The organism is Belliella alkalica (assembly GCF_022549785.1).
Classification (GTDB): domain Bacteria; phylum Bacteroidota; class Bacteroidia; order Cytophagales; family Cyclobacteriaceae; genus Belliella; species Belliella alkalica.
In genome coordinates, this window is record NZ_JAKZGO010000021.1 from 1 (window position 1) to 57671 (window position 57671).

At 36.3% G+C, this 57671-nt stretch carries 48 protein-coding genes (1 of these 48 running past the window's edge); 24 read left to right on the forward strand and 24 right to left on the reverse strand.

The features are described from left to right. Together MM213_RS17820 and MM213_RS17825 are read left to right on the forward strand one after the other, a co-directional pair. A partial coding sequence (locus tag MM213_RS17820; RefSeq protein ID WP_241321785.1) for an ATP-binding protein occupies positions 1-157 on the forward strand: 157 nt, incomplete at its 5' end. A 105-nt stretch (positions 158-262) separates the two neighbouring features. Beyond that, positions 263-700 carry an ATP-binding cassette domain-containing protein gene (locus MM213_RS17825; protein WP_241414252.1) on the forward strand — a complete coding sequence of 146 codons (438 nt, stop codon included), beginning with the start codon at positions 263-265 and terminating at the stop codon, positions 698-700. A 90-nt stretch (positions 701-790) separates the two neighbouring features. Here the strand turns inward: MM213_RS17825 and MM213_RS17830 are convergent, their stop codons facing one another. From MM213_RS17830 to MM213_RS17865, 8 genes are all read right to left on the reverse strand, one after another. Next, a complete protein-coding gene (locus tag MM213_RS17830) occupies positions 791-1015 on the reverse strand; it encodes a hypothetical protein (protein WP_241273491.1) in 225 nt (74 codons plus the stop codon). 124 nt (positions 1016-1139) lie between these two features. Then, positions 1140-1574 carry a hypothetical protein gene (locus MM213_RS17835; RefSeq protein ID WP_014773536.1) on the reverse strand — a complete coding sequence of 145 codons (435 nt, stop codon included), beginning with the start codon at positions 1572-1574 and terminating at the stop codon, positions 1140-1142. A 220-nt stretch (positions 1575-1794) separates the two neighbouring features. Next, positions 1795-2982: a class I SAM-dependent rRNA methyltransferase gene (locus MM213_RS17840; RefSeq protein ID WP_241414253.1), complete on the reverse strand. Its 1188-nt coding sequence runs from the start codon at positions 2980-2982 to the stop codon at positions 1795-1797. Next, on the reverse strand, positions 2975-4363 hold the full coding sequence (locus tag MM213_RS17845; RefSeq protein ID WP_241414254.1) for a high affinity choline transporter 1: 1389 nt from the start codon (positions 4361-4363) through the stop codon (positions 2975-2977). Before MM213_RS17845 ends, MM213_RS17840 begins: the two co-directional genes overlap by 8 nt. Positions 4364-4509: 146 nt before the next feature. Further along, positions 4510-6123 carry an ABC-F family ATP-binding cassette domain-containing protein gene (locus tag MM213_RS17850; protein WP_241414255.1) on the reverse strand — a complete coding sequence of 538 codons (1614 nt, stop codon included), beginning with the start codon at positions 6121-6123 and terminating at the stop codon, positions 4510-4512. 76 nt (positions 6124-6199) lie between these two features. Then, positions 6200-7318 (reverse strand): DegT/DnrJ/EryC1/StrS family aminotransferase, encoded by a 1119-nt coding sequence (locus MM213_RS17855; protein WP_241414256.1) that lies wholly within the window; start codon positions 7316-7318, stop codon positions 6200-6202. Continuing rightward, on the reverse strand, positions 7308-8597 hold the full coding sequence (locus tag MM213_RS17860; protein ID WP_241414257.1) for a glycosyltransferase family 4 protein: 1290 nt from the start codon (positions 8595-8597) through the stop codon (positions 7308-7310). The genes MM213_RS17855 and MM213_RS17860 overlap by 11 nt, the downstream gene beginning before the upstream one ends. A 330-nt stretch (positions 8598-8927) precedes the next feature. Beyond that, positions 8928-9914: an aldo/keto reductase gene (locus MM213_RS17865; RefSeq protein WP_241414258.1), complete on the reverse strand. Its 987-nt coding sequence runs from the start codon at positions 9912-9914 to the stop codon at positions 8928-8930. Between the two features lie 78 nt (positions 9915-9992). Here MM213_RS17865 and MM213_RS17870 point away from each other — a divergent pair, with 78 nt between their 5' ends. Next, a complete protein-coding gene (locus tag MM213_RS17870; protein ID WP_241414259.1) occupies positions 9993-10382 on the forward strand; it encodes a Dabb family protein in 390 nt (129 codons plus the stop codon). Between the two features lie 56 nt (positions 10383-10438). Beyond that, positions 10439-11776, forward strand: coding sequence for a S41 family peptidase (locus MM213_RS17875; RefSeq protein ID WP_241414260.1), 1338 nt, complete (start codon positions 10439-10441; stop codon positions 11774-11776). 255 nt (positions 11777-12031) lie between these two features. Here the strand turns inward: MM213_RS17875 and MM213_RS17880 are convergent, their stop codons facing one another. Beyond that, positions 12032-12571, reverse strand: coding sequence for an SRPBCC family protein (locus tag MM213_RS17880; protein ID WP_241414261.1), 540 nt, complete (start codon positions 12569-12571; stop codon positions 12032-12034). Between the two features lie 142 nt (positions 12572-12713). Next, the gene (locus tag MM213_RS17885) at positions 12714-13517 is read right to left on the reverse strand and encodes an alpha/beta fold hydrolase (protein ID WP_241414262.1); all 804 of its coding nucleotides are present in this window, start codon (positions 13515-13517) and stop codon (positions 12714-12716) included. 223 nt (positions 13518-13740) lie between these two features. On the opposite strand from MM213_RS17885, the gene MM213_RS17890 reads away from it, so the two are divergent. The 5 genes from MM213_RS17890 (at position 13741) to MM213_RS17910 (ending at position 20900) form a co-directional block, all read left to right on the forward strand. Continuing rightward, entirely contained in the window at positions 13741-14349 is a 609-nt protein-coding gene (locus MM213_RS17890) for a TetR/AcrR family transcriptional regulator (protein ID WP_241414263.1), read from the forward strand. Next, the gene (locus MM213_RS17895) at positions 14346-15731 is read left to right on the forward strand and encodes a TolC family protein (protein WP_241414264.1); all 1386 of its coding nucleotides are present in this window, start codon (positions 14346-14348) and stop codon (positions 15729-15731) included. The genes MM213_RS17890 and MM213_RS17895 overlap by 4 nt, the downstream gene beginning before the upstream one ends. Before the next feature lie 31 nt (positions 15732-15762). Beyond that, positions 15763-16890 (forward strand): efflux RND transporter periplasmic adaptor subunit, encoded by a 1128-nt coding sequence (locus MM213_RS17900; protein WP_241414265.1) that lies wholly within the window; start codon positions 15763-15765, stop codon positions 16888-16890. A 6-nt stretch (positions 16891-16896) separates the two neighbouring features. Continuing rightward, positions 16897-20304, forward strand: coding sequence for an efflux RND transporter permease subunit (locus MM213_RS17905; RefSeq protein WP_241414266.1), 3408 nt, complete (start codon positions 16897-16899; stop codon positions 20302-20304). 95 nt (positions 20305-20399) lie between these two features. Continuing rightward, positions 20400-20900, forward strand: coding sequence for a UpxY family transcription antiterminator (locus MM213_RS17910; protein ID WP_241414267.1), 501 nt, complete (start codon positions 20400-20402; stop codon positions 20898-20900). Between the two features lie 157 nt (positions 20901-21057). On the opposite strand, the gene MM213_RS17915 is transcribed toward MM213_RS17910, so the two are convergent. The 6 genes from MM213_RS17915 to ligA all read right to left on the reverse strand — a co-directional run bounded on the left by MM213_RS17915 (position 21058) and on the right by ligA (position 27738). Beyond that, positions 21058-21765, reverse strand: a complete 708-nt coding sequence (locus tag MM213_RS17915) for a DUF6089 family protein (protein ID WP_241414268.1) — start codon at positions 21763-21765, stop codon at positions 21058-21060. A gap of 158 nt (positions 21766-21923) precedes the next feature. Then, complete coding sequence (gene xseB, locus MM213_RS17920) at positions 21924-22115, reverse strand: exodeoxyribonuclease VII small subunit (protein ID WP_241414269.1); 192 nt, start codon at positions 22113-22115, stop codon at positions 21924-21926. Beyond that, positions 22102-23421, reverse strand: coding sequence for an exodeoxyribonuclease VII large subunit (gene xseA, locus MM213_RS17925; RefSeq protein WP_241414270.1), 1320 nt, complete (start codon positions 23419-23421; stop codon positions 22102-22104). Before xseA ends, xseB begins: the two co-directional genes overlap by 14 nt. Positions 23422-23933: 512 nt before the next feature. Then, on the reverse strand, positions 23934-24791 hold the full coding sequence (dapA, locus tag MM213_RS17930) for a 4-hydroxy-tetrahydrodipicolinate synthase (protein ID WP_241414271.1): 858 nt from the start codon (positions 24789-24791) through the stop codon (positions 23934-23936). Next, positions 24785-25279: a DUF6913 domain-containing protein gene (locus MM213_RS17935; protein ID WP_241414272.1), complete on the reverse strand. Its 495-nt coding sequence runs from the start codon at positions 25277-25279 to the stop codon at positions 24785-24787. The genes dapA and MM213_RS17935 overlap by 7 nt, the downstream gene beginning before the upstream one ends. A 2-nt stretch (positions 25280-25281) precedes the next feature. Continuing rightward, complete coding sequence (gene ligA, locus MM213_RS17940) at positions 25282-27738, reverse strand: NAD-dependent DNA ligase LigA (protein ID WP_241414273.1); 2457 nt, start codon at positions 27736-27738, stop codon at positions 25282-25284. 147 nt (positions 27739-27885) lie between these two features. On the opposite strand from ligA, the gene MM213_RS17945 reads away from it, so the two are divergent. The 10 genes from MM213_RS17945 to MM213_RS17990 all read left to right on the forward strand — a co-directional run bounded on the left by MM213_RS17945 (position 27886) and on the right by MM213_RS17990 (position 38337). Then, positions 27886-28518: a TetR/AcrR family transcriptional regulator gene (locus MM213_RS17945; protein ID WP_241414274.1), complete on the forward strand. Its 633-nt coding sequence runs from the start codon at positions 27886-27888 to the stop codon at positions 28516-28518. A gap of 54 nt (positions 28519-28572) precedes the next feature. Continuing rightward, positions 28573-30633 carry a methionine--tRNA ligase gene (gene metG, locus MM213_RS17950; protein ID WP_241414275.1) on the forward strand — a complete coding sequence of 687 codons (2061 nt, stop codon included), beginning with the start codon at positions 28573-28575 and terminating at the stop codon, positions 30631-30633. Between the two features lie 585 nt (positions 30634-31218). Beyond that, positions 31219-32646, forward strand: coding sequence for a circularly permuted type 2 ATP-grasp protein (locus MM213_RS17955; RefSeq protein WP_241414276.1), 1428 nt, complete (start codon positions 31219-31221; stop codon positions 32644-32646). A 9-nt stretch (positions 32647-32655) separates the two neighbouring features. Further along, positions 32656-33633, forward strand: coding sequence for an alpha-E domain-containing protein (locus MM213_RS17960; protein WP_241414277.1), 978 nt, complete (start codon positions 32656-32658; stop codon positions 33631-33633). Beyond that, positions 33633-34379, forward strand: coding sequence for a proteasome-type protease (locus MM213_RS17965; protein ID WP_241414278.1), 747 nt, complete (start codon positions 33633-33635; stop codon positions 34377-34379). The genes MM213_RS17960 and MM213_RS17965 overlap by 1 nt, the downstream gene beginning before the upstream one ends. After that, a complete protein-coding gene (locus MM213_RS17970; protein WP_241414279.1) occupies positions 34376-35221 on the forward strand; it encodes a transglutaminase family protein in 846 nt (281 codons plus the stop codon). Before MM213_RS17965 ends, MM213_RS17970 begins: the two co-directional genes overlap by 4 nt. A 443-nt stretch (positions 35222-35664) precedes the next feature. Further along, entirely contained in the window at positions 35665-36915 is a 1251-nt protein-coding gene (locus tag MM213_RS17975) for a metallophosphoesterase (protein WP_241414280.1), read from the forward strand. Between the two features lie 22 nt (positions 36916-36937). After that, the gene (locus MM213_RS17980; protein ID WP_241414281.1) at positions 36938-37348 is read left to right on the forward strand and encodes a DUF4174 domain-containing protein; all 411 of its coding nucleotides are present in this window, start codon (positions 36938-36940) and stop codon (positions 37346-37348) included. A 135-nt stretch (positions 37349-37483) separates the two neighbouring features. After that, on the forward strand, positions 37484-37711 hold the full coding sequence (locus tag MM213_RS17985) for a hypothetical protein (RefSeq protein ID WP_241414282.1): 228 nt from the start codon (positions 37484-37486) through the stop codon (positions 37709-37711). 80 nt (positions 37712-37791) lie between these two features. Next, positions 37792-38337, forward strand: coding sequence for a methyltransferase domain-containing protein (locus MM213_RS17990; RefSeq protein WP_241414283.1), 546 nt, complete (start codon positions 37792-37794; stop codon positions 38335-38337). 12 nt (positions 38338-38349) lie between these two features. On the opposite strand, the gene MM213_RS17995 is transcribed toward MM213_RS17990, so the two are convergent. The 3 genes from MM213_RS17995 to MM213_RS18005 all read right to left on the reverse strand — a co-directional run bounded on the left by MM213_RS17995 (position 38350) and on the right by MM213_RS18005 (position 43334). Beyond that, positions 38350-39222 carry a TraB/GumN family protein gene (locus MM213_RS17995; RefSeq protein WP_241414284.1) on the reverse strand — a complete coding sequence of 291 codons (873 nt, stop codon included), beginning with the start codon at positions 39220-39222 and terminating at the stop codon, positions 38350-38352. A gap of 13 nt (positions 39223-39235) precedes the next feature. After that, the gene (locus MM213_RS18000; protein WP_241414285.1) at positions 39236-40642 is read right to left on the reverse strand and encodes a hypothetical protein; all 1407 of its coding nucleotides are present in this window, start codon (positions 40640-40642) and stop codon (positions 39236-39238) included. Between the two features lie 397 nt (positions 40643-41039). Next, a complete protein-coding gene (locus tag MM213_RS18005; RefSeq protein WP_241414286.1) occupies positions 41040-43334 on the reverse strand; it encodes an acyl-CoA dehydrogenase family protein in 2295 nt (764 codons plus the stop codon). Between the two features lie 114 nt (positions 43335-43448). Here MM213_RS18005 and MM213_RS18010 point away from each other — a divergent pair, with 114 nt between their 5' ends. The 3 genes from MM213_RS18010 to MM213_RS18020 all read left to right on the forward strand — a co-directional run bounded on the left by MM213_RS18010 (position 43449) and on the right by MM213_RS18020 (position 49652). Continuing rightward, a complete protein-coding gene (locus tag MM213_RS18010; protein WP_241414287.1) occupies positions 43449-44441 on the forward strand; it encodes a Gfo/Idh/MocA family protein in 993 nt (330 codons plus the stop codon). 39 nt (positions 44442-44480) lie between these two features. Continuing rightward, positions 44481-46148, forward strand: coding sequence for an RluA family pseudouridine synthase (locus tag MM213_RS18015; RefSeq protein WP_241414288.1), 1668 nt, complete (start codon positions 44481-44483; stop codon positions 46146-46148). A 267-nt stretch (positions 46149-46415) separates the two neighbouring features. Beyond that, a complete protein-coding gene (locus MM213_RS18020; RefSeq protein WP_241414289.1) occupies positions 46416-49652 on the forward strand; it encodes a S41 family peptidase in 3237 nt (1078 codons plus the stop codon). 240 nt (positions 49653-49892) lie between these two features. Here the strand turns inward: MM213_RS18020 and MM213_RS18025 are convergent, their stop codons facing one another. Beyond that, a complete protein-coding gene (locus MM213_RS18025; RefSeq protein WP_241414290.1) occupies positions 49893-50351 on the reverse strand; it encodes a copper resistance protein NlpE in 459 nt (152 codons plus the stop codon). A 291-nt stretch (positions 50352-50642) separates the two neighbouring features. Between MM213_RS18025 and MM213_RS18030 the strand changes: the two genes are divergently transcribed. Further along, entirely contained in the window at positions 50643-53420 is a 2778-nt protein-coding gene (locus MM213_RS18030) for an outer membrane beta-barrel protein (protein WP_241414291.1), read from the forward strand. A 32-nt stretch (positions 53421-53452) separates the two neighbouring features. On the opposite strand, the gene MM213_RS18035 is transcribed toward MM213_RS18030, so the two are convergent. The 3 genes from MM213_RS18035 to MM213_RS18045 are packed head-to-tail and all read right to left on the reverse strand — an operon-like array spanning position 53453 to position 55571. Then, positions 53453-53869 (reverse strand): hypothetical protein, encoded by a 417-nt coding sequence (locus tag MM213_RS18035; protein WP_241414292.1) that lies wholly within the window; start codon positions 53867-53869, stop codon positions 53453-53455. 8 nt (positions 53870-53877) lie between these two features. Continuing rightward, positions 53878-54441, reverse strand: coding sequence for a GNAT family N-acetyltransferase (locus tag MM213_RS18040; protein ID WP_241414293.1), 564 nt, complete (start codon positions 54439-54441; stop codon positions 53878-53880). A gap of 5 nt (positions 54442-54446) precedes the next feature. Then, complete coding sequence (locus tag MM213_RS18045; RefSeq protein ID WP_241414294.1) at positions 54447-55571, reverse strand: pyridoxal phosphate-dependent aminotransferase; 1125 nt, start codon at positions 55569-55571, stop codon at positions 54447-54449. Positions 55572-55794: 223 nt separating this feature from the next. Here MM213_RS18045 and MM213_RS18050 point away from each other — a divergent pair, with 223 nt between their 5' ends. Then, the gene (locus tag MM213_RS18050) at positions 55795-56586 is read left to right on the forward strand and encodes a hypothetical protein (RefSeq protein WP_241414295.1); all 792 of its coding nucleotides are present in this window, start codon (positions 55795-55797) and stop codon (positions 56584-56586) included. 345 nt (positions 56587-56931) lie between these two features. Here MM213_RS18050 and mgrA read toward each other — a convergent pair whose 3' ends face one another. Continuing rightward, positions 56932-57671, reverse strand: partial view of an L-glyceraldehyde 3-phosphate reductase gene (mgrA, locus tag MM213_RS18055; protein WP_241414296.1) — the 3' portion only. 277 nt of this gene lie beyond the right edge of the window; only the last 740 of its 1017 coding nucleotides appear in the window; the start codon falls outside the window, past its right edge; the stop codon is at positions 56932-56934.

Below are 57671 nucleotides of genomic sequence, written 5' to 3' on the forward strand. Positions count from 1 at the left end.
TGGAAAGAAATCAACAATCATTGTCAGTCAGTTGCCCGTATCAAGCTGGTATGATATCATCGGGGAAGAAACTATAGCAGATGCTATTCTTGACAGATTAGTCCATTCTTCCTACAGAATAGAGTTAAAAGGAGAAAGTCTCAGAAAAAAAATGTAAAATTGTCAGCCTAACAGATTATAGAACCAAACCCATTTTTAGAGGGGTCAATATGTCCAGAACAGGGGTCAGTATTGTCCGGAATATCCAACTGGTCGTGAATACTTGAAATTTATTTCGAATTCAAGAAAATCAATAAGACAAAATTTTGATGAAGTAAACCTTTTTGAATTACCACTAGATATCTACATAGATAGCTTTTCAACAGGAATGAAGAAAAAACTAGCATTCACTTCTTTATTAATGGATGAATTTCAAATTTATGTTTTAGATGAGCCATTCAATGGAGTAGATATGGAAGGAAGATTATTAATTCAAGAAATTTTGAAAAAACTTAATGAATTAGGTAAAACAGTTTTTATTTCCTCCCATATTGTGACCTATTTATCAGAAGTTTGTCAGGAAATTCATTATTTGAATAATGGCATATTTGAAGAAACTATTCAAAAAGAGAACTTCAAAGAGTTTCAAGAAAATTGGAATAGTCAAACAATTAATGTTCAACTTAATAAGTTGAATTTCGGACCATTTAAAGAAAAATAGATTTATTTAAGGGACAATTTTTTTGACTCAATTTTAAGTTTTGAAACAATTGAAGAATTATTAATGAAATATTCTATTTTGAACTTAAATTCATAACTCATTTCCATCTTCTATTGTATAAATATCTTCCTCTTCTTCTTTTAAAAAATCAAATGCAGGATTATTAGAGACAACTTTTAACCAATCATTTTCATCATTCAACTCTTCTTCCATTAGAATCAAAACTTTCACATTTTTATCAGCCTCTTTCAAACCCAAATCTAATTTGAGGTGACCTTTCTTATTTGTTTTTGACTTTATTTCTATAGCTTTCATTATAGTTTTAATTTATTCTAGTCAAATTAACGATTTTTTCGGATAATGTTTTGACAATGACAGAAATAAAAAAACACCCAAACATATCTGCTTGGGTGTTCTAAATTAATTTTTGTTCAGAGAATTAACCTAACCAACTTGACCAAGGGATTCTGCTTAGGATCAATACCAAACCAATACCATAAGCCATATAGATAGCCCTGAATCTAGCCTTGCTGTCTGTCATTTTCTTCGCTTTCGAATAACCTATTGTGATGACTACAATAGCGATGATGTTGATCACTGGGTGTTCCAATGCCGTCAACCTTGCAACTCTATCTCCCATTGCTCCACCACCTGTCAATAAGGAGAAACCAATTGGACTGACGAAATAAAGAATCAAGCCCACCAAAAGTTGAACGTGTGAAAGGATAAAACCAATCAAAGCAATTTTTCTGTGTTTTTCTGTGAATACTTTTCCACTCAATGCTCCAATAAGAGCAATGATCATGATAATAGCCAAAGCTGCCAATACCAAGTAAGCAAGTCCCGAATGCGCGTGTTGTAGTCCTGTGTACATTATAATTTTAGATTTATGATTGTAGATTTTAAAATTGGAAAATTACAAGATTGGTAAATTGTTGTAAATGCTTGTCTGCCGTGGCGGATTATAAGGTTTTAAAGTTGGAATGTTTTAAGGTTGGTTAATGCATGATATTGGAATAATTCGATTTTTAAACCTTCGGGGTTTTGAAAACCCCAAAGGTCTGTCTCATATCTCACGTCTTATGTCTCATATCTCATTCAACATACACCACCAATCCTTTCAAGTACTCCGTTTCTTGATGGAAGATATTGATCGGGTGGTCGGATGGTTGGGAAAGATAGTGAAGGATTCTGATATTTCTACCACTTTCTAGGGCGGCAGCGGTGATTGTGTTTGCAAAAAGTTGTTTATCAACTACCTGCGAACAAGAAAATGTAAACAAAATTCCACCACTTTTGATATGTTTAAATGCTTCTGCATTCAATCTCTTGTAGCCCTGCACTGCATTGTGCCTCGATTTTATATTTTTGGCAAATGCAGGTGGGTCCAAGACGATCACGTCATAATCCTGCTCAATCTCTTTGATGTATTTCACTACATCTGCTACGATAGATTGATGTTTTCCCTGAAATTCAGCAGCATTGAGTGCTACATTTTTATCTGTCAACTCAATCGCTTTGGCAGAAATATCAATTGAATGCACTTCTTTTGCGCCAGCTTTCAATGCAGAAACCGAAAACCCACCACTGTAGCAAAATGTATTCAATACTTTCTTTCCGGCACTGTATTTCCCGAAAAGATGCCTGTTTTCTCTTTGATCTACGAAAAAACCAGTTTTTTGACCTTTTTCCCAGTCAATTTCATAGACGCACCCATATTCTTTTACCAAATTTGTCTTCGGCTCTCCATAGATCAATTTATTTTCAACATCCGAAATGTTTTTTGGTAAAGTCTCAGCTGATTTGTCATAAACTGCATAAAGGCTTTCACCATATACTTCTTGTAGCGCTTGGGAAATCTCTTCCACATGCTGATGCATACCAATAGAATGTGCCTGAATAACTGCCGTGCCATTGTAGAAATCTATGATCAATCCCGGTAGTCCATCTCCTTCGCCATGGATCAATCTGTATACATTGGTTTCTTCGCTGTCGGTAAGCCCGATACTACGGCGGACTTCAAAAGCAGATTGGATTTTCTTTTTCCAAAAAACACCATCAATAGGTTGTTCTTCAAAAGAAATCGTGCGCACCATAATGGAGCCATTTTGGAAGTGACCTATTCCCAAAAATATTTCTTTGGCACTGAAAATTTGTACCAATTGACCGTTTTTCAAGTCAGTATCTCTTGTGGCAATAGCTCCAGAAAAGATCCAATGATGCTTTCTGAGGATGGAGATTTCTTTATTTTTCGCTAATATTATTTTCGGATAATCAAGCATTGATTTTTTGTTTTTTAGGGAAAATAAATGTTCCCAGTATCATTGATAAAGCACTTACTAATAGTGCAGGAATGTGAGGATAGATTGGTATTTCGATATTTATAAAAATCAAATATGCAATCATCCCAAAGATAATAGACATCAAAGCACCCATTTCTGAGGCTTTTTTCCAATACAATCCAGCGGTCAAAGGTACAAATAAACTCACCAACATGAGTATGGAAGCTTCAGCTACAAGTTCATAAATATTTGTTTTCCATTGTGCCATTATGGTCGCTACTACAGCTACAAAAATGATATTGAATCTCAAAATCCATAGAAAATTTTTATCACGAATTTTGTGTCCAAAATAGGGACGGATTAGATTTTCTGAAATGATAGCTGATGGTGCCAATAATCCGGAACTTGTCGTACTCATAATTGCAGAAATCAAAGCACCAAAGAACAGAATCTGAACATGCATTCCTCCATGGCGAAGCACCATTTCGGGAAGAAGTAACTGTTTGTTTTCCAGATAGATTTCTGGATAGAGGAATTTTGCTCCCAACGCGATAAATAGTGGAAGTAGGCCAATAGTAACATAAAATCCTCCCGCCAAGTAAGTAGATCGGATGGCGACTTTTTCTGATTTGGCAGACATCACTCGTTGGTAAATATCCTGACTAGGGATACTTCCCAATCCCAAAATCATCCAAGCACCAAGGTAATTGATCCAAGAAATAGGGTTGGTATCGGGAAAAAACTGAAAGCTACCTTCCGGAGCAGACTCTAATATTGGCATTACGCCACCGGCTTGTTTGGAAACCATCACTGCCACCCACACCAAACCTACCACAATCAAAGTCGTCTGAATAAAATCTGTAATAGATATGGCCCACATTCCTCCCAAAAATGTATAAAAAACAACAATTCCAGCACTAAGGATGATGGCATTGGAGATGGAGATATCTGCGATACTATTGAAAATCAATGCTAAAGCAACCAATTGAGCAGCGACATAGCCAAAATAGGCTGGAATCATAAATACCGATGAGAAGAATTCTACCTTCTTACCGAAGATGCGTTTGTAAACATCTCCGATGGTGAGCACATTCATTCTGTACATTGGCCTGAGATAAAATACTCCAAACAGCACCAGACAAAGTGCTCCTCCAAAAGGATCTTCGATGACCCCTTGAAGGCCTGAATCCAAGTACTCTGAAGAAGCTCCAAAGATCGTCTCTGAACCAAACCATGTTGCAAATAGGGCAGAGGCAGACAAAAAAAGCGGCAGCTGCCTGCCCGCCAAAACAAAGTCATTAGAATTTTTGACCAGTTTCGAGGACCAAGCACCCACCGCTACAGTGATGATTAGATATATGATGATCGCTGAGAGTAGCAAGAATGATTTTAGATATTAGAAGGTAGATTTTAGATTGGGAAATAGTGTACTATGTACAAAGTATAATTAAAATGGAATCTAAGTTATGTGTCAGCCAATTTTTTAATTTTCAAATCTTAAATCTTTCAATTTTCAATCTTCAATTCTCAGGAGTACATCTCTGCTCTCAACGCCTTAATTTCTTCGCTTTCTAGATAATCATCAAAAGGCATTCGTCTGTCGATTGTTCCTTTTGGGGTGAATTCGATGATTCTGTTGGCCGAAGATTGTACGAAGGCATGATCATAAGAAGTCATCAAGACAGTACCATTGAAATCAATAATGGCATTGTTGAATGCTGTGATGGATTCCAAATCCAAGTGGTTGGTAGGTTCGTCCATTACCAAAAGGTTTGGGTTTTGGAGCATCATTTTGGAAACCATACAACGCACTTTTTCCCCTCCGGAAAGTACTGAACATTTTTTCAAGGACTCTTCGCCGGTGAATAGCATTCTCCCTAAGAATGTCCTTACATGCGCTTCTTCCTGATTTGCTGAGTATTGTCTCAACCAATCGATCAAGCTTAATTCAGACTGGAAATATTTTGAGTTGTCATTTGGCAAATAGGCTTTGTTGATTGTAACGCCCCACTTGAAAGTACCTTTTTGGGTTGGGATTTCTTCCATGATGGTTTGGAAAAATTTGGTTACAGCCTGCTTTGTTTTGGAGATGAAAGCTATTTTGTCCCCTTTATCAACCATAAGGTTTACATCGGTGAAATACACTGCATTTTCATCCTTCAATTCCAAGCTTTCAGTCATGAAAACCTGATCACCAGCTTCTCTTTCTGGTTTGAAAATGATTCCTGGATATTTTCTAGTAGAAGGTTGAATATCATCCACATTGAGTTTCTCCAACATTTTCTTTCTTGCCGTAGCCTGCTTGGATTTTGCAACGTTGGCAGAGAATCGCATGATGAATTCCTGCAATTCTTTTCTTTTCTCTTCAGTTTTCTTGTTCTGATCGGACTTCTGCTTGGCAGCAAGTTGTGAAGATTCGTACCAGAATGTATAGTTACCTGAGTATATTTTGATCTTACTGAAGTCAATATCAACAATATGAGTTGATACTGCATCTAAGAAATGTCTATCATGGGAAACCACGATGACCAAGTTTTTGAAATTTACCAAGAAGTCCTCAAGCCAGTTTATGGTTTCGGCATCCAAATCATTGGTAGGTTCATCGAGAATAAGGATATCAGGATTACCGAATAGGGCCTGCGCTAGTAAAACCCTTACCTTTTGGTTACCTGCCAATTCCTTCATCTGCATATAATGCATATCTTCAGAAATCCCAAGACCTGACAGCATAGAAGCTGCATCCGATTCGGCATTCCATCCGTCCATTTCTGCAAACTCAGCTTCAAGTTCAGATGCTCTGATTCCATCAGCTTCGGAGAAATCTTCTTTCAAATAGATAGCGTCCTTTTCGGATAGGATTTCATAAAGTTTTTTATGCCCCATGATTACGGCTTTCAAAACTTCTACTTCATCAAATTCAAAGTGGTTCTGTTTTAACACAGCCATTCTTTGTCCCGGAGTGACATTGACTATTCCTGAGGTACTATCTATTTCACCAGAAAGAATTTTAAGGAAGGTGGATTTTCCCGCGCCGTTTGCCCCGATCACACCATAGCTGTTGCCTGGTGTAAACTTTAGGTTAACGTCTTCAAAGAGAGTTCTTTTACCAAACTTGAGGGATAAGTTATCTACTGAAATCATGGATTGCTATTTTTTGAAGGTGCAAAGATAAGGATTTCTTATAAAAGAGATAGTGATTGATGATCTAAACCTAAATCTAATTTTTCTCAGCAAAAGGAATGTCTGGTTTATAACTTTTTATTACTTCACAAATTTTCTTTACTGTCTCTTCTGATAAAAATGGGTTCATAGGTAGAGAAATAACTTCCTTAGCTAAAGTTTCACTTTCCGGAAATTCTTTTTTTGAATGATATGGGCTTAATTGCGGAATAGCAGTAGGGTAATGTATGCTAGTCTCTACGCCATTTTGGAACATATGCTCCCGTAGTTCATTTCTGAATTTAGTTCTTATTACAAATAGATGTAGATTGTGATCAGATAAATCAGTTCCATCGGGTAGTTTTATCCAGTCAATATTCTTTAAATTATCAACATAGATTTTAGACAAACTTTTTCTCGTGCTTTGCCATTCTTTAAAATAGTTGAGTATAACATTCAAAAAACCAGCTTGAATGGTGTCTATTCTTGCATTTCTGCCTATGGTGACATGATGATCACGAACTTCCTGACCGTGGTTCCGCAAAATTTTGAGCTTTTCTGCCAATTTTGCATCTTTGGTAATCAATGCTCCTGCTTCACCAAGAGCCCCCAAATTCTTGCTGGGGTAGAAACTAAAACATCCAATATCTCCATGCAGACCAGCACTGATCCCTATTTGAAATGTTCCAAAAGCCTGTGCGGCATCTTCAATGACAAATATTCCTTTTGATTCCGCCCATTTAACCAACTTTTTCATATTTACCATTTTTCCATACAAATGAACTGGAATGATTGCTTTAGTTTTGGAGGTGAAAGAAAGATCCAAAATCTCTAAATCTATCAAACCTGATGTATCTGTATCGATAAATATGGGCTTTGCTCCAACCAAAATTACGGCTTCAGCAGTAGATACCCACGACATAGCCGGTATGATCACTTCATCATTTTGACCAATTCCCAATGCTCTCAATGCCAATTCCAAAGCATCAGTACCATTGGAGCACGAAATCACAAAGGGGGCACCAAGTAACTGACTTAACTTTTGTTCAAACCGAATGACTTCTTCTGAACCCGAGAATACTCCTTTGTCTAGTAGCTCAGAAAATTTCTCTTTGAGCTCATCTTTAAGATGGTCAGGAAACTGCTTTAGGTCAAGAAAGGGGATTTTAGATTTCATTTAGGGTTTTTACCAATGTTTTTGTCAAATTTTTTCTAGAATATTGATCTACTGAATTACCTTTCTCTTGACTTGAATTACGGTCAAAATTATTTAGAAACTCTTGTATTCCAATCTGATCAGTATGTGCAAACACTTTTCCAGCCTCAGCATCATTTAATATTTTGGCAGAATCACCATTGACATCTCCAAGTGCCAATACAGGTCTGCCAGTTGCCATATATTCGAAGAGTTTGCCAGGAATGTTACCTTTAGCATTCTTTGTGTCAGTCAAGATCAATAAGAGTAAGTTCGAATTTCTGTAGTAATCAAAGACTTTTTCATGACTTACGTAACCTTCAAAAGTAACATGCTCGCTTAACCAAGTGTCATTTTTGACAAATTCCTGGACGGTGGAAGAAACCTTGCCAACAAATCTTAAAACAACTTCTTTTTCAGTTTTTTGAAAAACGGTCTTTAAAGCTTCCAAAAATGGAATCGGGTTTCTGATAGCATCAATCACACCTGTATAGACAATTTCGATTTTAACCGTTTTTGGACTTTCCAGAGACCAATTGCTCGGAAGATCATCTGAATCAAAACCATTTGTCAGCAGGGTAATCTTTTTTCCTGCTAATTTTTCCAAATCTTCCTGAAAAGTTGGGCTGATGGTTGTGACAGCATTAGCTTCTTCCAAAACGGATTTCTCCATGGCTTCGTGTTTTTTTCTGACAGGTGCTGTCATGGGCAGTGTATCAAGAAACTCCCACTCTGACCAAGGATCTCTAAAATCAGCGATCCAAGGAAGTTTGGTTTTTCTTTTGAGATTACGTCCAATCAAATGTAAGCTATGTGGTGGGCCAGTAGTGATAATGGCATCAATCTGATTGTTTTTGATAATATCTTCCAGAAATGCAACTGCTGGTTTTACCCAGAAAATTCTCGGATCAGGAATCAGAAAATTAGCCCTTGCCCAGATTCCAATTTTATCAAGCAAGGATTTTTCTTTCTTTTCCAATACTTTGGAAGTATCTGCTAGTTTTTCTTTTTTCAGCTTCCTGAATATTCCATATGGTTCCCAGATGGGGAATTTAATTACTTCCAGTTGCGGATTGATTTCTTTGAGCAAACCTTCATCCTTCAAGTCAAAATCAGGGTTTTCAGGTGTGAAAATCACAGGTTCCCATCCAAATTCAGGCAAGTATTTGGCAAATTTCAACCATCGCTGAACTCCTGATCCAGCTGACGGAGGCCAATAATAGGTGATTATCAATACCTTTTTTGATGATTTATTATGCATTAGTACTAGTTGATTGAGTTACTAGGTTATTTGTTTATTGACTTTAGTATTGGAGGGATTGCCTTGTTATGAATTTAAATGACACTTTTTTTATACTTAACCTCTCGTTTTATAGGCTAGTCATTTCGACCAAAGGGAGAAATCTCATACTGAATTTCACACCCCAACTTCAATTTTAACTTTCCAGTTTCAAATAGGGAAGAGACCTCTCCTGTCGTCGAGGTGACTTAGCCCTGTCTTGAATCTAGCTTTTTGTTTCTCGCTTCTCGCTTCTCGTTTCATGACACTTGTCTCACATCTCACATCTAAAATCTAAAACCTCCAAAACAACTACCACAAATGATGTACTTCTTTTTTGATCAAGTCGTCATATACTTTTTGGACTGCTTTGAGATTTTCGGAGGAAATTGAAGGAAGGCTTGCTGCGTTTACATTAGAGACTATCTGTTCTTCACGCGATGCTCCAGGAATGACTGTGCTCACTTCAGGAAACATCAAGATCCATTTCAATGCCCAAGAAGCCAATGAAACATCTCCTTCGAAGATATCTTTGAGTTCATCTACTGCTTGAAGACCTATTTCGAATGGCACTCCTGAGAAAGTTTCTCCTTTGTCAAATGCCGCTCCATCACGGTTGAAAGTCCTATGATCTTCAGGATCAAATGTGGAATTTGTATTCAGTTTTCCTGTAAGAAGTCCACTTGCAAGCGGTACGCGAACGATGATTCCTACATCATTCAATTTTGCTTCCTCAAATAGGATCTCTGCGGGCTTCATTCTGAACATGTTAAATATCACTTGAATACTGCAAACATTTTTGTACTTCAATGCCTCCAAACCCTCTGAAACTTTTTCTATACTTACTCCCAGGTTCTGAATTTTCCCCTCTTCCTTCAATCTTTCAAAAAGTCCGAAAATTTCATCTCTTTGATAAACTGGAGTAGGAGGGCAATGTAACTGAATCAAGTCCAAAGTTTCTAATCCCATATTTTTCAATGAAGCTTCTACATATTTTCTCAAAGCTTCGGGAGTATATCCTTCATTGACATGGGGGTTGATTTGTCTTCCGCACTTGGTTGCTACATATATTCTTTCCGAACGCTCCTTGATAGCTTTGCCCACAGCTGCTTCGCTCAATCCAGCATCGTAAACATCTGCTGTATCTATGAAATTTATACCTTGGTCAATTGCCGTATGGATAATTTTATTTGCAACCTCGTGATTGAAAGTTCCTCCCCAACCACCACCAACTTGCCAAGTTCCCAAACTTACTTCTGAAATGGAAAATCCAGTCTTTCCTAAGGTTCTAAAGTTCATATTCCGTTATTTTAATTTTCTATAAAATTTCAATGAGCAAGTTAAATTTTTATATTTATATCTCTCAAACAATCTATTATGAAATCAAGAAGAATATTTATCAAAAAAGCAGCTTTGGTTGGTGCTACAGTCTCTTTACCAGGCGCATTGATGGCAAGTAAGAAGAAAAAAGGAAAAATGATCCATCAAGTATTTTTTTGGTTGAACGAAAATGTAAATGTTGAAAATTTTCTAAAAGAAGCATCTGTATTAGGAAAATGCCCTACTGTAGGCGATTTTTTTATTGGCCAGCCAGCTCCAACTGAAGCAAGAGATGTCGTTGATCACAGTTATCAAGTAGCTTGTACTTTATTTTTTGATTCTCTTCAAGATCAGAGTGAGTATCAGATAGATCCGATGCATCTCAAGTTTATAGAGAGAAATTCAGACAAGTGGAATAAGGTCAAAGTTTACGATTTTATGATTTGAACCAACTGATGTAATTTTATCGTTTATAGCACGTACCCATTATTACAAATATGCAAATGAAAATCAAGTACTTCCCTCGTGTTATTATTCTCCTTTCACTCTTTTTATCTTTTCAGGCTTGTAATCCTGAAGAGGAAAACCCAGATCCTGTAAAAGTTGAAAATGTAGTAAAAGAAGCGATCGTTCAGTCTATGCGAGATTGGTATTTTTGGAATTCAGAATTGGCTACAAATATTGATGTCAACCAATTCAATTCCAATGCGGAATTACTCGATGGGATTATTTTCAAGCCTTTAGATAGATTTTCCTACATTACTACTAGAGCTGCTTTTGAGGCGGCGTTTACTGGGCAAGCTTCAGGTGTTCATGGTTTCGGATTTTCTTTGGATGCTGAAGAAAACATGTTTGTATCATTTGTATATGATTTGTCACCCGCTGGAGTGGACGGATGGGAAAGAGGTTGGCAAGTAATGGAAATAAATGGAAAACCAATTTCAGATTACAGAACTGCAAATGGCTATAATTTTCAATTGGGTCCAAATGAAATAGGATACACCAATACTTTCAAAATGAAGTTGCCTGATGGAAGCGAAAAGACCACAACTATTCCAAAATCAGCATTCCAAACAAATTCGGTATTGTATAAAGATGTCATTGAGCAGGAAGGAAAAAAAATTGGCTATTGGGTGTACCAAAGTTTTCGTCAGACCCCAGGTTTATCAAACCCCATAAGAAGCCAAGAAGTTGAAGATACTTTTGAGTACTTTATGGGAGAGGGAATTGATGAAATCATTATTGACCTAAGATATAATGGTGGAGGTTCTGTGGCTGTGACCGAACAGATTTTGAATTATTTGGTACCTACCAATGCTGCGAGCAGCGTCATGTACACAAATAGACACAATGCATTGAGATCTAATAATAATAGAACGGTTAATTTTTCCAAGAAAGGAAATCTAAACCTAAGCCGAATTATTTTCATAACTGCAAGAGGATCTGCATCCGCCTCTGAATTGTTAATCAATAGTTTGGATCCATATTTAGACGTCTTCTTGGTAGGAGACAATACTTTCGGTAAACCTGTTGGTTCTTTTCCTTTGAGTTCGCTAAATAGAACATTGTCTGCAAATGATGTGGAAATTGTCCCAATTACTTTTGCCATAGATAATGCAGATGGAAAAGCAGATTACTTCGATGGTTTTCCGGCTAATATTTTAGCTCCAGATACACCATCGAAAAATTGGGGAGATAATGAAGAACTAAGATTCAAAGCTGCCCTAGAATTTATAAGAACAGGTAATACAGGGGCTAGAATTTCAAACAATACATCCAAATCAAGATGGGAAATGATTGATAATTTTAAAGGTTTAGAGCAAGAATTTCCTGTTTATTAGAATTGAAATTCAAGATTCTAAAAGTTTAGGCTATTAAGACCAAAGCGTATTTCAATGACATGTCATTTTAGTATTCTCTAAATTCCTTGACAGATTGCTGTTATCCGTGAATTTATTGTGAGCGATAACCTTCCATGTTTTGCACGATTATTTCTCTTAACTAATTGAATTTCAAAAAAACCATAAAGGTTTATAGGATTGGAAAAAATAAGCCCGGGTTGAGCTCCTGGGCTTATTTTTTTTCTCTTTAAACACTCACTTCTCCATGATTTCTTTTAGGTTATTTAATCCAATACCAAAATCATCACCAATCATTTTATCTAAATCAAAAAACCATAGTAGGATATTTTTTGGGTAATCGTAAGTTTCGTCAAAACCCCAGATAACTTTAGTCTTATTGCTACTTAATGCTTCAAACTCAAGATATACTAGGCTTTCTCCCTTAAAAGGTTCTGTAAATCTAAGAGCATATTCAATCCTATTTGCATCATCAATAGCCAATATTTCCTGTTCACCTATTCCCACTTGAGGGTCATCACTCTTCCAAGAATAGATGAACCCCACTTCGCCATCAGTACCTGAATAGTTTCTTTCCATATTTGGGTCAATTGAATCCCATTTACTATAATTATGTTGGTTTTTAAGGTATTTCATATAATCGAATACTACTTTCTTAGGCTGTTCTATGGTGATTTCACGAGATACATGTACATCTTTTTTTGTAAATAATGCAGCTATCAGAGGGATTGCTATGATTAGGAATAAGATTATTCCAATTGTTTTTAAGATCTTCATAGTTGCTTGTGGGTTTTGTATATTGATTAATATAGTTAAATGCATAAAGCGGATGATAATTTGTTGCTATCATCTACAAGGCATAGATCTAAATTAAGATCCACTTATTTGTAAATAAAACATGTTGGTATCAATGTTTATATCAAGTAGATTTGGTGTTTTTCAGATCATTGACTGTGGCGTCAATCAAATCGTTGTGACCAGATTCTAATTCTTTAAGATTTAGATTTGCGATTTTTGATGTGAATTTTTTAATATTTTCAGAAGTGATCATTTGATCATATTTTCCTGTGATTATAGTAATTTGTGTTTGGTGAGAGCGGCTTGAATTAATAATTTTCTCCAAGTTTGGCTGCAAAGGTTTGAAGACATTCCACGTAAAATAAACTTGCGCTCTTTTAGTTCTAGTTTTCATTTGTGACCTGACAAATTTCACTATACTGCTTTCAAGAATCCCTAGTGAATTGAGGAAGTCCATCGTTTTGAAAAAGCGTTTCGGATGCAAGACTACATGTTTGAAAATTCGGTTTAGAATACCAGGAAAAGTTGCCATGTTGTACCAAAAACCTGTTTTGATTCCATCAGGAGCGATGAGCAGGAGAGACTTTACTTGGTCGGGAAATAGTTCATAAGTCACCAAAGAAAATTTTCCACCCATACTATATCCAACAAGATGGAAGACATTGAAATTTTCTTCTTGCATCAATTGATCAATTATTTTTCTCCATATTTCTTTGGTAAGTTTTTGATTTATTGACTTCCAGCTACTTTGTCCATGATAGAATATGTCAAAAATGATATATGTTTCATTTTCTTGTCTTAAGTTCAAAAATGAATTATATGCTTTCATATTCTGACCAAATCCATGAAATAGTAGATGTATTTCAGTTCCGTTTCCAATCTTTTTGTATGCTAAATTCCCAAAAGGGGTTTTCAAATATTCCATACTATAATTTATAGCCCTAATTTAAGTTTAATTAATATATATATTAATATTTTAAAAATTATAGTCTTTTAATTTGTTTAATATACGATATGTTATTTAATGTTTTGTCAAGTACCATGTATTGCCTAGTTGGTGAAATTTTATTCTAAAAATAAACCTTAGAAACTTTGAACTTTCTGAAAGTTTCCTGAGTTTTGTATCGGAATTCTAATGAAGTGAAAATTTGGATACAAAGGAAAAAATTATCGTTACGGCAATTGATCAATTTATGCAGTATGGCATTCGATCAGTTACCATGGATGACATAGCCAGACTTTCAGGTGTATCAAAAAAGACTGTTTATCAAGAGTTTGTAGATAAAAATCAACTGGTCTATGAAACATTCCAAAGCGCCTTGGAGCAAGATGAATGCAAGATGAAGGCTTTGCCCAAACTAAATGATGGAGTAATAGATCATCTGGTAGGTTTGTCTAGCTATGTCAGGAAAAGATTTTCACAAATGAACCCATTTGTGATGAATGAACTGCAAAGATACTATCCTCAATGTTGGCAGATTTTTGAAGAATTTAAGCAAAAACATATCCACCAGGAGATCATTGATGTATTAGTCAAAGGAATCGAAGAAGGGTATTTTAGACCAGAAATCAATCCTCAAATTATAGCAACTATGCGGATTGAGCAAATGATGAGTCTATTTGATCCATTGAAATTTCCTCCTGCCAAGTTCAATTTGGGGGAGGTTCATGTAGAAGTGTTTGAGCATTTTTTACATGGGATTTTTACAGAAAAAGGAAAAGAGACTTATCTAAAAAAGAAAAGTAAACAAGAATGAAAGCAATGTCAAAAATGATTCAGGTTGGGCTCGTGCTTAGTCTGATCACATTTTTCTTCAATGGACAGGTACAAGCCCAAGAGGTAGTACAGCTAACACTAGAAGAAAGTATCAAATATGCATTAGAAAATAATGTAGAAGCAAAGAATGCGCAATTGGAAGTGCTTATTTCCAAAGGGGTGATTGGTGAAAACAGAGCAACTGGTCTTCCTCAGATCAATAGTACTTTGGAGTTGACAAAAAATATTCAACCTCCATTGATTATTTTGCCAGCTGAGGCTGGTGGAGCGATTGGCGGTGGTGGAGATGATCCAGGTATGGGAAGTCCAGATGACATTACTGTAATTCCATTTGCAGTAAATTATCAGTCTTCACTTACTGTTTCTGTCGAGCAGATGATTTTCAATGGTTCTTACTTTATAGGTTTGAAGGCTGCCAAAACATTGAAAGCATTGACTGAATTTGACAAAGAAAAAACAGAAGCTGATATCATTGAAGCAACAAAAAAGGCCTATTTCACTGTTTTGATCAACAAAGAAAGAAAAGAACTGGTATCTGCAAATTTGATTAGAATCAAAGAGTTATTGAAAGAAACCGAGGCATTGTATTCAGAAGGATTCGTCGAAAAATTGGATGTAAGTAGAGTGAAAGTTCAGCTCAATAATCTTCAATCCGAATTTGATAAAGTAGAAGCTGCTGAAGAAATAAGCAAGCAGGTTTTGAAAGTACAGATAGGTATGCCAGTAAATCTTGAAATTGACCTTGGTCAAAGCATTGCTGACATTCATTCGCTGTCTGAACTCGAGTCACTTCTGAGTAACCCAGGTTATAGAAGAGTAGAAGTAGATCAGATTAATAAAAATCTTGATTTGGCAAAGTTGGACCTCAAGAACAACCAAATTCAATATATGCCAGATATTGCTGCTTTTGGAACATTTCAGCGAGTGACTGGTGCTCAGAGATTCAACACCTTAGGAGACCCTGATCGTTGGTTTTCATCATCTTTTGCAGGTTTGAGGTTGAACATTCCTATTTTCGATGGCTTGAGAAAAAGCTACAAAGTTCAACAGAATAGGGTACAGATCAGACAGCTTGAAAACCAAAAACACTATTTGGAAGAAAACATAGAACTTGAAAGATATCAATCCAATATTACACTTCGAAATGCTATCAGAACACTTAATGTACAAGAAGAGAACCGAGAATTGGCACTTGAAGTATTTGAAATGACAAAGATCAAATATCAAGAAGGAGTGGGATCTAACTTAGAAGTGGTGGAAGCCGATTCTGCATTGAAAGAGGCAGAGACAAATTACTTCTCGGCATTGTATGATGCTTTGATCGCTAAAGTTGATTTAGAAAAAGCATTGGGAATATTATAACTAGCAACAAAAAATTTTATATAAAATAGATATGAAATCATATTCAAAACTTTTAATCCTTCCTTTCATTGCAGTGATGTTTTCATGTGCAAAAGAAGATGAGCTTTCTGCAAAAAAAGCTGAATTGGATGCAAAAAAGTCAGAAGCATCTGAACTGAGAGCAAGTATCGAATCTTTGGAAAAAGAGATTGCTACACTTGATCCTGAATTTGGCAAAATGAATAGGAAATCTGTATTGATTTCTACACTTAAGCCTAAAAAAGAGCATTTTCAGCATTTTGTGGAAGTGACTGGATCTGTACTTTCCAAGAAAAATGTCAATATATCTGGTGAAGTTTCTGGTAGAATCCAAGAGATCTCTGCAGTAGAAGGGATGCGTGTAAGAAAAGGAGAAGTCCTGGCAGTAATCGACGCCGAATCGGTACAGAGAAATATCGATGAATTGGAAACCCAGATGGAACTAGCCAACATCGTGTTTGAAAAGCAAGAAAGGCTTTGGAAGCAGCAAATTGGTACCGAAATCCAATATTTGGAAGCTAAAAACAGAAAAGAAACATTGGAAAAGAATTTGGCTGGTCTTAATACCCAAATGGATAGAACCAAAGTCAGAGCTCCATTCAATGGAACTGTCGAAACAGTAAATGTTCGTCTAGGTGAGTTGGTTCAACCAGGAACTCCAATGTTTCAGTTTGTCGGAGAGAGTGATTTGTTTATCGAATCTGATGTGTCAGAAAGATATGTTGGGATAGTCAACAGAGGAGATTCTGTAGAGATTACATTTCCTTCGATCAACGAGACTTTGAAGACCAAAGTAACTGCAATTGGTGCTATAATCAACCCAAACAATAGGACTTTCAAAGTAGAAGTGGTGTTACCAAACGTGCCTTATGTCAAGCCAAATATGATTTCAGTGATGAAAATCAACGATTATGAAAGCAAAGACGCTGTAACTGTTCCAAACTATTTGGTTTTGCAAGATAGCCAAGGTGATTATGTTTTTGTAGTAGAAGATGGTAAGAGTAAGAAGAGATACATCAAAAGAGGAATGGTGTATAAAGAGATTACAGAGGTTCTAGAAGGTCTTGATGGATCTGAAACTTTGGTTGATAAAGGTTTCCGTGAAGTTGGAGATAATTTCAGTGTAAATATTTCGCAATAATTTCTTATGTCGAATCAAGAAGAAAAGAAAAAAGAAGTCACGAGGCAGTTTGGGATTAGTTCCCTTTCTGTAGATAATCAGACTTCCATAGTCATATTGGTTTTTATTATCAGTGTTTTGGGATTGATGGCATACAAAACGATGCCTAAGGAAAGCTTTCCCGAAATTGTAATTCCGACTGTATATGTCGGTACAGCCTATCCTGGAAACTCTCCTGTGGATATGGAAAACCTGATCACAAGGCCAATAGAAAAAGAATTAAAAGGTATCAACAACATTAAGGTCATCAAATCGACCTCTGTTCAAGATTTCTCATCGATAGTGGTTGAGTTTAATCCTGGTGTAGAAATTTCTAAGGCGATTCAAGATGTAAAAGATGCTGTGGACAAATCAAAAAGCGAATTGCCAAATGATTTGGATAGAGATCCTGATGTGATTGAAATCAATACATCTGATTTTCCGATTATGAATGTGAATATTTCGGGGAATTATACACAAGAGGAATTGAAGAAATTCGGGGAATATTTGGAGGATGAAATAGAGAAACTTCCAGAAATCTCTAAAGCAGAGCTGCGTGGTACGATAGAGAGAGAAATCAGGATAGATGCAGATATTTTCAAGATGGAAGCTCTTGGGGTTTCTTTTTCGGATATTTCTGATGCTGTAAGTCAAGAAAATATCACAATTTCTGGGGGAAATGTACTTGCGGGAGATTTTAGAAGAGCCTTGAGAATTACGGGAGAATTCAAGAAAGCAGAAGAAATCCTAGATATCATTATTAAGACTGAAAATAATAGAATTGTCTATCTAAGAGATGTAGCTGAAGTTGAGGATACTTTTGAAGAAAGAACAAGTTATGCCAGAAGCAAAAAGCTTCCTGTCGTAACCATCAATGTAGTGAAGCGAAGTGGTGAAAACTTACTTGATGCCTCTGACAAGATCAAGGACTTGCTCGAAAAAGCAAAAGCCAATAGATTCCCAAGTGATCTTCAGATAGATATTACAAACGATCAGTCCAAAGATACAAGAGCTCAAGTAAATGACTTAGAAAACAGTATCATCTTTGGTGTAATCTTGGTAATCTTGGTTTTGATGTTTTTCCTTGGGTTTAGAAATGCATTGTTTGTAGGGATTGCAATTCCACTTTCTATGTTTATTTCTTTCCTTATACTGAATGCATTTGGGATCACTTTGAACTTGATGGTATTGTTTGCATTGATTCTTGCTCTGGGGATGTTGGTAGATAACGGAATCGTGGTAGTAGAGAACATCTACCGATTGATGCAAGAAGGAAAATCACCTGTAATGGCAGCGAAAGAAGGAGTGGGAGAGGTTGCATGGCCAATTATCACTTCCACGGCAACTACATTGGCTGCATTTCTTCCTTTGGCATTTTGGGATGATATCATTGGTGAATTCATGAAATACTTGCCAATCACCTTGATCATTGTGTTGTCTTCATCACTCTTCGTAGCCTTGGTGGTCAATCCTGTATTGACATCTTTGTTTATGAAAATCCAAGATTTGGATACTGTGAAATCCAAGAAGAGGCCATTGTTGATCGCTTTAGCTTTGATGGTCATAGCCATTCTATCTTATATGTTTGGCTGGATAGCTATGGGCAATATTTCCATGTTGGCAGCTATTTTGACTGTTTTCAACGTTTTCGTGTTGAGAAATGCTATCAAATGGTTTCAAAATGTATTCTTGGTAAAGCTTGAAAATATCTACGAATCTACATTGACATTCGCCTTGAATGGCTGGAAACCATACTTCTTTTTTGGAGGTATTTCCCTGCTTTTGGTATTGTCTATAGCCTTGTTGATCATTAGGTCACCGAAAGTATTATTCTTCCCAGACAATGAACCTGCGTTGGTGAATGTTTTTGTGGAAAATCCTATTGGAACGGATACCGAGGCTACAAATAGTTTTGTGCTGTCAATGGAAGATGAATTGATGGCTGTGTTGGAACCTTATGATCACATTATTGAGTCGGTGATTACGCAAGTAGGTGAAGGTACAGGTGATGAGTCTGAAGGGCCAAGCATAGCAAATACGCCTCATAAAGCAAAGATCACAATTAGTTTTGTGGAAATGCAGTATAGACAAGGGATCAATACCAATCAAGTGATGGAAGAGATCCGGGATCTGGTAGAAAAATATCCAGGTGTATTGTTTACAGTAGATAAACAAAGAAATGGTCCTCCAGTAGGGAAAGCTGTAAACATTGAGGTTAGTGGTGAAGAGTTCGAAGAGCTTATAGCTTACGTAGGTGAGTTTCGGGAGTATTTGATTTCTGCGAATATCCCAGGTATTGAAGAATTAAAAACTGACTTGGAATTAGGGAGTCCTGAGGTAGTTTTGAATATAGATAGAGAAAAAGCAAGAAGGTTTGGACTTTCTACATCATCTATAGCCAACGAATTGAGAACTGCGCTTTTCGGACTGGAAGTATCCAAATTCAAAGATGGAGAAGATGACTTCCCTATTCAATTGAGGTTGAAGGATGAATACAGATATGACCTTTCTTCCTTGATCAACAAAAAGATCAATTTCAGGGATAAGTTTGGCAATCAGAAGGAGGTTCCGATTTCAGCTGTAGCCACTTTGGAATATGGTTCTACCTATGGATCGGTGAAAAGAAAAGACTTGAACAAAGTGATTTCCATATTCTCAAATGTTACAGACGGATATAATCCAACTGAAATCAATGACAGATTGAAAGAGCTCGCTGCAAATTACAATACTCCTGATGGAATCACTGTGAAATTTACAGGAGAACAAGAGGAACAGGAAAAATCAACTGCATTCTTGATGAGAGCTTTGTTTATTGCTGTATCAGTGATATTCTTGATCATAGTTGCTCAGTTCAATTCAGTGACTACACCATTTATCATCATGGCTTCAGTAGTCTTGAGTACCATTGGTGTATTCTTAGGATTAGTAATCTTCAATATGGATTTTGTTGTTATTATGACTGGTATTGGGATTATTTCCCTAGCTGGTGTGGTTGTGAATAATGCCATTGTCTTGATAGATTATACCAACTTAGTAAGGCAGAGGAGAAGGGAAGAGTTAGGTATGGCAGATGATGAATATTTGCCTATAGAAGATTTATTGAACAGTATTATCCAAGGAGGAAAAACAAGGTTGAGACCTGTTTTGCTTACAGCGATTACCACGGTACTTGGTTTGATACCATTAGCTATAGGAATGAACATTAATTTTGCCACCATGTTGTCGGAATTTGACCCGCAATTTTACATTGGTGGGGATAATGCGACTTTCTGGGGGCCAATGGCTTGGACCGTAATATTTGGACTAACCTTTGCTACCTTTTTGACGTTAGTGATTGTACCTGTCATGTATTTACTGGCAGACAAATTAAACATGCTTTTCCGTAGATTGAAATAGCATGATTAATAAAGGTTGGTGGTTTTAAATGTTTAAACCCTTGGGATATTATCTCAAGGGTTTTTAATTTTGTATTTTTGAAGCAAATAAGATTTATGACAGAATTAAACTGGTTTGTGCTTTACACAACCTCAAGAGCTGAGAAAAAAGTAGCTCAAAGACTTGAAGAAAAAGGTTTGGAGGTATTCTTACCTATGATTGAGGAACTGAGACAGTGGAGTGATAGAAAGAAAAAGGTAAAAAAAGCTCTTTTCAATGGTTATTTGTTTGTCAAAACTAGGAAAACAGAGTTTTGGGATGTTCTTCAGGTACCAGGAGCGGTTAAGTTTGTGAATTTCTCAGGTGAGCATGCTATAGTTAGAGAAGTAGAGATCAACGCTATCAAACGAATCCTTGAGACTGGTGTGGCTGTAGAAACTGACAATTCTGAAATTGAGCCAGGCGAAAAAGTTTCCATTATCGGAGGGGCTTTGGAAGGTATGTCTGGAGAATGTGTAAATAAAGCCAATAAGGACTATTTCATTATCAGAATCCCAGGAATCAATCAAAATCTATTAGTAAATATCCCAAGAAAGTATCTGTTGCAAAGCTCTTGAAAACCCAAGAGAATATGCTAGTTGATCAAAAAAATAAACTTTCTGAAAATACAATAATAAGTTTCTAATTTTGCTATTAGAATTTACCAATCAAATTGGAAAAATTCTTTCCTAGAAAACCCTGTGTAGCAACCAAAACCTTACAGGTTAATTCTATTTACCATAGTTTTGATGGTTTTAAGTATCTTTTTAACATAACTTGAACCTGCCAAAGGTGATCGTCAAGTCTGTTGAAATTTTCATTTCCATCAATATTGTCAGAAAAGCTAAATAGGAGTGACCCTTCCAGCATAATATCAGTTTTATCATTTAGCTTGTAAGAAATCCCTGCTCTTCCTGGGATATACATAGTCACCGTTTTATGGTCTTCCACTATTCGATTCTCATACTCTAGATCTACTTTTGACATCAAGATACCAAGGCCTAGTCCCCCATAAATATTAAACCCAGTCCTTAGGTAAGCATGGTCAGCCGGGAAAACATTGAAAACAGGCATGATATCCAAGTAATTGACTCTCCCACTAAAATTATATGCTGAAGATCTAGATTCCCACATTTCTAAAATTGTAGCATTTGTAGATTTTAGTCCTTCTATTTGTTGGTGTCCAATATTTGCTCGTAAATCAAAGCTACGATTCAATTTTTTGCTGTAAGCCGCAGATATGGACGGGTTCAATTTGAACTTTAATTTACTATATATTCCCCCATTGTCAGCATAGATGAAAGAAGGCCCTGCCCCGATAATGATAGAATGTTCTACTGGAACTTTGTACTCATAAAAACTCTGTCCTTTTCCTTCCTCTGATACAAGAATCAACACGAATATTATCAATAGAGGCCAATATGTCTTTTGAGTGATAAACATTTTTTGGTAGTTTTATTAAATTATTAAAAATCGATTTAACCTTTTTTAACAAATTGCTTGCCAGATTTTATTCTAGAGAGGATAGAATCGTAGTATAAATTAAAGTTTGATTTAGTTATATTTTTAATTTGGTTCAGTCTAAGCAATATTGACATTCTTTAATCCTCAAATGCTTTATTGATTTCTTCTTCTGTCATCCTCAATTTAGATTTACAATGTTTCACCAAAGTGGCAGCTTCTTTTACCAAAGATGAAAGTTTATCTATTCCTTCTTCTCCCGTTTCCAATTTTTCTACAATTTGTTCTATTCTTTTTAATGCGTTGTCGTAGCTTAAATTATTGGTTTCCATTTTGTTCTATTTTTGTAATTGTGCTTTTTATTTTTTGGATTCGGCTAAAAGTTATCATTTCCATTCCTTCCATTGGTTCAGATTTATGGATTGGTTTCCCGTCAATTTCTGATCGGGTATATCCTTTTTCCAAAAAGGTCATGGGATTCAGATTCTGAATTGTTTTTTCTAACGAATATATATTCTTTTCTTCATTTTGCAGCCTTATTTTCGAGTCTTTTTTGATAATCGATTCAAAGTTTTGAACTTTATAAGTCTCTAATTTAAGTGCGTTGGAAGTTGTTTGAAATATATTTTTTTTCTTCTGCTCCAATGCTTCGAATGATCGATTTATGCTTTGATTACTTGCATTTTTTATTCTTGTTTCAGATTCTGTCAATCTACGATCTTCCCAAGCAAGCCTTTGTGAGACATTCCTTTCTATTTTCTTGAGATAAGTCAGGAGATTTTCTTCAAAATCCAGAAATCCGGACAAAATAAATTCAGCTGCTGCAGTAGGTGTTTTTACTTTAGTATGCGCCACGAGGTCAGCGATAGTTTCATCTCTTTCGTGACCTATTCCCGTAATGATAGGCAGGGGAAATTTTGCTATTGCCAATGCCAATTGATAATCATCAAAGCAATCTAAATCCATCTGTGCGCCTCCTCCTCTTATGATAACGACCATGTCAAAACCAATATCTTGCGATTCTTCCTCAATTTGTTCGAGGGCATTTATCATGGTTTTGGGTGCTTCTGTCCCTTGGAGTGTTGCTTGAAAGAGTTTGAAATGAACCTGATAGCCATATCGGTTGGATTGTAATTGCTGTACAAAATCACCATACCCAGCAGCTGATTGACTACTGATGACAGCTACTCTTTGTGGGACTGAAGGGAGTTCAAATCTTTTGTTCAAAGCCATCATTCCTTCTGAAGTCAATCTATCGATTATTTCCTGTCGGATTCGAGCCCTCTCGCCCAAAGTAAAATTAGGATCGACATCTTTGATAGTCAGGCTCATCCCATAGAGTTCGTGGAAAGTGACTGTCGCCAAAGCCAGAATCTTCATACCTGCACGAATTTCTTGACCTGTAGTAGTTTTGAATTTTCCCGATACAGTACGAAAAGTATATTGCCAAATATTGGCTCTGATTTTTGCTTTTACTTGGTTTCCATTTTTTTCAACCAATTCCAAATATGCATGTCCCTGAGGAGCAAGTTTCAATTCTCCGATTTCAGCAACTACCCAATAGCTAGGTGATAGGTTGTTTTCCAAAGAATCCCTGATAATATTATTTAGTTCTAAAAGTGAAACTGCTTGTTGCATATTTGAAATTTAAAGAAATATGATTATCCGCAATCATGCCACTAATCAATTAAACGATTGTTTTTTGGCAAACTGATACTAATAGATATTGGATATTTATTGATATTGGTTCGAAATCACAGGTTAATTCAATTATTTAGATTCTACTGGTATGAAAAGGGATATACATTTAAACAAATATTAATAATGATACATTAAAATCGTAACACTTTCATTCTCTATAGAAAGTTTGTTCAATAGAAACTGTACAACCTTGCGGATACTTAAATACTTTTTTATAATTATCCTATTTCTTGTATGTAGCCAAACAATAGATTGTGAGACGAGCAATTTCAAGTTAAGTTGACTACGTCTCGGCGCACAAGTGTGGGCTGTCGTCAGTTGACGAGCATCCGCATATTGTAATGCCTCTTCATACCCAACGTGCAAAATTGCGGATACTCTTATACCTTTTTAAACCTTCGGGGTATTTTCATACCCCAAAGTTATTTTTTGATTCTAGCTCTTGATTTTTATAGTACCATTGCGGCTTGTATCTTTTCTCTCAGTTTATCAGAGGCTTCTACTAATGGAAGTCTCACAGCTTCTTTACATATACCTAATTCCTTCAATAAATACTTCAATCCTACAGGATTACTTTCTTCATACATTAATGGATTTAAGGAAAGAAGTTTGAAAGTAGCTTTTTTTGAATCTTCCAAATTGCCATGGCAGATTGTTTTGAATATAGCAGGATATGCATTTGCTAAAACTGAAATCACTCCAGAACCTCCAACTGCACGGAGAGCTGTAGTCATCATATCATCTCCGGAAATCATCAAGAAATCCGAAGGCATATTTGCAACGATCTGCATGCACTGCTCCATGTTCCCACTTGCTTCTTTCATCGCTATGATATTTGGATGATTTGCCAAAGTCAATGTAGTCGATGCCGTCATGTTTGTAACAGTCCTGCCGGGTACATTGTAAAGAATCACTGGAATCGGGCTAGCATCTGCAATAGCTGTGTAATGAGCAATGATTCCTGCTTGGGAAGGTTTGTTGTAATAGGGGCATACAGAAAGAATCGCATCAACATTTGAAAGATCGGTTTGCTTTATTTCTTCAAGTACAGAGTAAGTATTATTTCCACCTAAGCCGTATACTATTGGCAACCTTCCAGAATTGATATCAATGGAAGCTTTCAGAACCTGTTTTTTCTCTTCTTTAGTCATAGTTGCAGATTCTCCTGTTGTGCCCTGCACTACCAAATAATCAGCTCCTCCAGCTATCACATGATTGATCAATTTCTCTAATCCTCCAAAATCAATAGAGTGATCTTCATTCATAGGCGTGACCAACGCAACTCCCGTTCCAAGTAAGTTTAACATGCTTCTTTTACTTTAATGAAATAGTCCAATAAATCTTGGATATTTTCTTTTAAATTTTTGTCTTCATTGTTGAGCATCAAGTCTAAATAAGATCGGTTTTGAGGTGAATAGAAACCGATTTTTGATGCAGATTTCGAATGCAGCAGCAAATAAAGCAAATAAGGACTAAGGTTTAAAGTTGGAACCAATATAAAATCTGTTTTTTTTTCAAGAAAGCTTTTAACTTTCGTATTTGGTTTGCCCCAAAGGCTGAAGTCCTGAGAAGAGATCCCGTTATCTATATCATTTTTGGAATTGTAAAATCCTGATACTTCAACTGATTTTCCAAACATATTAAAAATAACTTCTTTGCTTTCCAAAAGCTCTTCCTGAGTATTTGTTAGAATCCCAACGGATCTTACAACCTCTGGAAATGCAGGGTTTTCTCTTTTAAGGTGAATTTTCTTTTTGAAACCTCTTGTGATAAATTGTCTCTTTAAAATCTCCATACTCAAATCTCTTTTCCCATCATTTTCATAAAATCTTCTTCTGATATCAATTTTACACCAAGTTTTTCTGCTTTCTCTTTTTTGCTTGGCCCCATATCCTCGCCTTCGATTATGAAATCAAGACTTTTAGAAACGGATTTTACATATTGACCGCCATTTGCTTCAATGAAGTCAATAATTTCATCTCTCTTGAAATGGTTCAATTTTCCAGATGCAAGAATTTTTTTACCTTCTAGCTTATTGCTTTCCAAGGATCTCTCTATTTCCTCAATCTCAAAATTCAAACCTTGGGCCTTCAATCTATCAATGATTTGGATATTTTCCTCTTCTGAGAAAAACTCTTTAAGGCTATTGACCAAAGTCTCACCGACTCCATTTACCTCCAATAGGGCTTCTGAACTTGCATTCTTCAAATTGTCAATGTTTTTGAAGGATCTTGCCAAAATCTGGGCAGTGTTCTCACCAATGTTTCTAATCCCCAAAGCAAAGAGCACTCGTTCGAAACTTTGTTCTTTTGATGCCTTGATCCCTTCAATCATATTTGTGATTACACCTTCTTGAAAAGTGTTTGCTTTAAGCTTTTTAATTCGATCTTCCTGTTCTTTGCTTAAGTCCAAGTTGAGTTTCAAAAGGATTCCATGCACTGTGCTTTCATGGATTGCTACTTCTTTTAGACGACTGATTCCTGCTTTTTTCCCAACCAAAAGCGAAAGGACCAAAGGCAATGGTAGAAACTCTTCTACTTTGGGAAAAGGATATGATTGAAGCAATCCTTCTAGTAATTGAATCGTCCCTACATTTTGTGCAATTTTCTTTTTGCTTTCACGGATGTATGTAAGAAAATTTTTGAGAGTTTCTTCCAGTGCATTTTCTATGTTTTCTTCCAAAAACTTACCGATAGCAGACAATGAAATTCCCTCAGTCAATGCGAAAAGCGCCTTGTGAAGGGAAATGTAAAGCATGCCCTCGTCAGTTTTCTGATATTGGTCTTGATTCATTTCCAATCCAAGGAGTTCATCACTTTTGGATTCCAAGTCATAGATGTCGGCAAAATTTGAAATATATCCTTGATCGATCAATGCCCTGATTCTTTCGGTGCCCATGGAGTCAATGTCCATTGCTCTCTTGTGAACAAAATGTTCGATTCTTCCCAACAATTGAGGAGGACAACTTTGGGTGTTTGGGCAATAGTGCTTTGCTTCGCTTTCTCTTCTGATCAATTCTGTCCCACATTCCGGACAATGGGCAATGTATTGAATTGGTTTAGCTTCAGAATTTCTTTTTTCTATCGAAACTGCAGTGATTTTAGGAATGATTTCTCCTCCTTTTTCCACAAAAACATAATCCCCTTCGTACAGTCCCAACCTTTCTATTTCATTTGCATTGTGTAAAGAGGCTCTTTTCACGGTGGTCCCAGCGAGCTGCACGGGTGCAAGATTTGCTACTGGCGTGATTGCCCCAGTTCTGCCAACTTGATAGGTAATCGATAGTAGTTGACTTTCTGCACTCTCTGCTTGGTATTTGTATGCAATCGCCCATCGGGGAATTTTTGCCGTGAATCCCAATTCTTCTCTTTGGTCATAATCATTTACCTTTAACACTACTCCGTCTGTGTCAAGGGGCAAGCTATGTCTTTTTTCTCTCCATTCTTCAATGTATTGTAGGACTTCTTTGATAGAATCACATTTTTTGTAAGTAGGAGAGACGTTAAACCCCCATTTTTCCAACAAAGCCATAGCACTGTCATGCTGATTGACTTCCGTTTCATTTGTGATCAACTGATAAAAGTAGCAGTTCAACCTTCTTTTGGCTACAATGCTGCTGTCCTGCATTTTGACAGTTCCTGAAGCTGCATTCCTTGGGTTTGCAAGCAGTGGATCACCATTTTCTGCACGTTCATTATTTATTTTCTCAAACTCTTTTCTTGGCAGGAATATTTCACCTCGAACTTCAAACTTTGCAGGAATGTCTTGATCAGTAAAAAATATAGGTATGTTTCTGATTGTTCTGATGTTTTCGGTGACTACATCGCCTTTTGTTCCATCCCCTCGCGTGACAGCTCTCACAAGCTTACCATTTTCATATACTAGACTGATTGCCACCCCGTCGAACTTGAGTTCACAGAAGTATTCAAAATTTCTATGCTCCAAGCCTTTGGCTACTCTTTCATCAAATGCCAAAAGTTCTTCTTCAGAGTAAGTATTCCCCAAAGAGAGCATCCTTGTTTCATGCGATGCAGTTTCAAACTCCTTCGTGATAGTTCCTCCTACTCGCTGACTAGGACTCTGTTCGGTGAGGAATTCAGGAAAGTCTGTTTCAAGTTGGATCAATTCCTCAAGCAATTTGTCAAATTCATAATCAGAGATTTCAGAATAGTCTTCTTGATAATACTGATGATTATAATAGTTGATTTGTTTAGTTAATTCAGCAATTCTAGCTTCTGCTTGCGATGGAGTCATTGAGTTTTTGCTAATTTTTTGAAATAATGCCAAAGACCAAAATTAAGCTATGGCAGTGAAAGCACAAAGCTTTTCAAAAGGACTAAGTTTGGAAAATGGGCAGGTAAATTAATCGGATTGTATATATTTGCTCCCTAGTCCACAAAAATGAGCAAAAAAACTGAAATAGAAGCCAAAATCTTAGATCGAGCTTATAAGCTTTTCTTGAAGCAGGGTTATAAGAATACAACAATGGATGATATCGCCCAGGACTTGTCTATGAGCAAGAAGACCCTCTATAAATATTTCCCGGGTAAGCTAGAATTGCTGGCAGCTTCTTTTGATTTATTAAAAAATACCCTATCAATTAAAGTTCAATCTCTTTTTGCCAACAAGCATATTCCCTATACTGTCAAATTGAAATCTTTCCTTACGATAGTAGCGCGCGATTTGGCTCCGATCAATCCAGAGTTGTTGGAGGATTTGAGAGACCATGCGCCAGATATCTGGTCAGAATTGCAAGAGTATATTCGAGATTCTGCATATCTAAGGTTTCAAAAATTGATCGAAGAAGGAATAGAAAAGGGATTTGTCTCTGCAAAAATGAACAAGACAATGATTGTGCTTATCTATGCTTCAGCCATTCAGAGCTTGATTGATCCCAAATTTTTGTCTCAATTTCCAAAGGAAATGCGTAACGAAATGAATCTGAGTACTTCTGAGATTTTCGATCAGGCAATTCAGATTATTTATCAAGGAATACTGACAGACGAAGCTAGAGAAGAGTTTCAAAAGGCTTGATATATCCCAGATTTTCTCAAACAAAACTTTCCAAAAAAGCTATCTTTGTACCATATGAATAATAAAGACTTTAAAAGATATACAGTTACTTCTGCTTTGCCTTATGCCAATGGCCCACTTCACATAGGTCACATGGCTGGTTGTTATATTCCATCCGATATTTATGTTAGATACCTTCGGTCTATGGGGAGAGATGTGGCTTATGTTTGCGGTTCTGATGAACATGGAGTGGCGATTACCATCAAAGCCAAAAAGGAGGGGATTACGCCACAGGAAGTCGTGGACAGATATCATGAAATGATGAAAGGGAGCTTTGAAGCTTTCGGAATTAGTTTTGACCATTATTCAAGAACTTCTGCAAAAATCCATCACGAAACAGCTTCTGCATTTTTCAAGGATCTTTATGAAAAAGGTGAATTCTTGGAACAATCCACAGAGCAGTATTTTGATGAAGAAGCAGGGCAGTTCTTGGCTGACAGATATATCGAAGGCACTTGTCCTAAGTGTGGACATGATGGGGCATATGGTGATCAGTGCGAAAAATGTGGAAGTTCTTTGAGTCCTACAGACTTGATCAATCCAAAATCGAAGCTAAGTGGGAACACACCTGTCTTGAAAGAGACTAAACATTGGTTTCTGGATTTGGCCAGATATACTGAATTTTTACAAAAATGGATTCTTGTTGATCATAAGGATGATTGGAAGAATAACGTACTTGGGCAATGTCGCTCTTGGTTGGAAGCGGGTGATGGATTGCAGGCAAGGTCCATGACTAGGGATTTGGACTGGGGAATACCAGTTCCTGTAGAAGGTGCTGATGGAAAAGTGCTTTATGTTTGGTTTGATGCACCTATTGGCTATATCTCTTCTACTAAAGAGTGGGCAAATGAAAAAGGCAAAGACTGGGAGCCATATTGGAAAGATAAAGAGACCAAGTTGGTGCACTTTATCGGAAAAGATAATATTGTATTCCATTGTATTATTTTCCCTGCTATTCTAAAAACGCATGGTGAGTATATCCTTCCTGAGAATGTACCTGCAAATGAATTTTTGAACTTGGAAGGTGAGAAGATTTCAACTTCCAGAAATTGGGCGGTATGGTTGCATGAATATTTGGAGGAATTTCCAGGTAAACAAGATGTCTTACGCTATGTATTGACAGCAAATGCTCCAGAGACAAAAGATAATGACTTTACTTGGAAGGATTTTCAGGGAAGAAATAATTCAGAGTTGGTAGCTGTGTATGGTAATTTTGTGAACAGGGCTGTCGTACTTACCCATAAGTTCTTTGGAGGAGTTGTTCCTGCCAAATCTGATTTGTCTCCATATGATGAAGAGGTTTTGGAGGCAATGAAGGCATTTCCGGATAAAATTGCGGCTTCAATAGAAAGATATAGGTTTAGAGAGGCACTTTCTTTTGTAATGGATTTTGCAAGATTGGGTAATAAATACTTGGCAGATACGGAGCCTTGGAAAACGATAAAAGACGACAAAGATCGTACAGGAACAATCTTGAATATTGCTTTGAACATTGCCTCAAACTTAGCTGTGGTTGCAGAACCCTTTTTGCCATTTACTTCGGAGAAAATATTCAATATGTTCAACTTAACAGGTTTGAACTGGAAGAATGCAGGAGAGTTTGATTTGCTTAAAGCTGGTGTTAGTATTAATCCAGCGGCATTGTTGTTCGAAAAAATCGAAGACAATGTAGTAGAAGCACAGGTAAATAAATTGTTGGAAGCCAAAAAGAAGAATGAATTGGAAAATACAGCTGTAACTCCAGAAAAAGAAACAATTACTTACGATGACTTTGCCAAGTTGGATATGCGTGTAGTTACGGTGCTTACGGCAGAGCCAATGCCCAAATCCAAGAAACTCTTGAAATTGACTGTAGATACAGGCTTAGGAAAAAGGACTGTTTTGAGTGGAGTAGCGGAGTTTTTCAAACCAGAAGATTTGATAGGTCAGCAAGTCACGATGTTGATCAACCTAGCACCACGCAAGATGATGGGGGTAGATTCTGAAGGAATGATTCTCATGGCAGAAGATAAAGACGGTAGTTTGAGATTGTTAAAGCCAGGTACAAATACAGCCAATGGTTCGATGATAAGTTAAAAAGAAGATAATACTCACTTAAAAAAAGATTGCTGATTCATTTTGGCAATCTTTTTTTGTTTTGCCATTGCTTCATTTTAAGTATTTCATTATTGATTTTCTTTTTACAAAAGAGGAACAATAGTTAGTTTTTATAAATGGTATTTTCATTAAAGATAACCGATCTAGATGAATATTTCAGATAGAAAAAAAGAGATTTTTTAGAGTTAATATTGAGCTGCCTAAGTTCAAAATTATGATTTTCTATGTCTTGACCTGAGGTCTTAATTAATGTCAAAATTTTGTATTTTCATGTCATTTAATGCTAATTATTTGATTTTTTTTACAGTGTTTTAATAAAGTGGTTAATAATTTACCTCAATTATTTTTTATTTATGTTTTTTTGATAAAAAGTAGTTTGAATTTTAACTATTGAAAATAATTTTGATGAGTTAACTTGTTAAAAGTCAAGATTCTGCATTTTCAAAACTTGGAGAAAAAAAGTATAACTGTAAAAAATCTATATTTGAAAAGCTCTTTTTTTGTATTATCAATAAATTTTACCTAGATTAAAGATCAGATTTTTAACCTATTAAACAAAATTTTATGGAAACGAGTAAATACCAAATCAATGGTAATTTTGACGAAATGTTCGGTCAAGATGGTGTATGCCGAGCACATTATAATTCTTTTTTGAGTTTGGTCAAAAAGACAAGTCCCAAGAAGATGTCTCAATTGCAGTTTTCTGCAAACAAGACCCAGATTGCAATGGGGATGACTTTTAATGTCTATCATGACAATCAAGGAACGGAGAAGATATTGCATTTGGATATTGTACCGCGGATTATCCCAAATTCAGAATGGCAATTATTGGAAGCTGGATTGAAACAAAGGATACATGCATTGAATCTTTTTTTACAAGATATTTACAATGAAAGAAAGATCCTCAAAGATGGAATAGTACCTGAAGATTTGATCCTGAAGAGTAAGGATTATTTAGAACCTTGTATTGGTCTGACCCCTCCAAAGGGAATTTGGTGTCATATCACGGGTACTGACCTTGTAAGGGATAAAAATGGCGAGTATTATATCCTAGAAGACAATCTTAGATGTCCATCTGGAGTGTCCTACATGCTAGAAAGTAGGGAAATCATCAAAAGAGCTTATCCTGAGCTTTTCAATTCTATGGGTGTGATGCCAGTATCAGATTATCCAGCAAAATTGCTCAAAATGCTTCAATTTCTATCCAACAAAGAAAAGCCTGTTGTGGGAGTTTTGACACCTGGTATTTATAATTCAGCATACTTTGAGCACTCATATTTAGCGCTGCAAATGGGAGTAGAGTTGGTATCAGGAGTCGATTTGGTGACCAAAAATAGTAAAGTCTATATGCAGACTACCAAAGGTCTCCAGCAAATTGATGTTTTGTATAGAAGAATTGATGATACATTTATGGATCCATTGACATTCAATCCAGATTCGATGCTTGGGGTTCCAGGGATTTTTGAAGCTTACAAAGCTGGCAACATAGCTTTTGCAAACGCTCCGGGGACAGGTGTTGCTGATGATAAAGCCGTGTATGCTTATGTGCCTAGAATCATCAAGTATTACTTAAATGAAGAACCTATATTAAACAATGTACCAACTTACTTGTGTAGGGAAGAAGAAGATAGGAAATATGTCTTGGAAAATATCCATAACCTGGTAGTAAAAGAAACCAATGCAGCAGGAGGCTATGGGATGCTAATCGGCCCAAAAGCTGATGAAGCTGAACATGAAAAATTCAGAAATTTGATAAGAAATAATCCAAACAATTATATAGCTCAGCCTACGCTTTCATTGTCAACTGTGCCGACGCTGACCGATGAAGGATTGGAAGGACGCCACGTAGATCTCAGACCATACATATTATATGGTGAAGAGATCGAAGTGATTCCTGGTGCACTCACGAGGGTCGCACTCAAAAAAGGTTCATTGGTAGTCAACAGCTCCCAAGGTGGGGGTAGTAAAGATACATGGGTTTTATATAATTAATTAAGAAGTATGTTAAGTAGAGTAGCAAATTCAATATATTGGTTGGGTAGATATTTGGAGAGAGCAGAAAACTATGCCCGATTTATAGATGTAAACATCAACCTATCGATGGACTTACCTCCTGATATGAACGAGCAGTGGGAGCCCCTTGTGCTAGCGACAGGAGATCACGAACTTTTCAAAACAAAAAACTTAAAGTTTGATAGAAAAAATGTCATTCATTTCTTGACCTTTGATTCTGAAAATCTGAATTCTATTATCTCTTCGATTACTTTTGCAAGGGAAAATGCAAGGATAATTAGAGAGAATTTGACCAAAGAAACTTGGGAAAAGTTGAATGAACTTTATCATTTTGTGCAAAAAAAATCCACAAAAAAAGAATGGAAGGCTGAAGATTTAAGAGAGTTTTTCGAATCCGTAAAAAATCAAGTTTTATTGCTTTATGGGCTTGCAGAAAGTACAGTGGCAAGGACTGAAGGGTGGCATTTCAGACAATTGGGAATGTATCTCGAAAGGGCAGACAAGACAAGCCGAATTCTTGATGTAAAGTACCATATCATTCTACCTTCTCCTACTATGATAGGTACTCCATTGGATTTTTTGCACTGGACAGCCCTTTTGAAATCAGTGACCGCATTCAATACATATAGGAGGATTTACGGGAATATAGATTCTTCAAATGTAGTAGAGTTTTTGGTTCTCAATAAGTATTTCCCTAGGTCTATGTTTTATTGTCTGGTAGAAGCTGAAAAGTGTCTACAAAAGATATCAGGAGAAGGTAGTTCGGGGTATAGAAATAGCGCAGAGAAAGCGATGGGTGAATTAAGATCCAAATTGGAATTTGATGATGTCTCGGATGTGATCAATTCTGGGCTTCATGAGTACTTAGATGATATGCAGTTGAAGATTAATAAAATATCAAATGAGATAGATCGGAATTTCTTTCAAATAAAGCATAACTTTGTATCTCAAATTAACGAACAATAATGACATTTTGCTTAGGAATTAAAACAAAATATGGTATTGTGGGACTTTCTGATACAAGGATTACTTCCGGCAGTGAGACGACCACTTCTAAAAAAGTATATACTGTCAATAAGAAAAAGCATTCATTTTTTATCATGACCTCAGGCTTACGTTCGGTTAGGGATAAAGCCATCACATATTTTTCTGAAATTATAGAAGATAGGGATGATAAATTCAACAAGCTTTACAAAGCAGTAAATGAATTTGGAGATCAGATAAAGCGTGTTGCAAAAGAAGATAAAGAACATTTGGAGTCAGCAGGATTGTCTTTCAATCTGTTTTCGATCATCGGTGGACAGCTTGAAGAAGATAAATCCCCAAAACTCTATCTACTTTATCCTCAAGGAAACTGGATAGAAATCAGAAGAGGGACACCATTTGTAATCATTGGTAATTCAGGAGGTGGCAATCCAGTCTTAAAACGCTCCTTGACTTATGATGAGCCTTTGGATTATGCTTTGAAATGCGCTTTCCTTTCATTTGATGCGACAAGAATTTCAGCGAATGATGTGGATTTTCCAATTGATACTGTTGTTTTGGAAAATGATACCTACAACATCATTGAGAAAAGGTTTAGTCAACAAGAACTTCAGCATATTTCTGAATTTTGGAATGGTAGGCTAAGAGAAGCTATCAAAGAGTTGCCTGCTGATGTATTGAAGAAAGCATTTGAAAAAGACATGCCTATTCCAGATGTAATAGTATGATACTGCTCGTAGATCATTTGTCGAAGTATTCGTATGATGAAAAAGTAAGTCTAAATCCCCATAGTTTATTGTTGATTCCTCAGCAGAGAAGTTACATCAAGGTTCTTGAATCAGAGTTGCTCATTGCTCCAACTCCGATGGGGAAAAACGAAAGAATCAATGCAGAAGGGAATCCTTATTTTCAAGTTTGGTTCAGTGAGACAACAGCAAGTCTTCAAGTCCAATCAAAACTTAAGTTGGAAATTACTGCTTTTAATCCATATGGTTTTATACTTCAAAGTGGATTGATTTATCCTTTCGATTACTTTGTTTATCCAGATGAGTTATTGCCTGCTTTGCATTTGTATAGACAGGTTGAAGATGATCATGATGAACTCCTTACTTGTATCAATAATGCAAAAAGTGCTTCAAGAGATCATATTTCTTTTTTGGCAGCACTGGTAGCGGATGTTCATAAGGATTGGAAACACATTATCAGGGAAGAAGAAGGTTTGATGACCGTGCAAGAGATGTTTGAAAGTCAAAAAGGCTCTTGTAGAGATCTCTCTTGGCTTTTGATGCAGATGCTTAGGAAAGTTGGAATGGCAGCCAGGTTTGTAAGTGGTTATGCTTTCAATCCCGAATTGGCAGAAGGGCATGAGCTTCATGCTTGGGTGGAAGTCTTTTTACCAGGAGCTGGGTGGGTAGGGTTAGACCCCAGCTTGGGTTTACTTTCTGATCAAAATTATATCCCACTAGCTTGTAGTTACCATCCTTTAAATACTTTGCCTGTCTATGGGACTTTTGGTGGTAAAGGAAAGTCAAGATTGTTTTCTGAAGTGATCATCAAACAATTAGATTAATTATTTCGCTTCTGAATTTTGCCACGAAGAAATTTCAGAAGCGATTTTGCTTTTTAAAAGTGGTGAGGTAAATGTTAGTTTCTTAAGTCTAAAAGAAATGTTTTTAAAGCTATTGACCCTTAGTTGTTTATTGGTTTTCTGTTTTAGCTTAGTTTGAATCCTTAAGCTCCTTTGTCAATTTTAAAAAAAAGTCTATGTATGTGTTTTTATGTGCATCTAATTGTTCAATATAAATTAAGCTGAACTATTTTTGTTGTATTCCTGTATAAATCAATGTGATTGCCCACAAGTATTCCTATTGAATAATATGAAGGTTTTCTATATTGGAAAATCGATATTTGATTTTCAGGTCATGTTGGTGTAGTTGAAAAACATGATTATTGGACTTCATGGCTTTTAGAATAAAAAAGGGTATCCAAAACCATAAAATATAAAGTGAACACATGAATCAAATTGGAGGTTTAATTTTCTTAATTGCAGTTTTTTTATTTTCCACTTTTCTTAATTGGTATGTTTTTCAGTCATTGAAAACCTTGATTGCTGATTTGGAATCTATAAAAGTCAGAAATTTTTCCTTCACAGTGTACTGGGTTGTTTTCACAGGTATCACATTTTGGGTGGTCTTTACGTTTTACAGTATTTTCAAAGCAGGAGAGATAAGCACTGAACATCAGCAAGTTTTGAATGTATTCCTAACACTCATTGTAACTCAATTGGTTTGTGTGATTTTTCTGTTTGGGGAAGATATTGTTAGAAATTTTCAAGCTGGTTTATCTTATATTTTGAATGGTAAAGAAGCAACAACATTTCCTTCTAGGGTAAAATGGTTGAGTATAGTTGCATTAACAGTTTCTTTGGTTCCATTGACGAGTTTTGTATATGGAATCACCAAGGGCAAATACAATTTTACAGTCCATAAAGAAACCCTATATTTTGACGATTTACCAGAAGCTTTTGATGGTTTTACGATCACTCAAATCTCTGATATTCATGCAGGCAGTTTCAAGAATTATGAAGCTGTCAGGAAGGGAGTAGATCTTGCTATGGCTCAAAACTCTGATTTATTTGTGTTTACTGGAGACTTGGTCAATCATTATGCAGAAGAGATAGAGCCCATGCTATCAATTTTCAAGGAAATCAAAGCTCCTTATGGCCAATTTTCGATTATTGGGAACCATGACTATGGGGATTATGGGAGTTGGGATTCCCCAGAAGAAAAGGTAGCTAATTTTAAGAAATTCAAAGATCAACACAAAAGATTGGGCTATAGGTTATTGTTGGATGAAAATGTAAAAATCCAGAAAGATGGTCAAGAAATTACATTGGTAGGAGTAGAGAATTGGGGAGTTGGCTTTCAGTCCAAAGGAGATTTGGAAAAGGCTTTGGAAGGGACAAGCAAAGAAGAATTTAAGGTTCTCTTATCGCACGATCCTTCACATTGGGATCGAGAAGTGAAGCGTAACTCTAATAAAATACATCTTACTCTTTCTGGTCATACACATGGAATGCAGTTTGGAATAGAAACACCTATTCTAAAATGGAGCCCAGTACAATATAGATATCCGAATTGGGCAGGTTTGGTGGAAGAGTCAGGAAGGTATCTGTATGTAAATAGAGGCTTTGGTTTTCATGCATTTTCTGGGAGGGTAGGGATTTGGCCAGAAATTACAGTGATTGAGCTAAGAAAGAAGTGAAATTATTTTAAACAATAAGGTTATGGGTATGTTAATGTTGTGTTTTTTGATGTTTGAAATTGAGAAACAAGATACAATTGTGGACTTAGATCAATTGAAATGGAAAAATAGGATCGTACTTTTTTTTCCTAAAGAAAAGGAATTTGATTATGATTTTACAGACAGTCTATTAGTTGAAATTAAGGATCGTAAGATTGTTTACATAATTTTTAATGAAGAAATTGAATCTAATCGAGAAGTTAATATTTCTGACAAATATTTGAATGAATTAACGTCCAAATACAAAATGGGGTCCAGGAAAGATTGTTGGATTTTAATAGGATTGGACGGAGGTGTAAAGTTGAAAGAAGAATCAAAGCCAGATTGGAGGTTGATTTTGCAGACAGTCGATACTATGCCAATGAGAATTAGGGAAACGCGAAATAATCTGTAAAAATAATTTTAAATTTATATAACTATTTCTTCAAAATATAGTACAAAATATTTTTTTTATTAAAAAATACCTACTAGTAGGTATTTTTTTAGGGTGTACGAAGATGTACATTTGATATGATTACCAACTTTAATTATGAAATTCTTTTATTTAAGTTCGAATTGTGAGGAGAATGGGTTTTATTTTATTCATGAAAGAGATTGTCCCAAGATTCCAGATCCAGTGGAAAGAGACTATTTAGGGCCATTTAATAATGGAGATGAAGCTTTAAGAAGAGCTTTGACAATCAACCCCAAAGCTAAAAAATGCCAATCATGCTGCCTCAAAAAAGTCACTTCGGTTCTAACGAAAAGTGATGAATAATTTAGCATTCATATAATTTGGAATAAAACATAGTCGTTAAAACAAAAATTCTATCATCCTTTTGCCTACTATGTTTAAACATGAAGTTTAGTATATTTCTATTTTTGTTACAAGTTGTAATAGCAAACAGCGCTTTTTGTCAAGGTTCAGAAAGTGATTTGGCTAATGTAGTTCCCTATGTGACTACTCCTCAATCCGTCGTAAATGAAATGATGAAATTGGCTGATTTATCAAAAGATGATGTTCTATTTGATTTGGGTTCAGGAGATGGTAGGATTCCAATTGCCGCTGCCAAATATTTTGGAGCTAGGGCAGTAGGAGTAGAGCTTGATTCAGAATTGGTAATGTTAGCCGATTCCTTAGCAAGTCAAGAAGGAGTGTCAGATTTAGTTTATTTTATTCAAGGAGATTTATTTGCAGTTGATTTTAGCGAAGCAACAGTATTGGTTTTATATCTTTGGCCAGACCTTAATCTCAAACTTCGGCCGAAAATCCAAAAAATGAAATCAGGGACAAAAATTATCACCCATAATTATGATGTGGGTGACTGGGATCCTGATGAGACAATCACTATCGAAGGAGAAGATGGTAGAATCCACAAGCTTTTTTTGTGGATATTGAAATAAGATTTGTATTTCTTAATCAACTGCCTTAACAGTATATCCAGCATCTCGCAACAACTGAATCACACCAGTGTCTGAACCAAGATGACCTGATCCAACTGCTATGAATGCGGTGTTCTCTTTTATGAGCTGTTCTATTCTCGGAATCCAAGCTCTATTTCTATCTTCCAAAAGCAAATTACCATATTCGCTAAATAACTCGCTTTTCGTGATCAAGTCATATAGTGTATCGATATCCTCACTTAAATACGCTTCAACTAATTCTTTAAATTCATCCATGCCTCGATCTTCTTCCAACATCATTTTTCCAAGTTCATCTATTTGCAGTTTCATCGGAATCTTATCAAATATCTCCATCTGCGATTTAGCAGTTTCCAAACCATCTACTTTTAAATCCAAAGTTTTGGATTTTTCTATAAAATGATTTTCATAGCTAATTTGGTTGTCACAAGGCAAGCTCTTCATCAAGACCATAGAAGATAAAACAAATGGCTTCAAAATACCCAATTGGTCTAAACCTGCACCATAATTCTCTTTTAGAAACTCATCCAAAGCGGCAGCTTGAGCTTCTTCGAATTGTCCTTTTATATTTTCAAAGTTGGGATTCATAGACAGTTGTTGTAACTGTCCCATCTGCTCTTGATCTGTCATGTCAAATTCCAGTACCAAAAGCTTCGACGAATCTAAGGCTGATTCGATTTTTTCATTCATCAGAAATTGATCTTCGCAGATGATATGAATGGTACCAAAAAGGTATGAATCTTCCTGAAGCCCATTTCCGCTTATTTTCCAAAGAAGAGACTTTTTCTCTATTTCAGAAGCAAAAAGTACGGATACACTAAGAAATAGATAAAAGCATGTAATAAGTGGTTTGACGATTTTTTTCATAGGGTTTGTTTGCTTAGAAGTTCAATTTGAAATTAACAATTGGTGCTGAAAGTTGTGAATAAGAACTGAAAATAGTCGCTTTGGCTTGAAGCTGTTGATTGACAAAATAGTTTTCTGGATTGAATTTTAAAGAATAGTTGATGGATTCCTCTTTGTTCTTTCCTGAAAGGTCAAAATTCATGTTCTCTTTTTTGTATTTTGAAAAAAGAATTTGCTGTGTAATCAGAGCAAAACCAGAGGGTAAACCGATTACTACTGCAGGAGATCCACTTTCTGCTAAGGCAGCCACGCCCAAACCAACCAAAGCGGCTCCTCCTGTTGCGTAATTGATGGTGCTGCCTTGCTTGTTGGTTAGATTTACTCCTTTCACTGTTTTTTGGCCTATACTTGTACCAATCACACTAAACGCAGCAGGAATCAAAATGACGCCATTACTATAATTGTCAATTGTGGCTTGGGTAGCAATGGCAAATCCAATTCCTGTGCCTATTAGGCTCATATTGGTAACATAATTACCATCACCTTTTGAGTAAGGGTATTTTTTTGAAGCGATATTTCCCAAAGCAAGTCCTGTCGCTCCACCTACCAAAGCACCTAGTCCATATATCCTCCCATTGTCTGAATTCAAGGCAGAAATCGCAGAAATACCAACAAATGAGCCTAGAACTCCATGATGACGCATTACTTCAATATGTCCTTCAGAATACCTTCTTTTCTTTTGCATCTGAAATGCTACTTCTCCAAGGGCTATACTTCCAACTGTTGAAAAAGCAAAAGCAGTCTTACCTTCATTAAAAGTATTTCCTCCAATCACCAAGCCCAAGGACCCTCCATAAATAAGCCCCAAAAATCTACCGGCATTGTTGGCTCTGATAACTGACCTGTCTATGTCTTCAAACTTTTTTGGGTTGATTACAGGGCCCAGTGCCCACAATCCTCCAGTCACTAGAGGAATTCCCAAAACACCAAAATTGTCCAATTCTAAAACTGAAACCAATGATGCTCCATAGTATATACCATAAGAAGTAGCGATAACCCGATCTATACCTCTCCATTCAAATTCTGCTGGCATGGCCTGGGCTTTATTGGTTGGAGTTACCTCTCTATCCCACTGAATTCGCATCTTTTCATATAGATTCCTTTCATCTTCAGATAACTTTTGATAGTAGTTATTCAAAAAATCTTCGAAATCCAAAAGGTAAGACATCTCCTCATCAGTTACAGGATCGCCCACATTCTGTTTCTTCTTGATGGTTTTGTAGGTCGCTTTATTCGTCTCTTCCCAATAGCCTCTAGCAGTATAAATTCCCTGTGCTGTAGTGATGTGTTGAAAACCAAAAAGCATTAGCAAAATTGAAAAGATGATTAAGGTTTTATAGTACCTTTTCTCATTTTTAGTAGAAGTTGATTCTTGGATCATGTTAAATATTTATAGATAAATTTCTATCAAAACTATCACTATTTATTGATTTTCAACATGGTCAAGACAATTAATTGGATTAGGTTTAGTTTCTAAGACCTTCTTTTATTCTTTGAATGTCTATCCGCTTTCTTGAAATTAGCCAAACAATAGAATGTTGGCTAAACGATTTCAAGGTACGTTGATTACTCAAATCTGCACAAATATGGGTTTTCATCATTTGAAGAGTATCTGCAAATTGTATTTCCTTTTCCGAACCAATCTACAATATTGCGGATACTCTTATTTTGCATTGTCTAAATCTGATCCTAATAAGGATTTAACCATATTTATTTCAAAAACCAAGGTCTATCAGAAGATTTGAAGCATCTAAATCTCTAATTTTTTATAAGGGGATTTATTCAGTTTTCATTGCAATTGGTGCAGCAATGCAGCTTTCTGGAATGTCAAAAGCATTTATCAAAGCAGAGGCATTTTTGCGGACTTCCCAACAAAGCTGATTTACTTCTTTTCTGATTGCTTTTGTCTTTACACCCTCCATATAACCTTGCTCCAAATACCACCCTCTATTTTTCTCTAATGTATATAAGGCATATAGTTGGCAAAGTTGGGTTAAGGCCATTTTGCAACTTTCGTCAGTAGTTTCATTTACGGTTTTTTGAAATTGCTCTAGGATAACTCTTTCTATATAAGCCTGACCTACATTCTGCAAGTGATGCTGTGCCACGTTTGTTGCATCAAATGAATCCATTCCTTCATCGATGTGCTTCTTCAATCTTTGGGCGGCACTGCTGAGAATTGCTTTTTCTCTGTAAACAAAAGCATTGAGATGAAAATCAAAATCCAATAAATGTTTTGAGTCTGTATTTCTCACAGTAATTGGATTTTTTTCGACGATTGAGGTTTTCGCTTGGGCAGTGATATAATTGAAAATGGTGAACATGTTCATATGGCCAAATTCCTGCCTGAACTCTGTCAGTCTGTTCTTGGCTACAAGTTGCATCAAGACGACATTGTCTCCTTCGAATGTTGTATAGACGTCCGTATCATTTTTTAATGCATCGATTCTGTTTTCGGAAAGATAGCCTTTTCCGCCACAAGCTTCTCGGCATTCCTGTAGTGTAGCCGTTGTAAACCATGTCGTATAGGCTTTCAATCCTGCTGCCAAAGCTTCAATTTCCTGAGCTTCTTCTTCTTTTCTGTCCAAAAATCTTTGCGTAAGGTATCGCAATGCGAAATGTAAAGCATATGAAGTAGCTAAAGGAGGCATCAATCTTCTCTGATGAAGTCTATAATTCAAGATAGGAACTTCTTCACCTCCTTCAGGCCCAAATTGCTTCCGTTTCTCAGCATGTCGTATGGCAATGGTCAGACCAGTTTTACTCGCTGCAAGTGCTGATCTTGGGATTCCAATTCTACCTCCCACCAACGTACCAAGCATTGTGAAAAATCTCCTGTTGTCTGAGCTTATAGGACTTTCGAACTCCCCTTGTTCATTGACAAAGGCAAATTTGTCCAACATATCTTCTTTTGGAATGACAACATTATCGAAATAGATAACGCCATTATCCACACCGTTGAGACCCATTTTTCGACCACAATCCTCTATGCGCACACCTTTTACAAGTTTTCCATCTTCCGATCTTAGGGGGACTACAAAAGCATTGACTCCATAATCTTCACCATCTATGATCAACTTTGCAAATACAGTCGCCATTTGTCCATGAAGTGCCGCATTTCCTATGTATTCTTTTCGTGCATCAGGATTTGGCGTGTGAATGGAAAACGTCTTCGTTTCGTGGTCATAAGTCGCTGTCGTTTCCAGTCCTCTCACATTCGAGCCATGGCCTGTCTCTGTCATCGCAAAACACCCAGGAAGCTCGAGACTTCCTATATCTTTGAGATATTTTTGATGATGTTTTTCACTTCCCAAAAAGAACACACTCATTCCCCAAAGTCCAAATTGAACACCAAATTTGATCACCATACTTAGATCATGATAACTCAAAGTTTCCATAATGGTGAAATAGCCTTCCATATCATCTTTTCCTTTTGCATATTCTGGGAAAGCCCATGCACCAAAACCTTGATCTGCCAAAGCTTGACACCATTGAAGAACCTGCTCTCTCTGATCTAATAAGCTGTCATAATCACGATAGGCAAAAGTTGGATCAGATATTACGGCTTTTACTTTTTTGATCAAATTTGCTTGCTTACCATCCAAAATCCCTGTCATTTTTTCGGTAGCAAAACTTTGGTCTTCTCTATGCTTCGTAGTGATGGTTTGGTGGCCGGATTTGAAAGTAAATCCAGCTTCTTTACTCAGCAGCCCAAGTGCTTTTTCAGCTTCTTGAAAGTCTAAATGGATTTTTTCTTCTATGCTGATGTTTGGATTTTCCTGCTTGACAAGAGATTCTCCAATCTGCGACAGACTATGTGTGCTGTCTAGATCTATGGATTTTATTTTTTTCTTCCAACTTTTTAGTTCTTTGGAATTTGGTCCTTCGGCAGGATTCAGTTTACTTAACAGATATTCTTTTTCAGTACTTGAAATCCAATCTTGTTTGTTAATCAGCTTATGCATTTCACTGATTTCTGTTGGTGTCAAGACGCTGTCCATCCAAAGAGTATAAAATAATGGAAGGAAAATGTGGAGTTTTGGGTTATTGTGAAGTTCTTCTGAATGTAGCATAAGATCAAAATTGATTTATCTAAATATACTCAGTTTAATCAATTTGGTTCAAAAAATTCTTTGATTAAGGATAAAGAAAGCTACAAATTGGTATTTAATTGTTAATTTATGACCATGAACAAATCATCGGAAAGAGAAGTACGCTGGGGTATTATTGGAGTTGGAAATGTGTGTGAGGTCAAATCAGCGCCTGCAATGAACTTAGTGGAAAACAGCAAGTTGGTAGCCGTAATGCGGAGGAGTGAAGAAAAGGTAATTGATTATGCCAAAAGACATCAGATTTCTAAATGGTACACAGATGCTGAAAAGTTAATCAACGATCCTGAGGTCAATGCCATCTACATTGCGACACCACCCAAGCCACATGCTGAATTGACTAAATTGGCAGCAAAGTCAGGAAAGCCAATCTATTTGGAAAAACCAATGGCAAGAACCTTTCAAGAATGTATTGAGATGATGGAGATTTGCAAAGAGCATAAGAGTCCCTTATTTGTTGCTTATTATAGAAGAGCATTGCCACATTTTGTTAAAATAAGAGAACTGATTGAAGAAGGTGTGATTGGTGATATCAGAACTGTTCATATTGACCTCAAGCAAGAATTGGTATCGGATATCATAGCCAATGCTTCTGAAAATTGGAGAGTAGATCCAGAAATAGCAGGTGGGGGTTACTTTTATGATTTGGCATCACATCAGATGGACTTAATGGACTTTTTGTTGGGTAGGATAGTGGATGCAAATGGATTTTCGACAAATCAAGCAGGAAAGTATGAAGCTGAAGATCTTGTTTCAGGGATCTTCAAATTTCAATCTGGGGTGATTGGTACTGGCAACTGGTGCTTCACAACTGCAAAATGTGCTAAAATAGATCAGACTATTATCTATGGTTGTAAAGGTTATATAAAGTTTGAAACTTTTGGGAAGGGTGAATTTGAGCTATTTACAGATGAACAAGGATATCAATATTTTGAATTTGATCTTCCCAAGCATATACAATTTAACTTAATTGAAAATATTGTAAATACGATTTTGGGAAAAGCAGAGGCAATCAGTACAGGTGAATCAGCAGCAAGGACTAATTGGGTTCTCGAGAATATTGTCAAATAATCTTTATACTTTTGATGTCAATTTGTATAGAAAAGTATAGTGGCAGACAGATTTATCCCATTCCATGAATCAATAGAAGGACTAGAAATTCCAAAGGAGTTCACTTTCCCATTTTATTACCAACCTAATCCGCTGGCAATAAATGCGGCCATTCAGCTTAAGGAATATCTTACCAACCAAACAGACTGGATTCATAATTTTGGTTTGCATCCAGAAGACAAAACTTTGGCAATTGGTAAGATGTTCGGTGTGTTGGTGGTGCAAAAAGCAAATTTGGAACTGGGATTCTTGGCTGGGTTTTCAGGTAAGCTGGCTGACAGTAATGAGCATCAGTTTTTTGTACCTCCAGTATATGATATGCTGAGGTCAGATGGTTTTTTTAAAAATGGAGAAAAAATCATCAATAAGATCAATCAGGAAATTGAAACTTTAGAAGCGAATGAAGAATACATTTCTCTAAAATCAGAATGGCTGCAACTTAGTAAAAAAGCTCAATTGGAGATAGAAAGGAAGAAAGAGGAAGTCAATAATGCCAGAAGATTGAGGAAACAAAAGAAAAAAGAGTTACAGCCTGTTTTGAGCTCTGAGGATTATGACAAACTTTTGGCGGAGCAGGTAGATGAAAGCCTAAGGAATAAATACTTTTTCAATCTATTTGTCAAAGAATGGGACGAGAAGTTGCAAGGTTTGAAAAGAAATTTAATTGTCTTTGAAGATCAGTTAGCGAAACTGAAAATGGAAAGAAAAGAGCGATCCAACGCACTTCAACAGCAACTTTTTGATAATTATAAATTTCTGAATGCTGAAAAAGAATGGAAAAGTTTGAGGGAAATTTTTTCCTTGGATTTGAATATTCCCATTCCTGCAGGATCAGGAGAATGTGCTGCTCCGAAGTTGTTGCATTATGCTTTTCTGCATGAATTGAAACCAATTGCTATGGCGGAATTTTGGTGGGGACAATCCCCAAAGTCAGAGATCCGAAAGCACGGTGAATTTTACCCAGCTTGTAAAAGCAAATGTGAACCAATCTTGGGACACATGCTCAAGGGACTTGAAGTCGAAGAAAACCCATTTTTGAAAAACCCGGCCGAAGGCAAAGAGCTGGAGGTGATTTATGAAGATGATGTACTGATGGTTGTGAACAAGCCTTCAGAGTTTTTGTCTGTTCCAGGTAAAAATGTGAGCGATTCAGTCCAAAAGAGGATCGTTGACCTTTATCCAGATGCGATTTTGGTTCACAGACTAGATCAGAGTACTTCGGGAATTATCTTGGTTGCAAAGAATAAATTTACACATCAGGAACTCCAATCCCAATTTGTCAAGAGGACTGTAGAAAAAAGATATTTAGCCTTGCTAGATGGTGAAATTCAGGATAAAGAAGGCTTGATCGATTTGCCAATTAGGGTTGATTTGGACAATCGACCACATCAGCTAGTTTGCTACAAATATGGAAAACCATCACAGACCAAGTTTAAAGTTTTGGGGGTAAAAGATGGGTTGACAAGAATCCAATTTTTTCCAATTACGGGACGAACCCATCAGCTAAGAATGCATGCAGCACATCCAAGTGGACTGAATACACCGATTTTGGGTGATGATCTATACGGGAAAAGGAGTAGCAGATTGCATCTTCATGCAGAGCATTTGGCTTTCACGCATCCAAAATCAAAAGAGCGGATGCATTTTGAAGTCAAAGCGGAGTTTTAGAAGCCCCACAAATTTTCATACGCTTAAAAAATTATATGAAAATCCGCCTCTTTGCCACTAGCCTTAATTCCATTGTTGATTGTTCGCTTATGTTCAATATCTATGAGTATCTAATATCAATAAATATCGGATCTAAGCTAAATCAGACTTTTCTTTAATTAGTGGCAAAGTTCCGTATAGACATGGATAATTTTCTCCTTTGGTATAAAAGAAATTTTCACGCTGTGTTTTTTGATTAATTTAGCTTCGATATCCAAAACATAAAGTATGAAATTGAGAAAAATTTGTTTAAGTGTTTTACTCACAGGAGTATTTGGGCTTTCTATGGCTCAAGAAGCCCCAAAATGGCTTCGTTACCCAACGATTTCACCCGATGGAAGCAAGGTAGCCTTCACCTACAAAGGTGATTTGTTTACGATTCCAACCACCGGTGGAAAAGCTACCCAAATTACATTTCATGAAGCACATGATTTTATGCCTGTATGGAGCAAAGACAGTGAAAAAATCGCTTTTGCTTCAGATAGATATGGCAATTTTGATGTCTTTATCATGGATGCAGCGGGTGGAGCTGCCAGCAGATTGACTTATCATTCTAATGACGAGATGCCTTATAGTTTTTCCTCAGATGGAGAATCAGTGATTTTTGGAGGAGTGCGACAAGATCTTGCAGAACATAGACAGTATCCTACTGGCTCACAGCCTGAATTATACAAAGTTCCAGTCAAAGGTGGGAGAGTAGATCAAATTTGGACGATACCAGCAGAATATGTCAAGGTAAGTGCTGATGGCAAGAAAATGATCTACCATGACAAAAAAGGTGGTGAAAATGAATGGAGGAAAAAGCATCAATCCGCCATCACAAGAGATATTTGGATTTATGATACAGAGACCAATTCCCATAAGATGTTGACCACTTTTGGTGGAGAAGATAGAAATCCAGTGTTTGGACCTGGGGAAAAGGAAATTTACTATTTGTCAGAAGAGGGAGGAAGTTACAATGTTTTCAAAATGGATGTTGAGAATCCTTCTCAAAAGAAATCACTGACAGACTTGAAAGATTTTCCAGTAAGGTTTTTATCTATTGCAGATAATGGTCAGATGTGTTTTTCTTATGATGGAGAGCTATATCTTCTAAAAGAAGGAGGTTCGCCAGAAAAAATTAAAGTTGAAATCAAAACCCAGTCCATTTCAAATCCTGATAGTTATATAGCTATTAATGGAGGTGTAAGGGAAATGTCGATTTCACCTGATGGAAAAGAGATCGCATTCATAGCAAGAGGAGAAGTTTTTGTAACCTCTGTAGATGGTTCATTGACCAAAAGAATTACCAAAACACCAGAGCAAGAGCGCTTTGTTCAATTTGCTCCTGATGGAAAATCGATAGTTTATTCGAGTGAAAGAGACGGGAAATGGTCGATCTTCCGAGTGAAAAGATCTAGGGAAAAAGAAGAGCCTTTTTTCTATGCAAGTACTTTGGTAGAAGAAGAGAAGTTGGTCAGCAATGAATTTGACAATTACCAGCCATCGATTTCTCCGGATGGAAAAAAACTTGCTTATATAGAATCCAGAAAGAAATTGAAAGTGATGGATTTGGCAAGTAAAGAAACGGTCACATTGATGAATGAAGACCAATTGATGCACATGCGTGATGGAGATCAATATTTCACTTGGAGCCCTGATAGCAAATGGCTTTTGGCTGAATACAGTCCTACCATGGCCAATGGCGAAATTGTTTTATTGGATGCCAGTGGCAAGAAACCAATGGAAAATCTTACCCAAAGTGGCTATGGGGATAGAAACCCAAAATTTGTCAATGGAGGAAAGCAAATGCTTTGGTTCTCAAATAGAGATGGTCTGAAAAGCTTTGCTACTAGTGGCGGATCTCAAAATGATGTCTATACAATGTTTTTTACCAAAGAAGCTTTTGAAAAATTCAGCCTTAGTAAGGAAGACTTTGACTTGATGAAAGAAGTGGAAAAATCCAACAAAGGTGAATCTGACAAAAAGGACGAAAAGAAAGATGATAAAAAGGATGATAAAAAAGTAGAAGATATCAAAATCGATTTGGAAGACATCCGAGAGAGAAAAGCAAAGCTGACAATTCATTCAGCCTCACTCGGTGATGCTGTGTTGGACAAAGATGCCGAGAAACTATATTATCTGGCTCGATTTGAGAAGGGAATGAACTTATGGAGTACGGATTTGCGAACCAAAGAAACCAAGATGGAACTGAAGCTTGACGGTGGTGGAGGAAGTCTGGAATGGGACAAAGAGATGAAAAATCTTTACCTTCTGAGCGGTGGAAGTATTTCCAAAATTACCAGCAATGGAACTAAGAGGGAAGCCATCAAAATTGCTGGTGAGATGAATATGGATACAGAAGCTGAAAGAGCACATGCTTTTGAACACATAAAAATCAGAACAAAGGGTGCATTTTACACTCCTGATATGCATGGCGTGGATTGGGATTCTTTGACTGCATCTTACGAAAAATATCTGCCTCATATAGGGAATGGATATGAATTTGCAGAGATGCTTTCGGAGTTGATTGGTGAATTAAATGTCTCACATGCAGGAGCGAGGTATAGCAGAAATGTTCCTCAGTCTGACGCTACAGCTTCTTTGGGGATTTTCATGGATTATTCTCACAAGGAAGATGGAATCAAAATAGCTGAGATCATCAAAGGTTCGCCACTTGACAAGTCCAATTTGGATGTAAAAGCGGGTATGATCATCGAAAAAATCGATGGTGAGACGATCTCAATTGATAAGGATGTAGCACAGTATTTCAATAGAAAAGCTGATAAGTTCACTCTTTTGGAAGTATTGGATCCAGCTTCGGGAAAAAGACAACAGATTACTGTAAAGCCGATTTCTATCGGTGAAGAAGGTAGGTTGCTCTACACAAGATGGGTGAAGAAAAATCAAGAGGAAGTAGAGAAAATGTCAGATGGCAAACTTGGCTATGTTCACATTCCTGGTATGTCAGACGGACCATATAGAACTACTTATGAAGAAATGATGGGCAAATATCATGACAAAGAAGGAGTAATCGTGGATACCCGTTTCAATGGTGGAGGTGATTTGGTAGCTGATTTGGCTATGTTCTTTACAGGAGATAAGTTTATCACTTATGCTACAGAAGAGCGTGACCTTGGGTACGAGCCTACATTCAGATGGACCAAGCCAACTTTGGCTATGTTCAATGAATCAAATTATTCGGATGGACATTGTTTTGCTTGCGGATATACAGATTTGAAAATTGGAAAAACAGTTGGTATGCCAACTCCAGGAACTTGCTCTTTTGCAGGTTGGGAAGCGCTTCCTGACGGAACCCGCTGGGGAATAGTGCCAGTTTCTGCCAAAAACAAAGCTGGAGAATGGATGGAAAACAACGAGACCAAGCCACAGTTCCAAGTGAAAAACATGCCTGGAAAGATTGATAAGGGTATAGATGAACAACTGGAAAAAGCTGTTGAAGAATTGCTTAAAGATGTAGAGTAATTAAAATAAAATTTAGGCCTTTTGGATATCGAAATCGCGTTTCTTTCTTGATTGGTAAATAATCAAAGTTTGCCCATTTTGACAACCAATTCCAATAGCCAATTAGTAAAAAAGCCTGACATTTTTGTCAGGCTTTTTTACTATGATCATCTACTTTCTTTCAGGTAGCCAAAAACAGAATGGCAGCTGAAACGATTCTGAAATATTTCCTTTAACTCAGAACCATGTCATATTAAGACCCTACTCTTTGTTTAGCTGATATTTTTCGGCTAACTCACCTTCGATTCTATTCCCTTCCATATCAAGATGAAACAGAATGTTTTCTCCTACGAAGTACTGATTTGGTTCTTCTTCTTCGTTTAGTGTTATCGTGTTTCCACCTTCATTCCAAGAGAAAGTTCCAGATGTTTCGATTACTTCTTGATCATCTTTACCAAGATAAATGACTTTTTTAGTATAAGAATTTCCACTTCCTAGCTCAACTGTGGTCTGAATACCTTCACAATCTGCACAAGGTAAAACACCTTTATAGATTCCCATGTAATCCAAAGAATTCAAAGCTGTGTGATGCTCAACAAATTCTTCCGATTCAAATACTTCATCATCGACAACCAAGTCGTCAGACTGATTGGATTTTTGACAGCTTGCCATCACAATTAAAAAAGATAAAGACAAGGCAATTTTCAAGTTTTTAAACATAAGCGTTAGGATTTTTTCTGTAAAAATAACATAAATATTACAATCGGTAAAATAATGGATAAACTACTGCAAAAATGAAAGAAAAACGGATCGGTTTCTGAATTGTTTTTTTCAGAAGAGATTGAAAATAGCCTTTCAAATCTGTTTTTAAACCAATTAAATAAACAATTATAGTTGTGATTGGGTATTTGATTAGCGGTTTGCTTGTGGACACAAGCAGGTCTAATTTTATATTTCTTTTGTCAAGTAAAGTTTCTGACTAGAATCAATCAATCTAACCTATTATAAATAATGAATCGTGTAATTATTCTTTTTATCTTTTTTATGTGTTTCGTTCATGCTGCCTATTCACAATCTGAAATTACAGGAAGGGTAGTGGATAAGGTCACCAAGGAGTCTTTGCCAGGAGCCTATGTATTTATAAAAACAGAATTTGGGGAAACTATCTCTTCGACTTTTACCGATGGTAGTGGAAAGTTCTCCTACAAGAGGCCTACAATAAACACTTACAATATTGAAGTTACCTTCATTGGTTTTTCGAAATTCGTCAAAACAGTTGAGAATTTCGATGGGAATAATATTGGTGATATAGAAATTTCTGAAGATGGACAACTTTTGGAGACATTTGAAATAAAAGCACAGGTTCTGACAGGTGAAGTAAAAGGTGACACGATTGCATTCAATGCAAATGCTTTCAAAACACGTCCACAAGCAAATGCAGATGATTTGATCAGCAAAATGCCAGGTGTGGTCATGCGTGGCGGAACGATTGAAGTGCAGGGAGAAGTCGTTGGGAGAGTTTTAGTAGATGGAGAGCCATTCTTCGGTGACAATCCCGCAATGGCAATGGCAAACATTCCTGTGGAAATCATAGATAAAATCGAGTTTTTGGATCAAAGAAGTGATCAAGCCGTACTTACTGGTTTTGATGATGGGAATACCACAAAGACAATTAATATTATCACTAAAAAGGAAGTAAAGTCTGGAATGTTTGGAAGAATTTCGGGTGGTTATGGAACTGACAACAACTATTTGGCTTCTGCATCTTTGAATTTTTTCAATGGAACTCGAAGAACAACTGTTCTTGGCTTGACCAATAATATCAACCAACAAAATTTCTCTTCTGACGATCTTTCAGGAGCTTTGGGAGAAGGTGGCGGTCAAGCCGGTGGTGGCGGTAGAGGTGGAGGAGGCAATAATGCACTTCAAACCAGAGAGAGAGATGGGATTACCATTACCAATGCAGTTGGTTTGAATTTTTCAGACAAATTTGATCAAGGAAAAGCTAAAATCACAGGGTCGTATTTTTTCAATGATAACAGAAATGTTCTCAACAGGTCTTCATCAAGAACCTATATTTTGCCAAGTGATAGCTTGCAGTTGTATAATGAAGAAACTAGGAATATCAGAGAATCCAAAAGGCATCGATTGGATCTACGACTTGATTACAATATTTCTGAACGATCAGCCATAATTTGGAGACCAAGATTGACTTATGCTGTAAGTGAAAATAGAAATGAAACTTTTGCACAAAATCTTTTTGACCAAAATACTCCAATTAATGATGTCGAAAACATTACTGTAGGAGATAACAAATGGATGAGTTTCGATAATGATTTTACCTATAGATACAAATTTGGAAAAGATGGAAGAGTAATATCTACAAATGTCACCTCGAGGTTTAATGAAAATGAAAGGAATTCAAGGCTGACATCAGTAAATACAGATTATGGCACTTCACTTGTCGATAGTTTGATTCAGAACTCATTCAGTAATTCCAACAGTTTTAATTATCGAGTTGGGATAGATTATAATGAACCATTGACAGCAAATTCGCAACTGAGATTTGAATATAGAATTGGAAATGATCTTGGAAAAACCGATCAAGAAGTCTTACAGAGAGAAGCTGAATCGACACAATTTGTATTGGACAGTGCGCTTTCCAATCAATTTGAAAATAGATATCTTCAACAGCAGAGTGGAGTTGGGTACAGGTTCAATAATGAAAAGTGGAGGATCTTTACTTCTATAGACTATGAAGTTTCAAAACTTAACAGTGATAGAATCTTCCCTGGATTTGAAAATACGCAAAGAACATTTGAAAACTGGATCCCAAGAGCTGTTATCAATTACAACTTGACCGAACAAACGAACATCAGGTTGGATTTTAGGACTAGTACAGATGCGCCATCAATCAGGCAATTACAGTCTTTGATAGATAATAGAAATCCTATTCAGATTTTTGCAGGTAATCCAGATTTGGTTCAGGAATATCAACAGAGATTGTTTGCAAGGATCAGGAGAGTCAATCCTGAGACTTCTAGATCTTTCTTTATGTTTGTATCAGGGTCAAGGAGGAATAATTATCTGGGTAACTCAACTTTCATAGCTAGCCGAGACACTTTGATCAATGGAGAAGTTTTACTCAGACAAGGTGGGCAATTCAATAAACCGATCAATTTGGATGGTTTTTGGGATGCGAGATCTTATATGTCTTTTGGATTCCCGGTGTCATTCATCAAAAGTAATATCAATTTAAGTACAAGGGCTAATTATTCCAATCGCCCTGGAGTGATCAATGATCGATTGAATATCAACAAAAATACCACATTTGGTCAAGGAATAGGAATAAGTAGTAATATCAGTGAAAGGATTGATTTTAATTTCAATACTGAGGGAAATTACAATTTGGTGAGAAGTAGTTTGCAGGAAAATTTAAATAACAACTTTTACACCCAAAACACCAGAATAGATTTCTATTGGCAGTTTCTTGGAGGCTTATTCATCAGTACCAACATCAATAATCAGATTTATTCAGGTTTGGGGGAAGCTTTTGATAGGTCAATATGGCTGATGAATGCAGATATTGGATATCGTTTTGGGGCTAAGGAAAAATTGGAAACAAAATTGACCATTTTTGATTTATTGAATCAAAACACGAGCATTGCTAGAAATGTGACAGATGTATTTATTCAAGATGAAAGAACACAGGTTTTGACTCAGTTCTTTATGTTAAGCTTGACATATAATCTAAGGAGTTTCTCAGGAGCTCGGCCTTCGCAGGATTAAAGATCAATAAAAAAATTAAAATCAAGCCATTCCTATCTTACAGGGAATGGCTTTGTGATTTTTTCTCGAACCATTTCTTTGAGAGATTCACCTGTGAGAATCAATGTAGCAAAGAAAAGGAGGATATCTTTGATAATGTGAAGAAAAATCATGCTGAAAGGAATTTTTTCGCTTATTTCAAGATAACCCAAGTAAACCACAGTAATCAAAAAAAGCAAGGCAGCAACTCCACCTCCAATCGCGCCAATTTTTGGGAATTTGAAATGTAATAAAAGCATTGAAGATGTTCCTACTACCAAAAGCAGTAGAATTACTGTTTGGATGAGGTCTTCACCTCCCACAAATCCATTGTTGAAGTTAAGTGTACCAATGAAAAGGAAGTAAGCAATCATTCCAAATCGGAGTAAGATTTTTCCTGTTTTTTCGATTTTGAGGATGTTGTCTATCATATTTTTGTTTACCAATTATTTTCTCGTTTGACATGTGGCCATTCGGATTTTAAAATACTAAAATAAACTGTATCTCTTCTTCTTCCATTTGTCATTAGCATGTGACTTCTCAATACTCCTTCTTCAATTGCACTGATGTTCTTCAAAGCGGATCTTGATTGTGAATTCAAAACATCAGTTTTGAATTCAACTCTTTCCATACCTAAGATTTCAAAAGCATATATCAACATCAACTGTTTCACTTTTGTGTTTATACCGATACCTTGAAAATCCTTTCCTAACCATGTCCAGCCAATTTCAATTCTTTTGTCTAGTGCATAAAGATTGCCAAAGGCTGTGGTTCCAACTATTTTGTCATTTTTTTTGTCTATGATTACAAATTGTAAGCGCTTTTGATCGAATGCAGGCTCCAACCATAATTGAAAATCTAATGGATTGGAAAGATCATGTGTGAAGAATCTCCACATTCCGGGGTTATTCGTCAACAAACTAAGTTTTTCAATATCAGATAATTGAATAGGTCTGAGTTTTATATTTTCATTTTCTAGAATTAAATCAAAATTTATATCCATGACTTTTATGAATAGAGTTCTGTTAATACCTGATTGAAGTATTGAACTTCTTCAAGCGTGCCGGTACTAATTCTACACCAATCGTTGAATGGAGGAAATGGACGTCCAATAACTATCCCTTTGTCCCGCATTTTTTCACCCAAAATCTGAACATCTTGCTTGGCATGAAAAAACACAAAATTAGCCTGTGATGGAAGATAGCTTAATCCTAAATTCGACAAAGTATTCTCAATTGAATTTCTAGCTTCTAAATTTTTTTGTAAACTGAATTTATAAAATTCATTGTCTGCTAAAGCTGCTTTTCCTGCCTCTATGGCCATAATATTTGTATTTGCCACCATTCTTTCTGACAATTCTGCGGCTATTTCTGGTTTGGCAACCAAATAGCCTACCCTTATTCCAGCCAAGCCATATACCTTTGAAAGTGTTTTTGAAACAATAACATTTTTTCCTTGCTTTACCAGTTCTACCATAGAAGGGTATTTAGCATCTTCTATATAATCATAGTATGCTTCGTCACTGAATACCATTGTTTTATTACATACTGAATTGCAAAAGTCCATAACTTGATTTGCGGGTAAAAGTTTACCTGTTGGATTGTTTGGATTACATAGAAAAATGAGCTTCGTGTTGGAATTGATTCTTTTTTCCATTTCCTCAACATCAAAATTCATCTCTTTATCGAGAGGTACCCAATTGATTTTGGCGCCCCATACTTCTGCATAGGTCATCAATGATAAAAATGTCGGTAAACCGGAGATTATTTCACCGCCTTTTCCCGCGTATGTGATTCCTGCGATTTTCAAACCTTCAGTTGAACCAGCAGTCAAGACGATATGGTCTGCTGGGACACCTTCTTTTTTTGCAATTTGTTCTTGAAGCGAATGATTATAGTACCAAGGGTACCTGCATGCCAAATCAAATGCTTTTTGCATCGCATCACGAACCTTCAAAGATGGTCCATACGGATTTTCATTTGATCCTAACCGAATTAAATCCTCAAGAGGTCTTGGATTGAAGTTTGCTTTTTCATAATCACTTAACCCAAACAAGCTAGTAGTTCCTGATAGTAATGCTAAACCACTAGTCAAACTTGTTTTTTTGAGCCACTGTCTACGTGTTACATTCATAAAACTTGAGGTTTATTTTCTAAAAGTTAAGAATATCAAAATTTTATTCCTAATGAAATATTTAAAGCTTTTAGATGCTTTAAAGATATATAGTTAGTGGTACATTTTACCATTTTTATATTTAAAGATAAAAAAGACTATTAAAAGTTATTAAAATAAAAATTATATTCTTAAATTTTAATAAAATGCACAATAAATAGCATAACCCTAAAGATAAATAGCCATGAAAAAATCAGTTTTAACCCTATTTCTCGGATTATTCTTATTTGGAGTAGTCCTTGCGCAAGATTCAAGGTATCTCGTATTTGAGTTTATTAAAGTTGAAACTTCTCAGATGTATGAATTTATTGACTATAAAGGATTTATGGAAAAGGTCTACCAATCTGCTGTAGATGATAACAAAATATTAGGTTGGGATTTTTGGTCATTACATTCAGGAAATGATACTGGAGAGTTTCAATATATAACGATTACCTATTATAAAGATCCTGTATCAATGATGAATGGATTGACAGAAGAAGATTTGTTGAAATATGCTAAGCTAGCAGACCCACAAATGAGCGATAATCAGATTAAAGAAAAATTTGATCAAGCTTTTGCCACACATGATCTTGCTCAGAGATCTTATATGCAGCAAATTTCTAATACTAAGGATAATTTTAATATGAAAAAAGGAGTACTGGCTTCATTTGATCTTATGAAGGCAAGTGAAGGCAAGTTTCAAGATTATGAAAACGCAGAAAAAGAAGTATTCATGCCAATCCATCAGGGAAGAATAGAGAAGGGATTAATGGGCAGTTGGACTTTACTACGTACAGCCTTACCGTTTGGTAGTGAGGCGAAGTCTACACATTTGACGATGAATATGTACTCAGATTACATGCAGTTTTTCAACGCAATGGAATACGAAGATTTGGAATCTACGGCTGAGCAAAGAGCTGCTGTGGAAAAAGGACTAAAATCCAGAGATCAAAAATGGGTTTACCTTGCTACCTTGGAAAGCACTGTCAGGTAGATGTTTACCAAAGTCAAATTTTAATTGAACTATAGTGGCAAAATATTTAAACTTACTATTTTTTAAATATTTTCTTCTTTGTAAAACTAAGAAAGGATTGAACATCTTATTTAAATAATGCGGGCGAGAAAAAAGATGAAACTTTAATCATTTTTTTCACCCGCATTTTTTTTTAGATTAAATCCGTGAACTTAATTCTTGTTTTATGGGTGTTTTTGCTTTCAAAGCAGAAACTTAATAAATCAACACCTTAAGATTTTTTTTGCTTTTATGGATAGTAGACAAATAACTGACTATGGATTTGTTCAATTACATTTAAAGAATGATTGCTGATACCTATGATACTTAATTTAGTATTGTTTCAATCGCTTTGATTTCTTCATCGCTGAATTTGATATTTTCCACAGCACTTACATTTTCTTTTAGTTGGGAAGCTTTGCTCACACCTAATAGCACTGAAGTTATTCTTGGGTCTTTGAGTAACCAAGCGATTGCCATTTGAGCTAAGCTTTGATTTCTACCTTTAGCGATTTTATTGAGAGCATTGACTTTGAGGAGAAGTGTATCTGAAATAGTCTCTTTCTTTAGATATCTACCATCTTTTGCTATACGACTATCCTCCGGAATTCCATTCAAATATTTATCTGTCAAAACTCCCTGTCCAAGTGGAGAAAATGCGATTGTGCCAATCCCTTCCTGTTCTACTGCTTCTAACAATCCATTTTCTACCCATCTATCCAACATATTGTACCTAGGTTGGTGAATTAGGCAAGGTGTGCCCATTTTTTTCAAGATTTGAGAGGCTTTAAGTGTATCTTCAGCAGAGTACTGCGAGATGCCAATATACAAAGCCTTACCTTGTCTTACGATCTGATCCAAAGCACCCATTGTTTCTTCAAGTGGCGTATCTGGGTCTGGCCTGTGGTGGTAGAATATATCTACATATTCTAAGCCCATTCTTTTTAGACTTTGATCAAGTGAGGCTACAAGGTATTTTTTTGAACCAAAGTTCCCATATGGACCAGGCCACATATCCCAGCCTGCTTTGGTAGAAATGATCAATTCATCCCTATAGCTTTCAAAAT

Bases quoted from the DNA above. Each gene is read 5' to 3' on its own strand.
- ligA (WP_241414273.1), bottom strand. From the start codon at position 27,738: ATGACTCCATCGCAAGCAGAAGCTAGAATTGCTGAATTAACTAAACAA.
- MM213_RS18030 (WP_241414291.1), top strand. From the start codon at position 50,643: ATGAATCGTGTAATTATTCTTTTTATCTTTTTTATGTGTTTCGTTCAT.
- MM213_RS17875 (WP_241414260.1), top strand. From the start codon at position 10,439: ATGAAAATCAAGTACTTCCCTCGTGTTATTATTCTCCTTTCACTCTTT.
- MM213_RS18020 (WP_241414289.1), top strand. From the start codon at position 46,416: ATGAAATTGAGAAAAATTTGTTTAAGTGTTTTACTCACAGGAGTATTT.
- MM213_RS18045 (WP_241414294.1), bottom strand. From the start codon at position 55,571: ATGAATGTAACACGTAGACAGTGGCTCAAAAAAACAAGTTTGACTAGT.
- MM213_RS17915 (WP_241414268.1), bottom strand. From the start codon at position 21,765: ATGTTTATCACTCAAAAGACATATTGGCCTCTATTGATAATATTCGTG.
- MM213_RS17955 (WP_241414276.1), top strand. From the start codon at position 31,219: ATGGAAACGAGTAAATACCAAATCAATGGTAATTTTGACGAAATGTTC.
- xseB (WP_241414269.1), bottom strand. From the start codon at position 22,115: ATGGAAACCAATAATTTAAGCTACGACAACGCATTAAAAAGAATAGAA.
- MM213_RS17945 (WP_241414274.1), top strand. From the start codon at position 27,886: ATGAGCAAAAAAACTGAAATAGAAGCCAAAATCTTAGATCGAGCTTAT.
- MM213_RS18050 (WP_241414295.1), top strand. From the start codon at position 55,795: ATGAAAAAATCAGTTTTAACCCTATTTCTCGGATTATTCTTATTTGGA.
- MM213_RS17980 (WP_241414281.1), top strand. From the start codon at position 36,938: ATGGGTATGTTAATGTTGTGTTTTTTGATGTTTGAAATTGAGAAACAA.
- MM213_RS17960 (WP_241414277.1), top strand. From the start codon at position 32,656: ATGTTAAGTAGAGTAGCAAATTCAATATATTGGTTGGGTAGATATTTG.
- dapA (WP_241414271.1), bottom strand. From the start codon at position 24,791: ATGTTAAACTTACTTGGAACGGGAGTTGCGTTGGTCACGCCTATGAAT.
- MM213_RS18035 (WP_241414292.1), bottom strand. From the start codon at position 53,869: ATGATAGACAACATCCTCAAAATCGAAAAAACAGGAAAAATCTTACTC.
- MM213_RS18000 (WP_241414285.1), bottom strand. From the start codon at position 40,642: ATGATCCAAGAATCAACTTCTACTAAAAATGAGAAAAGGTACTATAAA.
- MM213_RS17840 (WP_241414253.1), bottom strand. From the start codon at position 2,982: ATGCTTGATTATCCGAAAATAATATTAGCGAAAAATAAAGAAATCTCC.
- MM213_RS17970 (WP_241414279.1), top strand. From the start codon at position 34,376: ATGATACTGCTCGTAGATCATTTGTCGAAGTATTCGTATGATGAAAAA.
- MM213_RS17850 (WP_241414255.1), bottom strand. From the start codon at position 6,123: ATGATTTCAGTAGATAACTTATCCCTCAAGTTTGGTAAAAGAACTCTC.
- MM213_RS17895 (WP_241414264.1), top strand. From the start codon at position 14,346: ATGAAAGCAATGTCAAAAATGATTCAGGTTGGGCTCGTGCTTAGTCTG.
- MM213_RS17995 (WP_241414284.1), bottom strand. From the start codon at position 39,222: ATGAAAAAAATCGTCAAACCACTTATTACATGCTTTTATCTATTTCTT.
- MM213_RS17865 (WP_241414258.1), bottom strand. From the start codon at position 9,914: ATGAACTTTAGAACCTTAGGAAAGACTGGATTTTCCATTTCAGAAGTA.
- MM213_RS17830 (WP_241273491.1), bottom strand. From the start codon at position 1,015: ATGAAAGCTATAGAAATAAAGTCAAAAACAAATAAGAAAGGTCACCTC.
- MM213_RS17905 (WP_241414266.1), top strand. From the start codon at position 16,897: ATGTCGAATCAAGAAGAAAAGAAAAAAGAAGTCACGAGGCAGTTTGGG.
- MM213_RS17985 (WP_241414282.1), top strand. From the start codon at position 37,484: ATGAAATTCTTTTATTTAAGTTCGAATTGTGAGGAGAATGGGTTTTAT.
- MM213_RS17835 (WP_014773536.1), bottom strand. From the start codon at position 1,574: ATGTACACAGGACTACAACACGCGCATTCGGGACTTGCTTACTTGGTA.
- xseA (WP_241414270.1), bottom strand. From the start codon at position 23,421: ATGCAACAAGCAGTTTCACTTTTAGAACTAAATAATATTATCAGGGAT.
- metG (WP_241414275.1), top strand. From the start codon at position 28,573: ATGAATAATAAAGACTTTAAAAGATATACAGTTACTTCTGCTTTGCCT.
- MM213_RS18025 (WP_241414290.1), bottom strand. From the start codon at position 50,351: ATGTTTAAAAACTTGAAAATTGCCTTGTCTTTATCTTTTTTAATTGTG.
- MM213_RS17870 (WP_241414259.1), top strand. From the start codon at position 9,993: ATGAAATCAAGAAGAATATTTATCAAAAAAGCAGCTTTGGTTGGTGCT.
- MM213_RS17855 (WP_241414256.1), bottom strand. From the start codon at position 7,318: ATGAAATCTAAAATCCCCTTTCTTGACCTAAAGCAGTTTCCTGACCAT.
- MM213_RS17910 (WP_241414267.1), top strand. From the start codon at position 20,400: ATGACAGAATTAAACTGGTTTGTGCTTTACACAACCTCAAGAGCTGAG.
- MM213_RS18010 (WP_241414287.1), top strand. From the start codon at position 43,449: ATGAACAAATCATCGGAAAGAGAAGTACGCTGGGGTATTATTGGAGTT.
- MM213_RS17965 (WP_241414278.1), top strand. From the start codon at position 33,633: ATGACATTTTGCTTAGGAATTAAAACAAAATATGGTATTGTGGGACTT.
- MM213_RS17990 (WP_241414283.1), top strand. From the start codon at position 37,792: ATGAAGTTTAGTATATTTCTATTTTTGTTACAAGTTGTAATAGCAAAC.
- MM213_RS17885 (WP_241414262.1), bottom strand. From the start codon at position 13,517: ATGGAATATTTGAAAACCCCTTTTGGGAATTTAGCATACAAAAAGATT.
- MM213_RS17900 (WP_241414265.1), top strand. From the start codon at position 15,763: ATGAAATCATATTCAAAACTTTTAATCCTTCCTTTCATTGCAGTGATG.
- MM213_RS18040 (WP_241414293.1), bottom strand. From the start codon at position 54,441: ATGGATATAAATTTTGATTTAATTCTAGAAAATGAAAATATAAAACTC.
- MM213_RS17860 (WP_241414257.1), bottom strand. From the start codon at position 8,597: ATGCATAATAAATCATCAAAAAAGGTATTGATAATCACCTATTATTGG.
- MM213_RS17935 (WP_241414272.1), bottom strand. From the start codon at position 25,279: ATGGAGATTTTAAAGAGACAATTTATCACAAGAGGTTTCAAAAAGAAA.
- MM213_RS17975 (WP_241414280.1), top strand. From the start codon at position 35,665: ATGAATCAAATTGGAGGTTTAATTTTCTTAATTGCAGTTTTTTTATTT.
- MM213_RS18005 (WP_241414286.1), bottom strand. From the start codon at position 43,334: ATGCTACATTCAGAAGAACTTCACAATAACCCAAAACTCCACATTTTC.
- MM213_RS17880 (WP_241414261.1), bottom strand. From the start codon at position 12,571: ATGAAGATCTTAAAAACAATTGGAATAATCTTATTCCTAATCATAGCA.